Here is a 57,671-nt window from a genome sequence, read left to right on the forward strand (position 1 = left end):
TATAAAGAATTGCGAGCTAATAAAGAATTAACAATGTTATACGCCAAAACCTATTTACAAAAAGCAAAAAACGATAAAGATTCTATCGAAATAAGTATAGGGTATAGTTTTGTTGGATTTACTTTTGATGAAAAAACGCATCACATTCAACAATTAACATATTTAGATAGTGCAATTGCCGTATGTAAAAAAACAAATAATAATAGATATCCTTTACTTCATTATATTAGTAAAGCTGCAATATATGAAGAAAAAGGAAGTTTTAAACAAGCTTTAAATAATTACTTAATAGCAATAGAATTAGCAAAAAAATCACAGAATAATCATTTAGAGTTCATTACAAAAGATAATATTGCTCTATTAAAAAGAAAATTGGGAAAATATAAAGAAGCAAAAGCTATTTATAGACAATCTCTTTATTATAGGATTAATAAGGAAAAAATGACACGTAAAGATTCTTTGAATTATTTTTTAACGCTATCAGATTTGGTAAATATATATAGGTTAGAAAATCAGATAGATTCAGCTCGTGTGTTAAATAAAAAAGGAATTATAGCTATAAAAAATGAAAAGATAGTTCAAAAAGGATTGAATTTGGATCTTTTATTTAAATTTAATGAAACCTTATTAGGTTACTATGATGGGGAATATATCAGAGTTATTAAAAGTACAAAGAAACTATTATCGGAACTATTAAAGCCTAAAAACAGATATTTCTTTTATACGGAGGATTTGATTAATGCTTACTTGTATATAGGGAAATCGTATGAAGCATTGGATAATCAGGAAAAAGCGATTATATATTATCAAAAAATAGACTCTATCGCTGAAACAGATTATATTTTGCCTCAAACAGTATCGGCATATAAGAGTTTAATTAGTCATTATAAATCCTTAGGAGATAAAGATCAACAATTGTTTTATTTGAATAAGTTATTACGTTCAGATAGTATTTTACATAGTAATTATCGGGATTTAAGCAATAAATTGGTTAAAGAATACGACACCCCCAACCTGCTTAAAGAAAAAAAACAATTGATCGCATCTTTAAAAGGAGAAAAGAAAGAAAGTTCTAATCAAGTGATCTTAGTTTCCTTGTTTTTGGCACTAAGTCTTGGGGGTACTGGGTACTACTATTATAAACAACAGCGCTATAAACAACGATTTAAACAATTGGTCGCAGCCAATGCCAGACAAGAGAGTACAAAGAAAAAATCTCCTAAAAATGCTATAGGTATAGATGCCATAAGCAAAGAAACTTTAGAAAGTTTGTTAGCGCATTTACAAAAGTTTGAGGAGAATAAAGGCTATTTAACTCCTAAAATAAATGCTAAAGACCTTGCAAAACAATTTGGATCAAACTCTAGTTATTTATCTGTGGTCGTGAATACGTATAAGCAAAAAAGTTTAAGCCAGTATATTAGTGATTTACGTATCGATTATGCGGTTAAAAAACTACAAGAAGATCCAAAGTTTAGAAAATATACGATCAAAGCCATTGCACAAGAAGTAGGGTTTAATACGGCAGAAGCATTTGCCAAAGCTTTTTATAAGAAAACAGGGATTTATCCGTCGTATTTTATAAAAAAACTAGGATTTCATGATAATGCTTAGATAAAAGTATTTGTCAAATCGTTTAGAACGAAATTAAAAACAAAAAACCCGGCACTTTTACAAGGCCGGGTTTTATATTACTTTATCACTTCACCATCTTTATCGTGAAAGTGATATTCTAAATACGTGTAAGCGTCTCTAGGTACAATCTTAACCCATCGTTTGTGGTCTAAAAACCATTTTGATCGGGTGGATGGAAATCCTTTTGTTAAAAAAGCTGCAATAAAAGGGTGCGCACTCAGCGTTATCTTTTTATGTTCTTTTTTAATTAATTTTTCTAATTCGACCTTTATTTTCTCTACCAAAACGATAGGCGCCTCAACTTCGCCGCTTGTTCCGTTAGGATTTTCCTCACGGGTTTTGATATTCATTTCTGGTCGTACACGCTGTCGCGTGATTTGGATCAAGCCAAATTTACTTGGCGGTAAAATTTTATGCTTCGCCCTGTCGTCTTTCATCTCTTCTCTTAAATGATTAAAGAGGGTTCTACGGTTATCGGCATTATTCATATCGATAAAATCGACTACGATAATACCTCCCATATCTCTTAGACGTAGTTGGCGGGCTACTTCAGCTGCACTAATTAAATTTACTTCTAGTGCAGTATCTTCTTGATTTTTGGCTTTGTTAGAACGGTTACCACTATTTACGTCGATTACATGCATAGCTTCTGTATGCTCGATCACTAAATAGGCTCCCTTACTCATTGATACCGTTTTACCAAAACTCGTTTTGATTTGCCTTTCAATACCATGTTTTTCAAAAATAGGTACTTTAGGACTATGAAGTTTTACAATTGACTCCTTTTTGGGTGCAATTTCTTGCAGATACTCTTTGATTCTGTTGCAGAGTTCTTCATCGTCTACAACAATAGATGTAAAGGTGTCATTAAACACATCTCTTAAAATAGAGGATGCTCTGTTCATTTCACCTAATACTTTTGATGGATGGTGTGCTTTGTACATTTTTTTGCACATTGCAGTCCAGCGGTCCACCAAATTTTGCAAATCTTTATCTAGTTCTGCTACTTTTTTGCCTTCAGCTACTGTACGTACAATAATTCCGAAACCTTTAGGTCGGATACTCTTTACGAGTCTTTTTAAACGTTCTTTCTCTTCTGTAGATTCTATTTTTTGCGAAATAGATACCCTATTAGAAAACGGAACGAGAACGATATATCTTCCGGCAATCGAAAGCTCAGAGCTTATTCGAGGGCCTTTAGTAGATATAGGTTCTTTTACTATCTGTACTAGTAGTGATTGATTTGATTTTAACACATTGGTGATTACACCGTGTTTATCAATGTCATTCTCAAAAGGAAAATCCTTAAGAGAATAATTTTTTAATTTACCTGTGCTTACACGTTTAATGAATTTAAGTAAAGAAGATACTTGAGGGCCCAGATCGTGATAATGCAAAAAAGCATCTTTTTCATAGCCTACATTAACAAATGCAGCATTTAAACCTGGGACAGATTTACGAATTTTGGCAATAAAAATATCACCAACCGCAAAATTACTGTCGTCTTCTTCCTTATGTAATTCAATTAGTTTTCCATCTTTTAATAAGGCAAAATCTGTAGAGGAACCAGATCTAATGATCAATTCGTTGTTCACTCGTTTTTAGATTTTTATCCACCCCATAATCGCGGGACAGATGGATTAAACAAAATTTTCTCACAGGAATTTAATAATTCCGTAGAAATAAACCAGAGTAATCAATTAAGAAAACCTGCTTTACTTCGATTTCAAAGAACTAAAATTTTTAACCAAAAAAAGTAGTTAGAAACTACTTTTTCTTATGACGGTTGGCTCTTCTTCTTTTTTTACGCTTATGCGTAGCCACCTTGTGTCTTTTACGTTTTTTACCACTTGGCATAGTTGTATACTGTTTATTTATTATTATTTAACTTCTACATTTGTTTTAACACCTTCTACAAAAACTTTAGCAGGCTTAAATGCTGGTATGTTGTGAGCTGGTATTTTGATTGTAGTATTTTTAGAAATATTACGACCAGTTTTTTCTGCTCTTGTTTTGATGATAAAGCTACCAAATCCTCTAAGATAAACGTTATCTCCGCTTTCTAAAGAACTTTTTACTTCTTCCATGAATGTTTCAACTGTTGCTTGAACATCTCCTTTTTCTATTCCTAGCTTTTCTGAAATTTTTGCTACGATATCTGCTTTAGTCATTATTTACCTATTTAGGGGTTTTTAAATTTTCAAGGGGGCAAATATATGAATTTAAAATCCAAAATATCAATACTTAAGATGAAATTATCATCTTTAATCGTTTAATTTTGCAAAACTTATAATTTTACTATGAAATTTTCTAAAAAACTCATAACGTGGTACTTACAAAACAAAAGATCCATGCCATGGAGAAAAACTACCGATCCTTATCGAATTTGGCTTAGTGAAATTATATTACAACAGACTCGAGTTGCGCAAGGATTACCATATTATTTGTCGTTTACTGAAACTTTTCCAACTGTTTTTGATCTTGCAAATGCAAACGAAGAACAGGTATTAAAATTATGGCAAGGATTAGGCTATTACTCTAGAGCTAGAAACCTGCATGCAACGGCAAAATATGTGGCCAATGATCTCAATGGTGTTTTTCCGGATACATATATTGGTCTTTTAAAATTAAAAGGTGTTGGAGATTACACGGCAAGTGCCATTGCATCTATATGCTATAAAGAAGCAGTGCCCGTGGTAGATGGAAATGTATATAGAGTGTTATCAAGATATTTTGGAATAGAAACACCTATTAATAGTACCGAAGGGGTTAAGGAGTTTAAAAAACTTGCCATAAGCTTAATGGATCATGATGAGCCTGCTGATTATAATCAGGCAATTATGGAGTTTGGAGCCTTGCAATGTAAACCTAAAAATCCCTATTGTATTGTATGTCCTCTTAATGATAGTTGTGAGAGTCAGAAAAATGGGAAAGTCACCGTACTCCCTGTTAAGCTCAAAAAGCTTAAAATAAAAAAAAGATACTTTAATTATATAGTACTCCTTATTAATAATAGCCAAACGATTATTCAACAGCGAGTAGGTAATGGTATCTGGAAAGGATTGTATGAATTTCCTTTAATAGAAAATGAAACTATAGATATAACAAAAATAACATCAGATACAACTATTAAAAATATAATAGAAGACAAGAATCATGAGATTGTACCTTATAATGAGGATCCAATTATACATAAGCTATCGCATCAGCATTTATACACAAAGTTTTATATTATTAGATTAGATGCTATTGGAGTGATCAGTAAAAATCAAAAGCTCATTGATTATAAGGATATAAAAACATATCCTGTTCCTATATTACTGGGTAATTTTATAGATTCTTTTTTTGAAGAAACTGTGGTTTCAGAATAAAAGAAGAAAAAATGTATTTGATTTAAGAGTTATAGTATATGATTAGAGGATGTTAACGCAGACTTAAAACATTGACTAACTCAACTAGTATGATCTTATGTTTGTCGATTTTTTATTACATTTACTAGATAACGTAATTATTTTATGAGTACTTAAGAATAAGAAGCATTCTTATAGCGTTATTTGTAAAGGTTTATTATTTCTTTGTAATCTGTAAACCGTGAATTTGTAGCGATACTAAATTCATTAAACACAAACCATAATTATAATGTCAGGAACACTAAATAAAGTAATGCTAATTGGGCATACAGGAGATGAGGTAAAGATGCATTGGTTTGAAGGCGGAAATTGTATCGGAAGATTTCCACTGGCAACTAATGATTCTTATGTGAATAAGAGCACAAATGAGAGAGTCGTTACAACCGAGTGGCATAATATTGTAGTGCGCAATAAAGCAGCCGAAATTTGCGAAAAATACCTTAATAAAGGAGATAAAATTTATATTGAAGGACGGCTTAAAACTAGAAAATGGCAAGACGACCAGGGTAAAGACAGGTATAGTACAGAGATACAATGTACAGATTTTACGTTTCTAACACCCAAAAATGAAAGTCAAGTCTCTGGACAACAAACTCAGAGTACACCACAGATGAATACACCTTCGGTACAGACGCAGGAAACTTCATCTACTTCACCAGATACAGAAGATGACGATCTTCCGTTCTGATATGTATAACTAAACAAGCATAAATTGGACCCTGATCCCGAACCTATATTTATTTCATTACTAGCTTTTGATATCATGCAACCCATAAATTTGGTTGTATTATTTATATTACTGTTCTTTTCTGCCTTAATATCAGGTAGTGAAGTAGCATTGTTTTCTTTAACTCCAACAGATCTTAAGGATGAGGAGAATACTTCTAAGAATTTAAGTATTGTATCAAGATTATTAGATAACCCTAAAAAACTATTGGCTACAATATTAGTTGCTAATAATTTTATCAATATCGCTATTGTATTACTTTTTACAAGCTTAGGCGAAACGTATTTTAATGGTATTACTACAAAATATTGGGGTTGGTTAGATGTTAGGTTTGTTCTAGAAGTAGTTATCGTTACGTTTTTAATCTTGCTTTTTGGTGAAATTTTACCAAAAATTTATGCCAGTAGAAATAGTGTGAAATTTGCCAAATTTATGGCAAGACCTTTGGGTATTTTGGATTGGGTATTCACGCCTATTAGTCTTCCAATGCGAAGTGTAACAGTAGGAATTCATAATCGATTAGGGAAACAAAAATCAAATATTAGCGTAGATCAGTTGTCACAAGCTTTAGAGTTAACATCAGATACTGATACTACAGTCGAAGAGAAAAAAATACTAGAAGGCATCGTTTCTTTTGGAAATACTGATGCTAAGCAGGTTATGAGACCGCGTTTGGATATCTTTGCACTAAATAATGAATCGGTTTATAAGGAAATTCTACCAGAAATAATAGAGAATGGATACTCCAGAATACCAGTTTATGAGGAGAGTATCGATAAAGTTATAGGTATTTTATATGTGAAAGATTTACTACCGCATATTAATAAAACAAAATTTGATTGGACAAATTTGCTTAGAGAACCCTATTTTGTGCCAGAAAACAAAAAACTAGATGATTTACTAAATGATTTTAAGAAAAAAAGAAATCATTTGGCTATTGTTGTAGATGAATATGGCGGTACAAGTGGTTTAATTTCATTAGAGGATATTATAGAAGAGATTGTTGGTGAAATTAGTGATGAGTTTGATGATGAAGATCTAATATTTTCAAAATTAGATGATCAGAACTATGTTTTCGAAGGAAGAACAGCATTAAAAGATTTTTATAAAGTATTGAAACTAGAAGACAATAGTCTTTTTGAAGATAAAAAAGGTGATGCAGAAACTATTGCAGGACTTTTGCTAGAGATGTCAGGGAGTTTTCCTAAAAGAGGAGATACCCTTAACTTAGGTGCATATACCTTTAAAGTAGAGTCATTAGATAATAAGAGAATAAAACAGGTGAAACTAACAATTAATGAAGAATACCATAGTTAGATGCTCGATATTGGGGAGTATACTTTTATTGATATGCTCATGTGCGGGAGAAGTAATTCCAAAGCCAAAAGGAATGCTAAGATTAAGCTATCCAGAACCAAAGTATATAGAAGTTACATCTCCATGTCCTTATACTTTTGAGAAGAATGAATTTTCTGAACTTAAAAGAGCTCGAAGAAATAGAAAATGTTGGTATAATCTGGAGTATAAAAAACTAAAGGCGACAATGTACCTCTCTTATTATAGGGTAGATAATAACTTAGATTCCTTATTAAGAGATGCCCAGAACTTAACGCAAGAACATGTAGTTAAAGCAGATGGTATTATTCAAGGGCCATTTGTAGATGAAAAAAATAAAGTATTCGGTATGTTTTATGAGGTATCCGGAGATGCAGCTTCCCAATCTCAATTTTACCTAACCGATAGCACGCGTCATTTTCTAGTAGGTTCTATATATTTTGAAGTAAAACCTAATTATGATTCGATCTTACCGGCTGCCGATTATTTACGAAATGATATGAGGCATCTTATGGAAACTTTAAGGTGGGTCGAATAGCTAAACCTTAGTTAATTTTCTTTCAAAACGAATCTATTTGTTTATAATTTTATCATTTTTGCAGCTTAATTTCGGGAAATGCAAAATAGTAAACTAAAATGGTTGTATCTCGTAATACTATCCTTAGTTTGGGGAAGCTCTTTTATACTTATTAAAAAATCTCTTGTTGGTCTTACTCCAATGCAATTAGGGGCACTAAGGACGCTATTTGCAGCAATTTTCTTATTTTTAATTGGTTTTAGAAGTTTAAAAACTATTTCAGCTTCAGACTGGAAATGGGTAACGATATCAGCATTTGCAGGAACCTTTATTCCAGCATTTTTGTTTGCCTTTGCAGAAACTGAAATCGATAGTGGCATTGCTTCCATTCTAAACTCTACGACACCTTTAGTTACTCTAATTTTAGGAGTGCTAGTGTTTTCAGTTCAATTTAACAAAAATCAATTAATAGGAATTTTAGTCGGCTTTGTGGGCTGTTTGGCATTAATATTTGAAGGTGCGTCGGTCAACCCAAATCAAAATTATTGGTATGCTTTGTTGGTGCTGTGTGCAGCAGTATGTTATGCTATTAATGTAAATATTATTAAGAAATACATGCAACATATATCGCCAATGGCTATTGCTAATGGAAATTTTATAGTGTTGGTTATACCTGCTCTTATCATTCTTGGTTTTTCTGGTTTTTTTAGCGCTGATGTGATTGTTGATCCTAAGGTGCAAACCAGTCTTATATTTGTGGCGATACTTGCGGTTGTTGGAACAGGTATTGCTAAGGTATTGTTTAATAAGCTGATACAGATAAGTACGCCTGTGTTTGCAACTTCGGTAACCTATACTATACCCATTATAGCACTATTGTGGGGAGTATTAGATCATGAGAAATTTACAATATATCAGGTGTTTGCAGCTGGAATTATTATTCTAGGAGTTTATATAACTAACAAGAGTAAATAATCATCTATTGTACTGTTAGACAATAAATTAACAACCTTTTAAGGTTGAAAGAGACTCAATCTTCATATATTTAAGATACAATCTTAAAGAAATTAAGCTATGAAAAAGTCTACTATTCCAGTTAAATACGGAGTTCTAATTGCTCTAGGACTTATTATTTATTTTTTGATTCTTGCTTTAATAGGAGTGCAAACTAATCCAGTTTTTAGTTTGGGGAATGGTTTTATTGTTGCCTATGGTTTATACATTGCCATGAAAAAATATAAAAAAGAAAAAAGTAGCGATTTTGATTATCAAAAAGGGTTTATGGCTGGTCTTTTTACAGGATTTAATGCTACACTTATTTTTACTATTTTCTTTGCTATCTACGTTACTAATATAAATACGAGTTTCTTGCCAGAAATGTTAGCTAATTGGAGTTCTCATTATCATGTTGGAGTGGGTATAGTAGTCTTTATTGCTGCTATAATGGGCTTTGCTACCACATTTGTTCTTACACTATCTTTTATGCAGTTATTTAAAGAAAGTTGGAACCCTAAAAGAAGTCGTAACTCAAGACCAGTTGAGATATAATGATACGAGATCTTAAAACTAATTAAATCATATGAAAATTAAGGGTTTAATTAGTACGAAATATTTGTGATTTAATTAATTAGGAGTATATTTGCACCCGCCTATTACGAAATAGGTGTAGTTCTTTTATTTAAAATAATTAATTAAACGTTACGCTATGTACGCAATTGTAGAGATAGCAGGGCAGCAATTTAAAGTTGCAAAAGACCAAAAAGTATTTGTACATCGTTTAGCAGGAGAAGAAGGAGATAAAGTTTCTTTCGATAAAGTTCTTCTTGCAGCCGATGGAGATAATGTTACTTTAGGCGCCCCAGCTATAGATGGAGCTCAAGTAGGAGCAAAAATCACAAGACACCTAAAAGGTGATAAAGTTATTGTTTTCAAGAAAAAGAGACGTAAAGGATACCGTGTTAAAAATGGTCATCGTCAATCTCTTACTGAAATTGTTATTGAAAGCATTGTAACTTCTGGTGCTAAGAAAGCAGCACCAAAAAAAGCTGAGCCAAAAGCAAAAGCTGAAAAAGAAGTAAAAGCAGCTGCGCCAAAAGCAAAAGCTGAACCAAAAGCAAATACTGAAGATTTAAGCACTAAAACAGTTGCTGAATTGAAAGAATTGGCAAAAGCTAAAGGAATTTCAGGAATTTCTTCAATGAAGAAAGCTGAGTTGATTGAAGCTTTAAAAGGATAATAAAGAGAGAACAGGTAATACTGTTTAATAGTAATAATATAAAACCGAAAGAAAATGGCTCATAAAAAAGGAGTTGGTAGTTCGAAAAACGGTAGAGAATCAGAATCGAAACGCTTAGGTGTGAAGATTTTTGGTGGTCAAGCTGCTGTAGCTGGTAACATCATTGTAAGACAAAGAGGTACAGCTCATAAGCCAGGCGAAAATGTATACGCTGGTAAAGATCATACACTACACGCAAAGGTAGATGGTATGGTAAAATTTACTAAAAAGAAAGATAATAAGTCTTATGTTTCAATAGTTCCTTTTGAAGCGTAACTAAAGATCTTTCCTTTATAACAAAAAACCCTTCTTTTTAAAAGAAGGGTTTTTTGTTTTTATGCTTTTTTAATCTATATCCAGATTACAAATGTCTTCTTTATCTTGTAGTGCTAATAATTTCTTGTAAGAAGAAAGGATATTTTCTATCATAGTTTTATTACAATCTATATTTTTATTTTTGATAGTACTGGATAGCTCGATTTCGGGATTAGTTGCACGATCAATTGATTTTTCTTCAAAGGTTTTGTATAAACATTTTATAGGGGTTTCATCAACAAGATAAACACGTTTTTCTTCATATGTCCATACCTCGTTTGCGTATTCTTGTTCTTTTGGTGCACATTCATAATCCCAGTTCCATGAAGCATGATCAGAAAAATAAAAAATTAGCACATTGTCCCAGATATAGTAGTGATAATTATAATTGTTATGTCCTTGATTATAAGTATGATTAATGTAGACCAAAACATCATCGGCATAATAAAAACCTATCTGTATGTTTTTGCTATTATTGTCTTCACAATTACTTTGTAAAATAGTTTGTGTAAGCTCCTTTTTTTCAAGTAAATCTGTAATAATAGTGTATTTTTCTTTAATAGTTTTTATGCTTCCCTTTGTTTGCGAAAATCCTTTAAAAATGCCTAAAAGAAGAATAGAAAATAATGTTATGATTAGTTTCATTTTGTAAGGAGTATTAAACTAATTGTCTAAATTTACTATACCAAAATCATAAATCGAATAAAAACTATGAAAAATTCAATGATCCATACGTTGTGGTGTACACTATTTGTGTTATTTGTAACTTTTGAAATGGTGGCGCAAGATATCCCCAAGTATGATTATCTAGAGGTTATCGTTATTCAAAAGGCAAATAATAGCGGTAGAGTAAAGCGAATAAAAGTAGAAGAACAGCAGTCTCTTGAAGGAAAATCAATTACAGTAAAACAATTAGAAGATATAGAAAACACCTCGGACTTATTAAATTTTATGAATACTGCCAATTGGGAATTTGTAGATAGACAATCGATAGTTTCAGAAGAAAATGATCCTGTTTGGATGAGTTATATTTTCAAGAAAGCCAAATAAACAATTAAGCCCTAAGTGTTTTCAACTTAGGGCTATGTTGTGTTTAGGATATAAAATTTGAATACAAGTTATTCTTCATTTATATTTTTAATGTTATCATCATAAACTCGGTCTATTAATAGTTTTTTAGGATCAATAGCTGCTTTAATAGGTTGATCATTTATTTCAAATACAAAATTGGTTTCGTTTTTGTTGATTTTTACCCTTTTTTCATAGACTAATTTTTCTTCATCAGTATCCGCAAAAACACCTATGTCTATCCAGTCATTTATAGGTACTTTAGTTTCATTACCTAGGCTATCTGATTTTATTTTATAAGATTCGACTGTCATAGAAACTTCGTATTTTCCGTTATCTAATTTTTTATAAGAAGATTCTTTTATACGATTATCGTAAAGTGTAATTTCTTTAAACCAGTCTTTAATGATATATTTTAATGAATCGGGCACTTTTGGTTCTAGGTATTCCATAAAATCTAAAGAAGATGGATAAGGAGGGTGTTGATATTTGAATTCATTTAAGAATTCTTTCATTGCCTTATTTACTTTTTCTTCTCCTATGTAATCTTGTAGAGCGTATAGAATCACACTTCCTTTGCCATAATGGATATATCCTTGATTTTCTACTTTATATAAGGCGAGTTCTTTTTCTATTTCAGTACTTCTACCTCTTAGATATCGATCATGGTCATATTTTAAAAATTTACGCATTTTCATAGGTGTTTCTGCGATACTTTTTAAGGTCATAAGAGAAGAATACTCTGCAAAACTTTCGCTCATCATTGTTCCTCCCTGCATATTTGCTCCTACTACTTGGTGCGCCCACCATTGATGCCCCATTTCATGTGCAATTACAGCGTCAACGACATTGTTATCGGTTTCATCTTCTAGGTTAATAACGAACCCAATAGATTCAGAATAAGGCATTGTGCCAGGAAAAGCTTGTGCAAAGCTGGCATATCTCGGAAACTCGATAATTCTACATTGTTTATGGTAATATGGTCCAAAGTTTTTGGTGTAATATTCTAGTGATCTCTGAGTAGCGTCTAACATCATCTCGACATTATCACTATGTTTTGCATCGTAGTATATTTCTATATCGATGCCGTTCCATTTTCTAGTAGCAATTTCATATCTGGCAGAAATAAATGAATAAAAGTTTTGAGAAGCTTGATCCGATTTATAATGATAATAATTCCTTCCGTCTTCTATCCATTTTTTGTTCAATGAACCCGGTGCAATGGCTATTTGATCGCCTGCTGTAGAGATTATTGTTTCTACATTAATATAGTCAGATCGCCCATTGGTAAGGTAATTATTCATATGATATTGAGTCGGTCCTTTTTGTAACTTTGGAGTTCTTACTTTTGGTGGTAATCCATATTTTTTTCGAGCACTTTTTTCAGATAATTCAGCATTTTCATTGTACCCTAACCCCGGAAGGATCTGAAAATTATTTAAAAAAGTACCGTTCTGGATAATCCGAGTATTTCCTCTATCATCTGTGAAACCCTTGGTCCTATAATTATTGTTAATTTCAATTTCAATAGTTTGGTTTGGTTGTAATGGTATTTTAAGTTTGTAAATCAAATATCCAAAATCTTGATCTTCATAAACCAATTCTGATTGAGGTATTTTAAATGTAGTATCCCATTGGTTATCCATGTTAAAATGAATAGAGTCTAAAGGGGTTTTGTTCTCATTTGTAAGTGTTACTATCGCTTTGGTGTCTACATTTCTTTTGTTAGGATAAATGTCAATAAAATAATTAACACCTGTAACTTTAGGAATCTTAATATTCTTATACTTTTTATACTTCTTTTCGTACTCTGCAGCTAAAGCTTCTTCTTGATCAGAAGTCTTGTAAGGATTTAATACCTGGGTGTTATAGTATACAAAACCAGCAACAAAAACCCAAAGTCCTAGAATGGCTATAATCCATAGGCGATATGTTTTTGGAACCTGTTTTTTTGCAATTTTAATTCTATTCATTAAAGAACTCATTACGCCACGACTCCATACAGCACCCGCTATAAAAAGAGAAAGTAATGAGAACAATATCCAATAAAAATTAAACCATAGTGCACCTTTAAGTCCAGGGCCAAAAGCATTCATATCCGAATATTGTAATGATGGTCCCGCTCCGATAGTAAGCATGTTAGATTCAATATCAAAGATGTTTAACATTATTCCCCAAACAAAAATCACTAGTATAGAGATGAAATATCCAAGATACTTGTTGTTGAGTACTACTTGAATCATGATCATAACACCGCTCCAAATAATGTATATAGGAAGATTACTGTATAAAAAATCTAAAAAGTAAACATCTAATTCGATACGCGTAAAGCCATTTGATAATTGAAATAATACCCCACAAATCACAAAAAATACTTGAAGAATTATAGTAATACCAACTAAAGAAAAAGCTTTTGCCGCCAATGAAATAAAAGAAGTATGTGCAGTGGCGTCTACCACTTCATTAATTTTACTATCTCGATCTCGCCATACTAGTTCACCACTAAAAAATACTAAAATAATCACTGTGAAAAGCGAAGTGTTATCATTTATAGAATCTATTAATTTGTATGTTAGTGGGTAAGATTTTAATCCAAAATATTCAAAACCACCTAAAAGATCAGAAATAAGTATGATAGCGCTAAATAAAAATAGAATTTTAAAGGTTACACTTTTTACAATACTTAAGAAATTGGTATAGAAGAAACTCTTAAATTGAACCCATTCTGTTTTTACTGAGAATTGAGGGATCATATTGGGAAGAGAAAAACTTCTATTTTCTATTTCTTTTTCTTTACCTGTGGTTTTTACTTTTTTGTTTTTCTCTTTGAAAGAGAAACTAAAATAAGAAAGGAGTAATATGATAATCCCGATACAAGTCCATAATAATCTATTTTGAAATAAGATTCCGCTAAAACTAGGACTAATGCTATTTTTCTCTACAGGAGTAAAGTATTTTGTGTCTATAGAATACGTTCTAATTCCAAAAACGTCTGTTAGTGCGGCAATAGTTTCATTGTCAATGTCAGAAGTAAGTGTACCAGATACAATATAGGCTATGATAATGATTAATGCGCCTACAAATGAAACGACAGTACTTTTCCACTTGTGAGCCATTGTATATATAATAGTGCCAGCAAAAAACATATTGGGTAATATGAATAAGGCATAATTATTTATGAACGTTTCTAAATAAAAGCTACCAAATCTATCGGCATCAGTCCATCCAAAAATGGGAGCTAATAATGTACCAAGAATAGAACCTAAAAAAACCCCTAGCATCGGTATTGTAGATAATAGTAATCCTCCAAAAAATCTACCAAAGAAATACCCTGATTTACTTAGTGGTGTGCTAAAGAGGATTTCATTAAATCCATTATTATGATCTCTTAAGGCTGCATTATTAAAAAAAGCAGTAGCTATCATTAATCCAAAAATGGTCATGATAGCAGTGTATTGAGTTATGATATTAGGAGAGTTTTTGTAGATGTTTCCAACGGCTCCTCCAATTTGGATATTGTCACTTGCCGTAGCTCCAAAAACCATTAATGTCATTAAAAGCAACATAATATACACCAAAGGTTGTTTCAATGTATACTTTAATTCTGATAAGAAAAAATTTTTAAACATAGTTTTCTGGCTAGTGATTAAACAAGTACGTTATCTGTGTTAATTTTAGAAAAGAACACATCTTCAAGATTAGGGATTACTTGTTCAAATCCATTATTTGGATTTGTATCACTATAAACATGTATTGAAGGTTTGCCGCCGACCATTTTATTTGAGATAATACTATATTGCTCAGCGTATTTTTCTAATTCCTGAAGACCGATGATTTTATGGTAAACTTTACCTTTAAGTTCATCTATTGCACTATCTGGGGATCCTTGGTATACGATTTCACCAAAATTCATGATTGCCATTTTAGTACAAAGCTCTCTAACATCATCAACGATGTGAGTAGAAAGAATTACAATAACATCTTTGCCTACATTAGCTAGAAGGTTATAAAATCTATTTCGTTCTCCCGGATCTAATCCAGCAGTTGGTTCATCGACAATAATTAACTTGGGGTTTCCTATTAAGGCTTGAGCGATTCCAATGCGCTGTTTCATTCCCCCAGAAAAACCTTTTATATTTTTTTTACGTTTTTCATATAGGTTAACTTTGTCTAGAAGATATTTAACCATCTCTTTTCGTTCTGTAGATTTGGTAAAACCTTTTAATATAGCTAAATGATCTAGCAATTGTTCTGCTGTGATTCTAGGGTACACTCCAAATTCTTGAGGTAGATAACCAAGAACCTTTCTAAGTTCTGATGGTTGATTAAGGATGTCTATATCGTCTAAAGTAGCTGTTCCCGAGTCCGCTTCTTGTAGTGTAGCTAGAGTACGCATTAAAGATGATTTTCCTGCTCCATTTGGCCCTAACAATCCAAACATTCCATTTTCTAACTCAATTGATACGTTATCTAATGCTTTTACGCCATTAGGATATGTTTTTGATAGGTTTGTAATTTTTAGTGTACTCATACAAGGATCGTTTTTGAAGTGTTTAAATATGACGATGATATCGCATCTTTGTTACAAGATCGCTTGTGAAATTACAAAACACAAAGAATTATAAAAAATAAAACCCCTTATCGATTGATAAAGGGTTTTATTTTTTATAATTAGATTTTTAATATCTATAATATTCTGGTTTAAATGGTCCTTCGACAGTTACACCAATATATTCTGCTTGATCTTCTCTTAGTGTTTCTAATTCTACTCCAAGACGAGCAAGATGTAATTTTGCTACTTTCTCATCAAGATGTTTAGGTAGCATATACACTTCGTTTTTATATTTTTCAGAATGATTCCAAAGCTCAATCTGGGCAAGTGTTTGATTGGTAAAAGAATTACTCATCACAAAACTTGGATGTCCTGTAGCACAACCAAGATTTACCAAACGCCCTTCGGCTAAGATGATAATATCTTTTCCGTCGATAGTATATTTATCAACTTGTGGTTTGATTTCATCTTTAGTATTTCCGTGATTATCGTTTAACCAGGCCATATCAATTTCATTATCAAAATGTCCTATATTACAAACGATAGCTTTGTCTTTTAGCGCTTTAAAGTGTTGCGCTTGTACAATATCTTTATTTCCTGTAGTAGTAATAACTACATCGGCATTACCTATTACAGTTTCTAATTTTTTGACCTCGAAACCATCCATCGCAGCTTGTAAAGCACAAATAGGATCAATTTCAGTTACAGTAACAATAGATCCAGCTCCTTTAAAAGATGCAGCAGTTCCTTTACCAACATCACCATATCCACAAACTACAACACGTTTACCTGCAAGCATAGTATCTGTTGCTCTTCTGATTGCATCTACGGCGCTCTCTCTACATCCATATTTGTTATCAAATTTAGATTTTGTAACAGAGTCATTCACATTAATTGCAGGCATTGGCAAAGTTCCGTTTTTCATTCTTTCATACAAACGATGAACACCTGTAGTAGTTTCTTCTGATAATCCTTTAATATCATCAACTAATTCTGGATACCTGTCAAGTACCATATTCGTTAAATCTCCACCATCATCAAGAATCATGTTTAAAGGTTTGCGATCTTCACCAAAGAATAAAGTTTGCTCAATACACCAGTCAAACTCTTCTTCATTCATACCTTTCCATGCATAAACAGGAATTCCAGCATCTGCAATAGCTGCTGCAGCTTGGTCTTGAGTAGAAAATATGTTACAAGAACTCCAAGTTACTTCTGCACCTAGTGCTTGTAATGTTTCTATTAGAACAGCAGTCTGTATTGTCATATGAAGACATCCTGCAATACGAGCACCTTTAAGAGGTTGTTCGTTTTTGTATTCTTCACGAAGTGACATAAGGCCTGGCATTTCGGCTTCAGCTAGTTCGATTTCTTTTCTTCCCCAGGCAGCCAATGAAATGTCTTTTACCTTGTAAGGAACATAAGGTACTGTTTTGGTACTCATAGTCTTTATTTTATGTTTATGAAGCGCATTCTGGTATTTCGCACTAAATTGTTCTAAATTCGTTTCCCAGAAAAAATTAGTATTGACTCTTTTTTTTGGTTTGCAAAGGTACACAATAACTTTAATAATATAAATGCCTCTTTACAAAACTATAACAGTAGATAATAGTACTAACGTGTTGATTTGGAAGATCGAAGAGTCTTACGAATTCCTTAGTAAAGATATAGAATTAACAAAACATTGTCGAGATAGAGTAGATAGTATGAAATCTGAGCTGCATAGACGTGCATTTATGAGTGTACGGCACTTGTTAGCAATTGTAGGATATACGGATCATGATTTGTATTATGATGAGTTTGGAAAACCACACTTAAAGGACGGAAAACAGATATCGATAACACATTCATATGAATTTGCAGGAATCATTGTTAGTGATAAGCTTGTAGGGATTGATATTGAAAAACAACGTGAAAAAATCCACAAAATAGCGCATAAGTTTGTTAATGAATTTGAGAACGATTACATCTCGCAAATTAAAAACGAAATTCAGGCGTTAACCATAATTTGGGGGGCTAAAGAATCACTATATAAATTATTTGGTACTGCAGGATTAAGTTTTAAAGAGCATACTTTCATATCTCCTTTTACATTAGATTATCCATTTGTTTACGGCGCTATAAATCATGATGGTAATGTTAGTCACTATGATTTGTCATTTTTAGAATTTGAAGGCTTTACGTGTGTATATGCCTTGCCAGCAGAAGAGTTTTAATGTTAAGTATAGCAAAATACAGTTTATGGAAATATCAATAGAACTTACACTATCTCCGCTTCAAAATGATTTCGAAGAGCATATCATTAGATTTATAAAACGATTGCGTGATTCAGGGTTTACGGTTTTAGAAAATCCGTTAAGTACTCAGATTTATGGAGCGTATGATCAATTGATGCCTTTTCTTACTAAAGAAATAAAAATTGCATTTGATGCTATGGATACTGGACTAATACAGATGAAACTAGTAAAAAGCAATAGAAGTGATTATGAGCCAGATTTTTGATTTTTTCTTTGCGCAATATTCTGAATACCCAATAGAATATTTGGTATTAGAAATTGTGGCTGTGTTTTTTGGAATTGCTAGTGTATTCTTTGCCTGGAAAAATAAGATATGGGTATATCCAACGGGTATTATTAGTACATCTATTTATGTGTATTTGCTATTAAAATGGGGGTTATTAGGAGATATGATAATTAATGCTTACTATTTTATTATGAGTATTTATGGATGGTATATTTGGACTCGAAAAATAGATGATGTAAAAGTTACACCTATTTCTAGAACTACTATAAAAGAAAAAGCCATTCAAATTTTAATCTTTATTACAACTTTGATTTTTGTTTATGGAGTTTATATTATTTTTGATAAGTTGAAAGACTGGACTGCGTATGTAGATACCTTGACAACGGCTATATTTTTTGTCGGTATGTGGTTAATGGCACGAAGGAAGATTGAAAATTGGACTTTTTTGATAATTGGGGATATTATCTCTGTGCCGTTATATTTTTATAAAGGGTTTACCTTTTCTAGTTTTCAGTATTTACTATTTACGATAATGGGAATTTTTGGATATTTAGCATGGAAAAGAAGCTTAGACAACACAATAGTGACTGTATAAAAATAGTGCTTTTTGGACCAGAGTCTACAGGAAAAACTACTCTTGCTAAACAATTAGCTGCTTACTACGATACAGAATGGGTTCCAGAATATGCAAGAGAATATTTGCAGGCAAAGTGGAATAAGAATAAAGAAATATGTACATATGATGACCTTGTTGAAATTGCTAAAGGGCAAATTTCATTAGAGAATGATGCAGTAAAAAAGGCAAATAAAGTTTTAATATGTGATACAGATTTGTTAGAAACCAAAGTCTATTCTGAAGTGTATTTTGACGGGTTAGTTCATCCTGACCTAGATAAAATATCATTAGAAAATGTTTATGATTTATATCTTTTAACTTATATTGATGTCCCTTGGGTCAAAGATGATTTGAGAGATAAACCCCACCAACGTGAAGAGATGTTTTTACAATTTAAAAATACTCTTGATAAGTATGGTCTGCCTTATGTGATTTTAAAGGGGGATCAGGCCAATCGTCAAAAAAATGCAATAAAAATTATTGATCAATTAATAGCACAAAAAAGTGAATATAACAGATAAGGATATTAAGTTAATCAAATCAAAAGGATTAACAATTGATAAAGTACTATCACAAGTAGAAATCTTTAAAAATGGAATTCCTTTTGTAGCCTTGAGAAGTGCTGCTACTCTAGATAATGGGATTTTAAAGTTTACAGAACATTATCAATCAGAATTGACTAAACTATATAATTCTAGAATGTCAAATCTCGAAACTATTAAATTTGTTCCAGCTTCGGGAGCGGCAACCAGAATGTTTAAGGATTTATTTAGGTTTTTGGATAATTATCATAGTGAGAAAGAAAGCTTAAATTCATATACTAATCATGAAAAAGCAAATGCAATACGACTTTTTTTAATAGGCTTAGAGAAATTTCCTTTTTATGCTACAGTTATGGAAAAGATAAAAAGCGCTTATCCTAAATTTGATTCTTTATCTGAAGGGAGACAAGTCTATATTTTTGTAGAAATGATGTTAAAAGAAAAGGGGCTTAATTATGGAGATTTTCCTAAAGGGCTGCTTCCTTTTCATAAATATACAGACAGTATCGCAACTTCTTTTGAAGAACATCTGTATGAAGCCGCGGGATATAACACCAATGATAAAGGAAACTCCGAATTACATTTTACCATATCCAAAAATCATTTAGAGGGTTTCAAAGACGAATTTGAAAGAATAAAGAAAAAAGTTGAAGAAAAGACAAATACTAATTTTAAGATCACCTATTCTTTTCAAAAACCAGAAACAGATACTATCGCAGTGACTCAAGATAATGAACCCTTTAGAACCGAAGATGGCACTCTTTTATTTAGACCTGGTGGTCACGGGGCGTTAATCGAAAATTTAAATGATCTTTCTGCAGATATCATTTATATCAAAAATATTGATAATGTGGTGGTAAGAAAATATCAAGACGAAGTTTCTGGGTATAAAAAGGTTCTTGCCGGAAAATTAATCGAGATTCAAGATGAAGTCTTTAGAATATTAAATGCAATTGATCAACAAAATCCTACAGAAGCTGAATTAAAAGATATTAAAAAGTTTTTGGTACAACAATTAAATGTAAGATTACCTTTTGATTTTGATAAATTTTCAGAAAAATATAAATTACAATTTTTAAGAGAATCCTTGAATCGCCCAATCAGAGTATGTGGTATGGTAATTAATGAAGGGGAGCCTGGAGGAGGACCATTTTGGGTCAAACCAGAAAATGGTAGATTGGTACTACAAATTATTGAAGCCCCACAGATTAATAAAGAAGATCAGAGACAACAAGATATCCTTGCCAGTTCTACTCATTTTAATCCGGTAGATTTGGTTTGTGGAGTGCGAGACTATAAAGGAAACAAATTTAATTTAATAGATTTTGTAGACCCTGATGCTGGTTTCATTACCCAAAAGACTTTAAATGGAAAGGTATTAAAAGCATTAGAGCTGCCAGGATTATGGAATGGAGCAATGTCAAACTGGATAAGTGTTTTTGTAGAAGTTCCTATTACTACTTTTAATCCTGTAAAAAGCGTAAATGATTTATTGAAATCTGCACATCAGGAAAAGCTTTTTTCATGAATGCATCTTTAATCATAAGCGAATTAAAGTTCAAAGCTATTAGAAGCTCTGGCGCAGGAGGCCAGCATGTAAATAAAGTATCTTCAAAAGTCGAACTTAGTTTTAATATTTTAAACTCTAAAGGACTTACCGACGAAGAAAAATTAAGATTAGAACAAAAACTATCGTCTCGATTAACCAAGGATGGCGTTTTGTATTTGCAATGTGGAGATAGTAGAAGTCAGCATAGAAACAAGGAATTAGTGATCAAAAGGCTAATAGATGTTTTAAAAGCTGCTCTTTATGTTCCCAAGAAACGAATAGCTACAAAGCCGTCTAGAGGATCCGTTAAAAAACGATTAGATAGTAAACAAAAACACTCTTTAAAGAAATCCAATCGCAAAAAACCATTTTTTTAGACTCGTGCCAGAATTAAAGTGTGTATTTTTTCTACACATTTATGTGGATTCTACAGTATTTCATAGTTTATGGGTAATTTGCCTAAAAACATAAAGCATTGACAATCAAATAGTTGCGTGTATTTCTCGAAAATCTTCATGTTTGGAACAATTATTACTTATGTATTAACTGTTGATATAATCAAGTAATTCAATGAAAAAGGCACCAATGATAGTAGCAATAGTAGTAAGTATTTTTTCGGCCCAAGGTGTTATGGCACAGGATGAATTAGCTTTTAACGATGAGGTTGGATTAATGAATTATGAAGATGAGCATCAGGAATTTACAGAAATAAATGTAGTAGAATCACCCTTGGCTGTTCAAGAAGCAACAGCAAGAGATTTTCAAAAATATAGAATTGTTAAAACTTATATGTCTAAAGACAATACATATAAAATTGTCCTAAGAGATAGAAATGATAACACAAAAGTTGTATTTGCAAGCACTAATGGTGAATTATTAATACCAAACGACAATAAATCTTAAATCTAGGGGTAGAAAAAGGATATCGTTTTGCAACCAAGGACGATATAAAGTTGTTTAGTGCTAAAAAAGAGACTCACTCCCAAGGGTCTCTTTTTTTATGCCTTTATTCATGATAAATTGTTCTAATTCCTCAATTTTAAACAATTAAAAACCATTGTAGAATCATAGTTAAATTGTAATTTTATAACATAGATTTTCTAGCGTTAAATTTTTTGAATATGTCTAAAATACTTATTGTTGAAGATGATGTTGCTTTTTGTACAATGCTCAAGACTTTTTTGCAAAAAAAAGAATACGAGGTAACTACAGCATTCTCAGGAAATGAGGCAATTCCTAAAATTAAAGAAGATGTTTTTGATGTAGTACTCACCGATGTTAGATTGCCAGATCGGGATGGTATTACATTGCTTGAAGAAATTCATAAGAGTAACCCAAAAACCCAGGTTATTATTATGACGGGATATGCAGAAATTAATATGGCTGTAAATGCTATAAAACAAGGGGCTTTTGATTATATATCAAAACCATTCAATCCTGATACTATCTTACAAACTATAGAAAAGGCTCTTCATACAGAAGTTGTTAGTGCAAATACTACTCAAAAGGAAAACAAGAAAGAGACATCTGCTAAAACCGAGAAAAGCCCTATCCATTCATTCGTAAGGGGAGTTAGTGATGCTTCTAAAAAATTAAATGAATACGTAGCGCTAGTCGCTCCTACCCGAATGTCTGTATTAGTCGTAGGGGATAGTGGAACTGGTAAAGAGTATGTTGCGAGTAGTATTCATAAAGGGAGTAAGCGATCAGAAAAACCCTTTGTAGCTGTTGATTGTGGAGCGATACCAAAAGAAATAGCATCAAGTGAATTTTTTGGACATATTAAAGGATCATTTACAGGTGCAGTGACTGATAAAGTGGGCCATTTTGAAGCTGCCAACGGAGGAACCTTGTTTTTAGATGAAATAGGAAATCTTAGTTATGAATTACAAGTACAGCTCTTAAGGGCTCTTCAGGAAAGAAAAATTAAACCCGTTGGAAGTAATAAAGAAATCGAAGTAGATATTAGAGTAATTGCTGCGACTAATGAAGATCTTAGTAATGCTGTAAAAGAGGGTGAGTTTAGAGAAGATCTTTATCATAGATTAAATGAATTTACTATAAAAGTGCCACCTCTGCGGGACAGGATAGAAGATTTAATGTTGTTTGCTAATCATTTTCTAGAAGAATCTAATGTAGAACTAGACAAGCATGTGGTAGGTTTTGGAGATGAAGTGTTAGAGGCATTTAAAAAATACGATTGGCCTGGAAACCTTAGGGAGTTAAAAAATATAGTAAAGCGTTCGGTGCTTCTTTCTCAAGGAGATATGATAACGCTGGATGTTTTGCCAAATGATATTGCATACGCTTCTCAAAATGCAAATAAAACCTACGGATTGTTTAAGAACCAAAATGAACAAGAGCTCATTTTGGATGCATTAGAGAAAGCAAATGGAAACAAAGCTAAGGCGGCTAGAATGTTATCAATTGACCGTAAAACCCTGTATAATAAATTAAAGCAATACGATATTAGTCTTTAAATGAAATAGACTTAATTTTCTACTTTTAACTTATCGATTAAACGTTCAATTTTAATAATAGCTTCATCCGTTAGTTTCATTACAGAATTTTGATCAAGATGATACTGATTTGGATGTTCTAATTTTTCTAAAATTGGAATAACATCTTTAGCTTTTATCTGCTTAAACATGGGGAGCATCTTATGCGCAATCTGCTTAATTTTGATACTATTTTTTTCTTTAAGACTTATTTTGAAATCGTTAATGTTCTCAATAGTACTATCATAAAATGTGTCTAAAATCGCATATAATGAATCAGAATCTCCATGTGCAAAAAGCATTAGGTCGTTTAAAGAATAGTCTTCGTTGCTACTGTTGTTGTTTGTTTCTTTATAATTGATCAAATCAACACTTAAAATTTCTCCTATAAGATCTATAAGTGCTTTTGGAGCATATGGTTTTCTTAAACTACCAGAAAACCCTGCTTTTTGATATTCAGAAAAAGAAGTGTCGGTTCTTCCTGAAAGTGCTATTACAGGTAGTTTCGCTTGATCCGTATTGCCTTTTATTGTTTTTAAAAGCTCAAAACCATCCATTTTGGGCATTTGTATATCGGTAAGAATCAGATCATAATTATTACTATTAAGAAGAGTGATAGCATCGACACCATTTTTACAAACGTCATAAGAAAGTCCGGCTAAGGACGCAACTTCACTAGTTAAAGCTAATTGACTTGGGTCATCATCTACAATAAGCACTTTTTTATTATAAAAATTCTGTATTTCTAGAATTTCATTTTCTTCTTCCCTAACCAAAGAATTGGTAAGTTTAATAGGAATGTAAAAGGTAAATACACTTCCCTTTTCTGGTTCACTTGTTAATGTGATTTTACCATTAAGTAGTTTTATTATTTTTTTGGTGATAGCAAGACCCAAACCAAAACCTCCGTATCTTTTTTCAGTATCATCATCCCCTTGAGAAAACTCTTCAAAAATGTATTTTTGTTGTGCGTTGGTAATTCCAATTCCGGTGTCTTTAACCGCTATAATTAATTGCTTTTCGCCTAGACCATTTTCGATTATTTTGCTTTCTACGGTTATAGACCCTGCATCTGTAAATTTATAAGCATTATTTAAAAGGTTTGTTAGCACTTGTTTTATTCTGAAAGGATCTCCTAAATATTGCTTGTTTAATTGATCATTAGTACTGATCAAAATATCAAGATTTTTCTTATCGTTAACGGGTATAACACTAGATATTGTATTTTCTATTAATTCTTTAGGAGAAAAAGGGAGTTCTTCGATTAACATTCTTCCGGCTTCAAGCTTAGATAAATCAAGAAGATCATTTACTAAATGAAGAATGTAATCCGAAGATTTTTTTAAATGCCCTAAATAGTGTTTTTGTTTATTGTTTAGCCCTGTTCGTTCTAGTAAATCAGAATATCCTATAACAGTATTTAGTGGTGATCGTAAATCATGAGTAACTGTATTGATTAGAGACTCTCTTGTTTTTAATAGAGATTCTGTATAGGTTTTTTCTGCTTCAAGTTCATTACGGTATTTCTGACTTTTTGAAACATCTTTGGTAATTAGATAGAGAAATATAATCGCAATTAACAAGCTAATTGCTGCAATAATAACAATGATATTGGACGTGTCGTCCATTACCTTACTCGAAGCTTGTAAACGAGCAACGTATTGCGTTCTTTCGTTATTTTCTATTGCTGCCAGTAAATCTCTTAGTTTTTTAGTAGTTATTTGATCATTTTTAAGAATGTTGTTTTCTTTTAAAGAGATTTCTCGTTTGTATTTCTTTTCTTTTTTTTCAAGTTCGGTCAACACCTGTCTTACAGTAGTGGTAACAGAATCCATGGTTTGATTGGTCAATCTATTTGCATTGTCTTCTTTGAGAATATTTATAATATTAAACATTGCTTTTTTGTGCTTACTCTCAAGATTCTTAAACCGTTTTTCATAATTCGGATCTCCAAAAGATTCGTTGGCTTTTTTTAACTCATCAATGGCAGTAGCATAAATACCTTTTTTTTTGCGTTGACGGTAAATTTCGATAAGCTCTTCTAAATTTTTATTCTTACTGTCAATCAGATATTTAATACTATCAATTTTTTTGGTTTGTAGGGTGTCATCAGATATTTCAGAAACCTTATTGATTGTAGTAAGGATGGTGTCGATTTTAGTTTTATAGATATCAAATTTTGCTATATCAGATGTCTGAACAATATTTCTAGTTAAGCTTTCAGCTTCATACAATCCAGTTATAGCTTTTCCTACAAGGAATAGTTTTTCATTGTTTTCGTTTTTAATCTCTGTAATCTGTGTGTAATTACTTAATTGCCTGTAGATTACCCAAAATGCAGTTACCGCCAATAAACCTGCGACTAGGTACCCGGCAATAATTTTAAAAGTCACCGATTTTTTAGTGTTCTTCATATATTCCTATAACTGTAAAAACAGAAAAGCATTGTCCTGTTTCCATGTTAATTAGAGTTTTAAAAGCTGTATTTTAAGCAATCTACTCTATTACATAAAATAAAGTTACAATAAATCAATAAAACAGAGTACTTTTGCCCCGAAATCTCAAAGGGGTGCTAAAATCTAATGATTTGGCTGAGATCATACCCGATGAACCTGGGCGAGTAATGTTGCCAAGGGACGGTAGCATTAAAAAGATATATAAAATCTTTTTAATGCGTAATCGAGATGGTCATTAAACATTGTTGTTACTTATGTTTTGGCGATCTTACTATTTTTAATCAAACTAACAATTAAATAGAATAACTACCCCTTTTATTCGTAATGAACTTTTGCGAATGAAAAATGCAATATTTTATCTTACATGCTTATTGTTGAGTAACTATATAGCCGCTCAAGAATTTCAATTATCTGGAACAGTAACGGATCAAAAATCTCAACCGATTCCTAATGTTACGATACTTATTAAAGGTACATCTACGGGAACACAAACGAACGAAGATGGAAAATTTAGCTTTTACCTAGAAAAAGAAACATATACCTTAGTTTTTAGCTATCAAGGAACAGATAGAAAAGAAGTAGTAGTTGATTTAATAAAGGATAATGAACTGGATATTCAATTAGAAGAAATTCTGGAAAAACTAGATGAGGTTTTGGTAAAATCGGTACGTGTAGAGGCAGATTCACCAATTACACATTCAAATGTTTCAAAAGAAGAAATAGCAACGCGTAATCTGGGACAAGATATTCCTATTCTTTTAAACTACCTGCCAGGAGTTGTTTCTACTACAGATGCCGGTACTGGAGTTGGATATACTTATATTCGTGTTCGAGGTAGTGATGCATCCAGAGTAAATGTAACGTTAAATGGGATTCCGTTTAATGATGCAGAAAGCCAAGGGACATTTTGGGTTAACCTACCAGATTTTGCTTCTTCTGTAGAAAATTTGCAGCTGCAACGAGGAGTAGGAACCTCTACAAACGGTTCTGGAGCTTTTGGAGCAAGTTTAAATTTACTTACCGATGCAGTTTCTGAAACAGCTAGTGGTGAAATTTCAAATTCTTTTGGGTCATTCGGAACCAGAAGACATAATGTGAAATTTAGTACAGGGATATTAAATGATCATATTGAAATTGCAGGGCGATTATCAGCAATTGCCTCTGATGGTTACGTTGACCGTGCGTCTTCAGATTTAAAATCTTATTTTTTACAAGGTTCTTATATCGATGATACTACATTAATCAAGGCCGTTGCTTTTGGAGGACATGAGATTACCTACCAATCATGGTTCGGTATTGATCAAACGACATTAGAAAATGATAGAACTTTTAATCCTGCGGGACAGTATACAGATGCTGATGGAAATACTCGTTTTTATGACAATGAAGTCGACAACTATAAACAGGACCATTATCAATTGCATTGGAATCAAAAATATACCAATAACTGGTCAACAAACTTAGGGTTAAATTATACCTATGGGCGTGGGTTTTTTGAGCAATTTAAAGAAGATGAGGATTTTGCTGATTACGATTTTACACCAATTGTGATAGGTGGGGAGACAATTAATACTACAGATTTGATTCGTCGTAGGTGGTTGGATAATGACTTCTATGTCATTAATGCCACTGCAAACTATAAAGACAATAATTTGGATGTTGATTTTGGAGCTTTTTATAGTTTTTATGATGGAGATCATTTTGGAGAAGTTATTTGGGCTCAAAATGCAGGAGGCTCAGAGATAAGAGATAACTATTATTTTGGTAATGGTAAAAAAGATGAGTTCACCATCTTTGGTAAAACAACATATAGAATTAATGATCAATGGAGTGCGTTTTTAGATCTTCAAGGACGTTTTGTTGGATATGAAACCACAGGAGATACTTCAGATAGAGTGCCGCTGGAAGTGGATGAGAAGTATGATTTTTTTAACCCGAAACTTGGAGCAACTTTTCATGTTAATAAAACGAATCACCTGTATGCCTCTTATGCAAGAGCGAACAGAGAACCACGTAGAAGTGATTTTGAAAATGGAATCAACACAGCTGAAAGGCTAAATGATATAGAATTAGGATGGAGATTTACAAATAAGAAAGCAGTAATAAATGCAAATCTATATTACATGTGGTATAAGGATCAATTGGTACTAACTGGTGCTCTAGATGATGTAGGGGCGCCAATAAGAGCAACTAGCGGAGAAAGTTATCGATTAGGGATCGAAATAGATGCAGATATAGCATTATGGGATAGGTTTATTATAAAACCTAATCTTGCCATAAGTTCAAATAAAAACAAGGACTTTGTAACTTCTAAAGATGGAAGTTTAGTAAATCTTGGAGATACAAACATTTCATATTCACCTAATATTGTATTGGGAAATATGCTTATTTATCAACCAATTAAAAATCTACAATTAGGGTTTCTTTCAAAATTTGTAGGAGAACAATATATGGGTAATATTGATAGCAAAGCATCTAAGCTAGATAGCTTTTTTACTAATGATCTTAATATTGTATATGAGATTAAAAATATACCAGTTTTTAAATCTATTGTGTTAACAGGGCTTGTAAATAATGTTTTTGATTTGGAGTACGTTTCTAACGGGTTTTTCTTCACTTTTGATGATGATTTTACTAACCCAGGAACTATTATTACAAGAGAAGGTGCGGGATTTTATCCACAGGCTGGAATAAATTTCTTGCTTGGTGCTACATTGAAATTTTAAACGGATGCTATAAAAAAATGAAGTCCAAAATAATTGTACCTTCATTTTTTTATAGTACTTTTATGGTATAAACTTTAGGGGTGTTTTCGCAAAAGCGAAATCTGAGAAATACCCTTTGAACCTGATTCGGTTAGTACCGACGAAGGGAAAAGTTAATTATCATATGATTTTTTATAATCATATGGTTTTTGATTCTTCGATTAAGGCTATACGCCTAAGGTTTATGGATTAATATTTATTTTATAGTATGACCATAAGCGTAAACAATAAATCACAATCTGTTTCAGAAAACACCTCTATAGTAACACTATTAGCGCAATTAAATGTTGCTTCTAATGGGATAGCGGTTGCTATTAATAATGAAGTTATTTCTAAAGAGAATTGGAATAAAATACAATTACAAAAAGAAGATCATGTGACAATTATACAAGCCACTCAAGGAGGGTAAATATTTGTAAATACCAATATAATTGTATGTAATGTCAGGTTTTCAACTAAACAATAAAAGCTCAAAACAATAATTACCCATGAAGAAAAAGGATACCGCACCAAAGGGAAATGTAATTTCTACAACACCATTTCCTAATTCTAAGAAAATCTATGTGTCAGGAACGATTCATCCACAAATCAAAGTAGCAATGCGTGAGATTTCATTAGATGATACAACTGATAGTTTTACCGGAAAAAAAATACCTAATCAATCAGTAACCGTATACGATACAAGTGGTCCTTATACAGATCCTTTAAAGGAGATTGATGTGCATAATGGTATAGAGCGTATACGAGAACAATGGGTTTTAGATCGTAACGATGTAGAAGAGCTGGATGCGTTTTCATCAACATATTGTAACGAAAGGCTTAATGATTCTAGTTTGGATCATTTAAGATTTAATCATTTACATAAGCCAAAAAGAGCAAAAGAAGGCAAGAATGTTTCGCAGATGTATTATGCAAAACAAGGCATTATTACTCCCGAAATGGAATATGTAGCAATGCGCGAAAACCAAAAATTACAAGAAGTACAAAGGCTATCTAAACAACACCCTGGGCAAGATTTTGGAGCTAGTATACCAGAAGTTATTACACCAGAGTTTGTAAGAGAAGAAGTAGCCAGAGGCCGAGCGGTAATACCATCTAATATTAATCACCCAGAAGCAGAACCAATGATTCTAGGGCGAAATTTTTTGGTTAAAATTAATGCAAACATTGGAAATTCAGCTACAACATCTAGCATTGAAGAAGAGGTAGAAAAAGCGGTTTGGGCATGTCGTTGGGGTGCCGATAATATAATGGATCTTTCTACAGGTAATAATATCCATGAGACACGAGAGTGGATTATTCGTAATTCTCCGGTGCCTATAGGAACTGTGCCTATTTATCAGGCTTTAGAAAAAGTAAATGGTAAAGCCGAAGATCTTACTTGGGAGATTTTTAGAGATACCTTAATTGAACAAGCAGAACAAGGAGTTGATTACTTTACCATTCATGCAGGTGTTAGATTGGCTTATGTGCCTATGACAGCAAAACGAATTACGGGAATAGTTTCTAGAGGTGGATCAATTATGGCAAAATGGTGCTTAGCACATCACAAAGAGAGTTTTTTATATACACATTTTGAGGATATTTGTGAGATTATGAAAGCGTATGATGTTGCATTCTCTTTAGGAGATGGTTTACGACCAGGTTGCATCGCAGATGCTAATGATGAAGCTCAATTTGCAGAATTAGAAACCTTGGGTGAATTAACAAAAATAGCTTGGAAACATGATGTTCAAACTTTTATCGAAGGCCCTGGTCATGTGCCAATGCATATGATTAAAGCAAATATGGATAAGCAATTAGAAGCATGTGGAGAAGCTCCTTTCTATACTTTAGGTCCTTTAACTACAGATATCGCTCCAGGGTATGATCATATAACTTCAGGTATTGGAGCGGCTATGATTGGGTGGTACGGAACGGCAATGCTTTGTTATGTAACTCCAAAAGAACACTTAGGATTGCCAAATAAAGAAGATGTGCGTACAGGTGTAATTACATATAAGTTAGCGGCTCATGCTGCAGATTTAGCAAAAGGACATCCAGGAGCTCAGCATAGAGATGATGCATTGAGTAAAGCGCGTTTTGAGTTTAGATGGGAAGATCAGTTTAATCTGGCACTCGATCCTGAAAAAGCAAGAGAGTATCATGATGAAACTTTACCTGCCGAAGGTGCTAAAATCGCCCATTTCTGTAGTATGTGTGGACCAAAGTTTTGTTCAATGAAAATATCACAAGAAGTACGTGATTATGCCGCAAAAAAGGAAATCAATGATCAAAAAGCTCTTGAAGCCGGAATGCAAGAAAAAGCAGAGGAGTTTAAAGAGAAGGGAAGCGAAGTATACCTATAATTAAAAAGTAATATCAGGGATTTATAAATCAGAAAAACTTTATGTTAATAGTACTAACATCAGAAAAACCATTAACAAATGAAGCAGAACAAATTAATAATTTATTTAAGGCTGGTCTAGAAATATTGCATTTGCGTAAACCAACGTTTACCATTGATGGTTATCGTGCGTTATTAGACCAAATCGATGCAAAATATCATAATAAAATTATGATACATCAATTTCCTGAGTTAACGATAGATTATAATCTTAGAGGTATACATTTACAAGAACAAGCAAGGTTAGATTTAGAAGATGCATTGGAGGTAACTGCCAAAATATATACCAATAAAGGCTTTGCAGTAAGTAGTTCTTTTCATTCTAAAGAAGATATTAAAAATTGTTCTGTTGATTTTGAATATGTACTATTAAGCCCTGTTTTTGGGTCTATTTCTAAAGCTGGATACAAAGGAAAAGGCTTTGATGTTACGGATTTGGATGCATTCGTTATCGGAATGGGAGGGGTCAATGAAGACACATTACAAGCAACTTTTGATTTAGGGTTTAAAGGAGTAGGTGTTTTAGGTGGTATATGGAATACAGAAGACTCGTTAGAGAGTTTTTTAAAGATCAATAAAGTCAATAGTCAGCTAGTAAAATGAAACCTGACCATTAGAAATACAAAATGAAAAATCGCCCATATACATTAACTATTGCAGGTTTTGATCCTTCTGGAGGTGCGGGGTTAATGGCAGATGTAAAAACCTTTGAGTCATTAAAGTGTTATGGACTTGCTGTGCAAACAGCAAATACGGTACAAAATGATATTAAGCTTATTGCATGCCAGTGGATTGATATATCTATTATTCAAGGACAGCTAGAGTTGTTGTTTGAACGTTTTGTTATAGATTTTGTGAAAATTGGGATTGTTAAAAACTGGGAGATTTTAAATGAGATAATAGATATACTACTGGATAAAAATAGTAGTATTAAAATAATCTTAGATCCAGTGTTACGATCAAGTTCGGATTTTGAATTTCATAGCCGATCATCAAAACAAGAGTCAGTAAATGAAAACTATTTTGAAGAAATATTAAAAAAAATATACCTACTCACTCCCAATTATCAAGAAATAGAGAAGTTGTATACTGATAGAAGTATAGAAGAAACTATCAAACATATAAGTGGCGTTACAAATCTATTTTTAAAAGGTGGACATCGAAAAGAGGCTATAGGAAAAGATGAATTGTTTACTAGCACAGGAAAATATTTTATATTAAACCCTAAAGAAGAAAAGGTCTTTTCAGAAAAACATGGTAGCGGTTGTGTACTATCTTCTGCAATAACAGCATATCTAGCACATGGGTTTCCATTGTTGAAATCATGTTTTAGAGCCAAAAGATATACAGAAAAAGTATTAAGTTCTAATAAAAGCTTATTAGGATATCATAAGATGTAATTATACAGATGAAAGAAGTAAGTCTTCAATATATATCCCAAGGAAAAACACCAAATGACCATCTTTATCATATAGAAGAAGTGTGTAAAGCAGGAGGTGCTTGGATACAATTAAGGTTAAAAGATGTTGATATGGTAACCTACTTAGATACCGCCTTAAAATGCCGAAAAATTTGCGATCAATATAATGCCATAATGATTGTGAATGATAATGTTAGTATTGCTAAAGCTATCTTGGCAGACGGTGTTCATTTGGGATTAGAAGATATGGATCCTGTTGAAGCTCGTAAAATATTAGGAGCTAATTTTATAATAGGAGGTACAGCCAATACGATAAAAGATTGTATGCAACACGATATGAACGGAGTAGATTATATAGGATTAGGACCTTTTAGGCACACAACTACAAAAAAGAAACTAAGTCCAATACTAGGAAATGAAGGCTATGCAAAAATAATCACTGAGTTTAAAAATCAGAATTCTGAGATGCCTATTGTAGCGATTGGAGGAATAGATTACAACAATATTTCAGGACTTATAAATGCAGGTGTTTCTGGAATTGCAGTTTCAGGAATGTTGACAAACAAGAAAAACTTGAAAGAAAAAATAGAAGACGTAAAATCACTAATTTCTAGTGAGCTAAAATTAAAGTGTAATGGATAAGCTAAGAATTGTAGATAAAGAATTTTCGTCAAGATTATTTACAGGAACAGGAAAATTTAGTTCTTCGGTGTTAATGAAAGAAGCATTAGTTCGGGCCGAAAGTGAATTGGTTACGGTAGCCTTAAAGCGTGTTGATATTCATGATAAAAATGATGATATCGTATCACATTTAGATCATCCTAAAATTAACCTTTTGCCTAACACTTCTGGCGTTAGGGATGCAAAAGAAGCTGTTTTTGCAGCACAATTGGCAAGAGAAGCTCTTGAAACAAACTGGATAAAATTAGAGATTCATCCAGATCCTAAATACTTATTACCAGATCCGATAGAGACACTAAAAGCTACAGAAGAATTAGTAAAACTCGGGTTCGTGGTAATGCCGTATATTCATGCTGATCCTGTCTTGTGTAAACGACTAGAAGATGTAGGTGTGCAATGCGTTATGCCATTAGGGGCTCCTATTGGTAGCAATAAAGGATTAAAAACATTAGAGTTTTTAGAAATTATTATTGATCAAAGTAATGTTCCTGTAGTAGTGGATGCAGGTATCGGTAGCCCGTCACATGCAGCACATGCTATGGAGCTTGGTGCCGATGCAGTCCTGGTAAATACTGCTATTGCTGTATCCAGACAACCGGTTATGATGGCAGAAGCATTTAAAATTGCTGTACAGGCGGGTCGAATGGCATATGAGGCAAAATTAGCACCCGTTCAACAACATGCCCATGCAAGTAGTCCATTAACTTCATTTCTAACCGAAAGTTAACCGATATGACATCTTTCAAAAGTATTTTTGATCAATATAATTGGGAAGAAACGCTATCTGATATTCTTTCTAAAAAGGAAGAAGATGTGATTAGGGCTATTCAAGCAAATAAGCGTACTCTAGAAGATTTTAAAGCACTTATCTCTCCTGCTGCAAAACCATATTTAGAAGAAATGGCTCAGTTAAGCCGTTATACTACAAAGAAACGTTTCGGAAATACTATTCAAATGTACGCACCAATGTATTTGAGTAATGAATGTCAGAATATATGCACATATTGTGGGTTTAGTATGACCAATAAAATTCCGAGAAGAACATTAACAGATGCTGAAATTCTAAGGGAGGTTGAGTTTTTAAAATCTAAAGGTTATGACCATATATTATTAGTTACAGGAGAAGCTAATAAGACAGTAGGTGTCGATTATATCAATAATGCAATAAGGCTAATACGATCAAAATTTGCAAACATTACTATTGAAGTTCAGCCAATGGATCAGGAAGACTATGAGCAATTAATAGATAATGGATTATATGCGGTATTGGTATATCAAGAAACATATCATAGGGCCGAATATAAGAAGCATCACCCTAAAGGAAAGAAATCCAATTTTAACTATCGATTAGAGACTCCTGATAGATTGGGAAGGGCAGGGATTCATAAAATAGGTTTAGGAGCTCTTTTTGGATTAGAAGATTGGAGAGCAGATAGTTTTTTTACTGCATTACATTTACTGTACTTACAAAAGACCTATTGGAAAACTAAGTACTCTATATCGTTTCCTAGATTGCGACCTCATAGTGGTGGATTAGAGCCTAAGGTTGTAATGACAGATGCAGATCTAGTACAACTCATATGCGCGTTTAGGTTATTTGATGAAGATGTAGAGCTATCTATGTCCACAAGAGAAAGTGAAGTCTTTAGAGAGCATATAGTTTCTCTTGGAATTACATCAATTAGTGCAGAGTCTAAAACTAATCCAGGTGGATATGTTGTAGAACCGCAATCTTTAGAACAGTTCGAAATTTCTGATGACCGTCCGACAGAAGAAGTTGTACAAATGTTGAAAAACCAAGGACTCGAAGTGGTCTGGAAAGACTGGGCGAATAATTGGAAATAGTAAATGGAGTTTACCTAATTTGACACATTCAATGTGTTACCATTCTTTGTAACACGGTATGCTAAGAGTGGGTTTCCTCCTTCTCCTCTAATTTGTTGTCCAAATGATGCGATTTCATAAAGATTTTCATTTCCGCAATTAGATGAAGCTCTAGTGCCTTCAACTTTAAGAGCAGAACAATCACTAGGAGATATATTCGGGTCGCTTAATTCGTATGCAAAAAATTGCTGGTCATTTTGATTATAAATAATCACACCACGTATTCCTCTTCCATCTGTTCTATCCACAAAAATACCTCCCGGAAACCTCAGATTATTGTATTGGGGAAGGTCAAGGTTAATTTGAAAATTAACCGCTATATTAGGCAGGAAAGGGTTGTTTTGATCATCGTCTCCGCTACAGGATAATACTAAAAGAGCAGCGAATAAAAATACTAACTTTTTCATAAGACTATTATTGTTTTGCCAAAATACGTAAATTTGTAATCTTCCGTAAATTTTTTGTTATCTTTGGATAACAAATCCCATTCTCGTGGGATTTTTTGTATTTATATAAACGATGAAGTTATGAGCAAAGTATCTTATTATACTGCAGAAGGGCTAAAAAAGTTAAGAGATGAATTAAATCAACTTAAAGATATAGAACGCCCAAAGGCATCTCAGGCAATAGCCGAGGCACGTGATAAAGGAGATTTAAGTGAAAATGCTGAATATGATGCAGCAAAAGAAGCACAAGGTCTTCTAGAAATGAGGATTTCTAAAATGGAAGCTACATTAGCTAATGCTAGATTAATTGATGAATCCCAACTAGATACTTCTAAAGTATTAGTGCATTCTACCGTTAAGATCAAAAATCAAACTAATGGAGCACAAATGACGTATAAATTGGTGGCACAAAGTGAAGCCGATCTTAAGACAGGAAAAATATCTGTAGATTCACCTATAGGTAAAGGACTACTTGGTAAAAGTGTAGGAGAAATAGCAGAAATTCAGGTTCCTAATGGAGTGATGAAATTTGATATTGTTGAAATTTCAAGAGAATAAATAGATGTTTATTAAATAATATTTAATGCCTTTTTTGAGAATAATCAAAAAAGGCTTTTTTATGATTTAGAGATAAGTATAATACAGATAAAAGAACTATATTTCGGAATCATAATCCAACTAAAATTTTATAATGCCTACCCTGTTCACTAAAATCGCTAATGGCGATATTCCGTCCTATAAGGTTGCCGAGGATGAAAATTTCTTTGCATTTTTAGATATTAACCCTAATGCAAAGGGGCATACGCTTTGTATTCCAAAAATAGAAGAAGATAAAATATTTGACCTTGATGAAGATACGTATTTAGGTTTAATGAGCTTTTCTCGTAAAGTAGCTAAGGCTATAGAAAAAACGGTGTCATGCAAACGTGTGGGGATTGCCGTTGTAGGACTCGAAGTTCCTCATGTTCATGTCCACTTAATCCCAATTAATGAAATGAAAGAAATGACATTTCAGCATAAAATATCTATGGAAGAATCAGACTTTAAAGCACTTGCTTTAGAAATTCAATCTAATTTATAAGTAATGCAAGATTTAGAGTTTAAATTATCCTTGACTCTTAGAATAGATTGGAGCGAAATGGACACATATCAACATGTTAATAATGTAAATTTCATGAAGTATATGCAAAGTGCTCGTGTTCAATTTTGGGATGTTACAGGCTTAGCAAAGCTGTATTCTGAAACTAAAAAAGGGCCAATGTTAGTATCAACTAAATGTGATTTTAAACATCCTCTTTTTTTTCCTGGAAACGTAACTATTAAAACCAAAGTCGAGTTTATAAAGAACTCAAGTTTTGGTTTGTATCATCATCTTTATAATGATGAAGGATTACTCTGTGCACAAGGTCATGATGTAGCGGTTTGTTTTGATTTTAACATTGATAAAACTTTTCGAATTACAGAAGAATTGCGACAGGTAATGTCTAAATATTAAGGAATATTTATTTTATTAGATTCCTAAAATATCTGGATGATATAAATATGTGTATCCTAACCCTACGATAAGTAGTACTATGATGAGTAGACTATAAAACAGCCCGGTAAATTTTGTCGATGATGGGATAGATGTAATGGTCTTTTTATGATATTCATATACTCGTTCAATATCAAGAGTCCATTGTCCAGGGTAGATTTGATTTTCACACTTTGTGCACTCAATATGATCTATGATATGTTTCTTTGTTTTAATCAGAAACTTTGTTTTTAATTTTTGTTGTTTAAAAGAAAGTACCATTCCATCGGTAGAGTAACATTCAGGGCAGTTATTGGTAAGAGTGGTTTCTTTTAATGTAATATATTCGGTTTTCACGATCTATATGATTTAATAGCTAAGTAGATTTGTATAACGTTTTGTAGAAAATATTGTTATACTATTTGGTCTTTAATCTTATACTTTTATAAAATATTATAAAGAATCGATACCCGATTTTGGAAGTGTTATTTGAAAAGTTGATCCTTTATCTATTTCGGATCTAAGTACTCTAATTCTTCCGGGATGATATTCTTCAATGATCCTTTTAGCTAAGGATAACCCTAGCCCCCAACCTCTTGTTTTAGAGGTGTAGCCTGGCTCAAATATTTTTGTAAATTTACTTTTAGGAATACCCTTTCCGGTATCATGAACTTTAATAAATACTCGTTTTGGGTCATCAGTTAATTCAATCTTAAGGTCTCCTTTTCCTCGCATTGCATCAATGGCATTTTTTACTAGATTTTCTATTGTCCAGCTATATAATTGAGAATTAAGAGATACATTAATTGGATCGTTAGGTAGATTTATAGAGAAATTGATTAATTTCGAACTTCTAGATTGTAAATAGGTATAGGCATCTTTAGTTTCTTGCACAATATCAACCTCTTCTAATTTTGGGATAGATCCTATTTTTGAAAAGCGTTCTGTTATTACTTTTAATCTTGAAATATCTTTTTCAATTTCTATAATATATTCAGGATTTACATTTTCGGCTTTTAAAATTTCATTCCAACCTACTAATGAAGATAATGGTGTACCTATTTGGTGAGCAGTTTCTTTTGCCATACCTGCCCAAAGTTTATTTTCTTTACTAGCATTAGAAGTTGTGAAAAAGAAATAGATAACGCCTATTAATAGAAGTAAAATTAGAGCAATGGCTAACGGGTAGTATTTTAATTTATTTAAAATATCAGAATGCCCATAATAAATATATTGTACCGTATCTCTTAAATCTATTTCTATAGGCTTATTCTGAGATTTTAGATTATTTAAATAAGAGGTTAATTTACTCTCATTTTCAATTATGTTTTCTGATATATTTTGGAAATAACTAGGGTCTGGTTTCCCTATAGAATCTCTAATAAAATCTCCTTTAAAATCGGTAATTATTATAGGAATTGATCGATTTGTAGCACTTATTAAAATAGATAATTCTAGATAATCATCAGACTGTTCAGAGTTTAAAGCTTCTTGTGATTGAGCCCATATTTCTATTTTAGTACGTTCATCATCTTTAAAGCGTTCTAAAAATAGAGAGGTACTCCACAAAGCTAAAGCCGTTATTACTACAACAGCTATAATAATAAAATAGCTTGAAAAATTGCGCTCATCAGAGAAATTCATATAGACCCGTTAACTAAATCTTAAATATAAACGTTTTTAGACAATTTTATTGCCCATATACCTTAATACTAAAAGTCTGTTCTAAACTTTAATTATCTTTGTTGAATATAATATAAATTATGATCAAAATTAATCCTTCTGAGGTTTCAATAGGAAAATTACACGGTATGATGCTTGGAGCGATTGGTCCAAGACCGATTGCATTTGCTAGTACAATAGATGCCGATGGAAACTCTAATTTATCTCCTTTTAGCTTTTTTAATGTTTTTAGTGCTAATCCGCCAATACTTATTTTTTCTCCAGCGCGTAGAGTTAGAGACAATACAATAAAGCATACTTTAGAAAATGTAAAAGCGATAAAAGAAGTTGTGATTAATATTGTAAACTATGATATTGTACAGCAAATGTCGTTGTCAAGTACAGAATACCCCGAAGGAGTTAATGAATTTGAGAAATCTGGACTTACAATGGTTGCATCAGAGAAAGTTTCTCCATATCGTGTAGGAGAATCTCCAGTGCAATTTGAGTGTAAGGTTAATGAAATTGTAGCAATGGGAGAAGAAGGAGGTGCAGGGAATTTAATTATTTGTGAAGTGCTTTTAATGCATGTAAACAAAAATATATTAGATGAAGACGGGAAAATAGATCAACATAAAATAGATCAAGTAGCTCGAATGGGAGGAAATTGGTATACAAGAGCTAATAAAGGTATGTTTGAAGTCCCTAAACCTCTTAGTACGATTGGTATAGGTGTAGATGAGTTACCTTTGACTATAAAAAATAGTAATGTTTTTACAGGAAACGATTTAGGTAAATTGGCAAATGTAGAAAAGATACCCCAAAAAACAGGGGCTTTGCAATTTGTTAATAACCATAGTGATATAAAGGTTAGAATAGAGCAAGCTAACCAAATAGAAATTCATAGATTTGCAAAGCAATATCTAGATCAAGATGATATAGATATAGCATGGAATATTTTATCAGCAAAATTATAATATAGTAGAGATGGAAGTACAAGGTAAAGTAAAAATGATCGGTGAGACACAAACCTTTGGTAGTAATGGTTTTAGAAAGAGAGAAATAGTAGTAACTACTGAAGAGCAATATCCACAACATATCATGGTAGAGTTTGTTCAGGACAAATGTGACTTATTAAATCCTTTTCAAGTTGGACATGATGTAAAAATTAGCATCAATTTACGTGGTAGAGAATGGGTAAACCCACAAGGTGAAACTAAGTATTTTAATTCAATACAAGGATGGAGAATAGAAAGTTTACAGCCAGCCGCACCTTCAGGTGGAGCACCAGCAGCAGTGCCGCCAGCAGACGCTTTCGAACCAGCTACAAACATTACTCAAGACGAACATGATGATTTACCATTTTAATCTATTATAGTTCTTCATGTATATTAAAAGTAAAAAGTCCGATAGAAATATCGGACTTTTCATATTATAGTTTTAGGTTAACCTTTTAATAAAACTCAAAAAAGCAATGATGAACAAAATTTATCTTAAAAGGCCTTAACAAATATTGGGATTATTTTGGTTAATTCAAACAAGTAATTGATATTTAACGTTATAGAAACATCTGCTTTTTTATTTTGTATATCTTAACAAATACATTACAATTTCCTTCTGTGAACCATGCTGATATTGATGGATTATTAGCTGTGGGTGGAGATTTATCAACTGATAGATTAGTAGAAGCTTATACCAATGGTATTTTTCCGTGGTATAACGAAGATCAACCTATATTGTGGTTTAGTCCAGATCCTAGAATGGTGTTGTTTCCTAAAGAGTTACATATAAGTAAAAGTATGAAGCAATTATTAAGAAAAGATCAGTTCGAGGTTACATTTAACAAGGATTTTGATACTGTTATATATAATTGTGCAACAGTTAAAAGAGTAGAGCAGGATGGGACATGGATAACAAATGACATGCAAAAAGCCTATAAAAAAATGCACATATTAGGATATGCGATATCTGTAGAAGTCTGGTTTGATAGTGAACTAGTAGGAGGACTTTATGGAATCTGGTTAGCCGATAAAAAAATATTTTGTGGAGAGAGTATGTTTTCTAAAGTAAATAATGCATCTAAATTTGGCTTTATTAAATTGGTCGAATGGTTAAAACAAAAAGAAGTAAATTTAATTGACTGTCAAGTGTATACAGATCATTTGGCGAGTCTAGGTGCAAGAGAAATTTCAAGAGCAGAGTTCTTGACATTTTTAAAATAAAAAACACCATTTTTAAACTGTTTTAAAATAACACAAGGATGATCATTCATAATTTAGGATTAGAAGATTCAATTTTAAATCAATTTATTTTAGAAGTAAGAGATGTACAGATACAAAAAGATGCCATGCGATTTAGAAGAAACATTGAGCGTATTGGAGAAATCTTGGGTTATGAATTAAGTAAACTTCTTAGCTTTGAAGAAAGAATTATTCAGACTCCTTTGGATAAGATAAAGGTATCTGTTCCTTATGATAAACTTGTATTATTTGCAATTCTAAGGGCGGGATTACCGTTGCATCAAGGGCTACTTAATTATTTTGATCGTGCAGAAAATGCATTTATTTCAGCATATAGACATCATAAAAATAATGAAGACAATTTCGAAATTATCATAAAATACTTAGCCTCCCCTTCGATTCAGGATAAAATTGTTATTCTTGCGGACCCTATGCTCGCTACAGGAAAAACGCTAGAAAATACGTTAAATGCCATTAAAGAAAATGGTATACCTAAACAAATACATATAGTTTCAGTTATTGGTTCTAAAACTGGTGTAGAATATATACAAAAAGTGTTTCCAAAAAATACACATTTATGGATAGGTGCTATAGATGACAAACTTAATGAAAAGAGTTATATCATTCCTGGTTTGGGAGATGCAGGAGATCTATCTTACGGAGTTAAAATATAGTCTCTTACCATAGTTTTTTATCTTTAGCTTAACTAGAACACTACTTGCCATATTGAGATAGAAAACCCAAGACGATAATTGCTTTTTAAAGAACAACTTAAGTAATTAGAATATGATTCTTCATAGTAGGTTCCCTGTTCCTCATATCAAAATTCTCATGAGTCTTTTAAAAGAGACTGTCAAATCATAAATAACAAAAAAGTAATTTGTGTTTTTTAATACGAATTATTCAAAATAATACGGTGAATCTTTAGAATTCAATTTTTGTTTTATGATATAAAGAAACGATTTGACAATAATAGTTCTTAATATGGTATCTAGGAGAATGATAAAAAGAGAAAGATTTGTGCTGCTTTTTGTGAACTATACAATTACTTTGTGAAAGATCTAAACTATTCTTAATGTTTTTAAGATTTTTTGACTTCATTTTTGCGTAATATAAAGACCATAATTCCTTTACAATTTATTAACAAACTCTTATTTAGTGTTAATATCAAATAACCCAAAAGTTAATATTTTTTTAAAGTAAGAAAACACCATTTTTTTTGAATATAAAAATTTGATAAACAGGGGTTTATACAATTAAAATCGTACGGTTTAACCGCAGTAAAATACTTGTCAGTATATATAAAATTATGCTTTACACTGTTTTATTTGTAAAACGATCTTATCAAAACCTCATTAACTTTTGTTTATTTTAACAAAATAAATTTGGTCGATAAAATATTAAAAATCTACTCACTAATAATATGATTAATTTAAAACAAACTAAATGAATGCAAAATATGTAAGAGAATTACTTTTCGTCTTAATTGTATTGTCCATAAATATAGGTTTTGGACAAACAGTTACGGGAGAAGTTACAAGTTCGGGAACACCTTTGCCAGGGGCTAGTATAGTGGTTAAGGGTACTACAAATGGAACGCAAACAGACTTTGATGGTAGATATACGCTTAGTAATTTTGCCGATGATGCTATAATGGTAATAAGTTATTTAGGATTTATTACTCAAGAAATTCCAATCCAAAATAGAGAGGTTATTGATATTGTACTCGTTGAAGATGCCGAGGCCTTAAGCGAAGTAGTAGTTGTAGGATATGGTACACAAAGAAGATCTGATTTAACAACCTCTATATCCACAATTTCATCTGAAAAATTGGCAGAGATTCCTTCTACAGATATTGGACAAGCACTTCAAGGTAGAGCAGCAGGGGTTACCGTAACTAATGGGGGTTCACCAGGTGAAAGAAATGCGGTTCGAATTAGAGGATTAAGTACATTTGGTAACGGAGACCCACTTTATGTTGTAGACGGTGTTTTTACTACAAGTATTAGTAATATTAGCCCTGCATCAATTAAAAAGGTTGATGTGTTAAAAGATGCGGCTGCGGCTGCCGTTTATGGTTCTAGAGGATCAAACGGTGTTATTATTATAACAACAGATAAAGGGAAGGAAGGAAAACCAAAATTTAATTTCAATACATATACTGGATGGCAACGTTCTAATAAAAGATATGATGTATTAAATACTGCGCAGTATATTCAATATATTAGTGAGATTAATGCACAAGGACAAGTGCCTAATGCCGGAGGTACAACCATTGATATTATAAATGATAACCCAAATTTTAATGGTAATGGAGTAGAGACTGATTGGCAAGACGCATTATTTCGTAGTGCCCCAATTACTAGTCATGACTTTAATGTTTCAGGTGGTTCAGAGAAAGCGACTTATAGTTTTGGAGCCTCTGTATTTGATCAGGATGGGATTTACATAGATACTAATTTTAAACGATATACTTTTAATGCAAATAGTGAATTTAAAATTACCGATAAGTTTAAAGTCGGTGAAACATTTGCTTTAGGTTTTACAGAAAGAGTAGCACCTCAAGTGAGTGATGGTAGGGAGCCATTATTAAACGTATTAGCTTCTGCACCATATACACTTATTAGAAATGCTGATGGGTCATTTTCTGGACAAACCGATGCAGATAACAATAATGCTAGAAACCAGATTCGTGTTCAGGACTCTGATGATAATTTATCAAGAAATACATCTATTATTGGTTCTTTATATGCAGAGTATGAATTACTCGAAGGGTTGAAATTTAGAACGCAATTTGGTTTAGATGCTTTTTACTTCTTACAAGATAATATTCTTAGAGCATATGATGAAGGAGGGCAATTTAGTAAACCAAATACTGATATTTCTAAAACTAGAGCAAACCAAATATCAAGAATATTTACAAATTCTTTAAGTTACAACAATACTTTTGGAGATGTGCATAATATAGGTGCAACATTGGTTTCTGAAAGACAGGATATTAAATTTCAGACTTTAACGGCTTCAAGTACAAATGATGTTACAAATTTAATAAATGAGTTAGTTGGAACAGGTGGTACAAGTAGTTTAACAGAAGAAGAAGTGTTGATTTCATATTTAGGTCGTTTAAATTATGCCTATGATGGAAAGTATTTAGTTTCAGGATCTATTCGACGAGATAAATCATCACTGTTTGGACCAAATAATCAAGTAGGATGGTTTCCTGCAGCGTCAATAGGTTGGGTAGTTTCAAAAGAGTCATTTTTAATAGATAATCCAGTAATTAATAACTTGAAATTAAGAGCGAGTTATGGGGTTACAGGTAATAATAGAATTCCAAGAGATGTTGCTAATGCTAATGTAGCTTTTCAGTTAAACTATCCAATTGGAGGGCAAACGCAGTTAGCCAGTGGATTAAGTGGTATTGCAAACCCTGATGTAAAATGGGAAGAAGGGATCAAACAAAATTTTGGTTTTGATTTAGGGTTATGGAACAATAAAGTAACATTATCTGGAGATTATTTTATCAATGAAAGTAATGATCTTTTAGTTTCTGAACCTACACGACCTAGTATAGGTGGTGGAGGTGGTAATGCTGGTTTACCTGTAATTAGAAATGCTGCAAATATTCAAGTTGACGGATTCGAATTAACTTTAGGATATACCGATAGTGAAGGAGATTTTACTTGGGGAGCAAGTGCTAATATAACTTTTGCCGAAAGTGAAGTAAAAAGTATTGGTCGTAACGATCAGATCTTACAAGGACGTATTAACCCTCTTGAAGCGAGTGTGAGTAGATTAGCTGTAGGAGAGCCTTTATATCATTTCTTCGGACTAGTATTTGATGGGGTGTATTCCACAGAGCAAGATATAATTGATGATCTAGGAGCCGATAATCTTGATGATTTTTCAGGAACATCTACAGCATCTTATTTAGTTAGACCTGGTGATGTTCGTTACAGAGATATAAATGGTGATGGAGATATTACCGATGAAGATAGAACTATTATTGGTGATCCTAATCCTGATTTTACATATGCAATAAACCTAAATGCTGCATATAAAGGTTTTGACTTATCTGCATTAATTACGGGTGTTCAAGGAGCAGATGCTTTTAATACTAATGTTTTTAACCTACAAGGACAAGAAGGTGTTTTAAATAGAGGTGTAGAAGTTTTAGATCGTTGGCAAGCTCCAGGAGATGTTACTAATGTACCTAGGTTTAGATTTGGTAGAAATACAAATAATGATATATCAACACGTTTTGTTGAGGATGCATCTTATGCAAGGTTAAAAAATGTTACCTTAGGGTACTCGTTATCTAGTAATGTTTTGGATAGAGCTTTTAATGGACATTTAAGTAAAATTAGAGTCTATGTGCAATCTCAAAACCTTGTTACACTTACAGATTATTCTGGATTAGATCCAGAAATTGAACCTTTTTACTCCGCTGCAGGTATTATCGAAGGTCTTAATATCGATAGAGGAAGAGGACCACAACCTGTCACTTTTTTAACAGGGCTACAAATTGAATTTTAAAATAAAGTTATGAAAAAGCGATTAATTCTTAAATTAACATGTACAATGGTAGTGGCTATGCTATTCATTGTATCATGTGACGATGATGCTGTTGTATTGAATAATAATGAGATTCCGCAGGCTACATTCTTTAGTACGCTTGATGCAGCAGGCTTAGCTTCTGCAGCAAATGCTACTTATGTGCATTTCCAAACGCAAGGTTTATACCAACGTTTTGGATATATTTTACCCGACACTTTTGGAGATGAGATGGTGCCTTCTGGGGATCCAAATTTTTTACCGTCTTATGAATATAGAATTTCACCAGAATTAGATCAAACAGCTTTGTTATGGACACAAGCCTATAATGGTATTGCAAGATGTAATTTTTTAATTCGTAATGAGCAATTGATAAGAGATAGAGTGGCAAATTCAGATTTTACAGATGCCGATGTTACTAATAGAATTGGTGAAGCAAGATTTGTTAGAGGATTGTTTTATTTTATTCTGGTAAAACGATATGGTGGTGTGCCTTTAGAACTTGAGGCAGAAACGTCAATAACGGGTGTGCCAAGATCTACCGTAGATCAAGTGTATGATGTTATTATTAACGATCTTACGATGGCATCTAATATGTTGTTTAGTAAAGGTGCTACAGAGAATGGAAGAGCTACAAGAGGTGCGGCTTTTGGAATGTTAGGTAAGGTATATTTACAAAGAAAAATGTATAATGAAGCCCAAACTGCTTTAGCTCAAGTGTCTGGATATAGTTTATTATCTAAAGAAAACTATAGAGATAATTTTAATGATGGCGGAGAGTTTAATGATGAGTCCATGTTTGAAGTTATTTTTAATGGAGAGGCAGAAAATAATGCGCAATGGAATGCAAATGGTGAAGGAGTTGCCGAAGTAACATTTCATGCTCAAGAATATTCTGGATGGGGAAATGCAAGACCTTCTCAAAAAATGATAGATGAGTTTGAAGATGATGATCATAGATTAGCAGATGCTATTTTACAACCTGGTGATACCTTTGGGGCAGCCAATGATCAGATAAAAGACGATGGTAACGTTTGGTTTAAATTTTCACAATTGTACGAGAATAATGCAACAGTACCAGAAGGAGCAACAAATGCTAGAGTATTACGATATGCAGATGTAGTTTTGATGCAGGCTGAAGTTGAAAATAGGTTAGGAAACGATCCACAAGCAATAGCTTTTCTAAATCAACTAAGAACACGTTCAGAACTTCCTTTATATGGATCAGCAGAAATGGATTCTAGAGGGTATCCAGTAGATACTCCGGATAATGTCTTTAGAGCAATTGTACATGAGCGTATGGTTGAACTATGTGCAGAACAACAAAGATTTGATGATTTAATCCGATGGGATTTAGATGCGCAAGAATTAGCCACAGACGATAGCGGTAACCCAAGAGGATATAATCCTGATGTTCATCGATTAATGCCAATACCGCAGGTCGAAATTGATACGAATGAAGAATTAAATTCTTCGGATCAGAATCCAGGATACTAAATTACTAATATAGAGTAGTTTGATTTGTTTTTTAAAGGGCAGAGACATGTCTGTCTTTGCCCTTTTTATAGTTTACGTTCTTTTTTGTATAAGAAAAGGACATTTCTTTCATAAATATTTACTTTAGCATTTATCAATAAACTATCATTAAGTATATATGTTATGGTAGTTGGTACTTTTTAATTTTTTGATGCTATGAAAAAGGTTACGGGATATATAGTTGGAGTGTTATTTATTTTTTTTGTTTGGAGTTGTGACAAAGACCTCAAACCAACAAAAAATAATAGTACTGATGCTAAGGTAAATCATGTCAAAATTTTCAAAAAACTAGCTGCAGATAGTACAGGAATAAAGTTTTCTAACAATCTTCTTGAAAATGATACTTTAAATTACTTTACGTACCCTTACCTCTATATGGGCGGGGGTATTTCTGCAGGAGATATTAATAATGATGGTCTCATTGACCTTTTCTTTACCGGAAATATGGTTGAAAACAAACTATATTTAAATAAAGGAAATCTACAGTTTGAGGACATAACAGCTAAAGCAGGCATATCTGGTGATAACCGATGGTTTACAGGGACAACTATGGCAGATGTAAATAATGACGGTTATTTGGATATTTATTGTATGGTTGCTGGGCAATCAAATCCTAAAGATAATCTGTTATTTATAAATAATGGAGATATGACTTTTACTGAAAAAGCAAAAGAATATAACCTAAACGATATTGGTAATAGTGTAGATGCCTCCTTTTTTGACTATGATTTAGATGGAGATCTAGATGTATATGTAGCAAATTATCCAATTACTCCTTTTCAATATAATAGTTATAATTATAAAATGCGAATGGATAGGGTAACAGATGAAGAAACAGATAACCTATATCGAAATGATGGAGGACATTTTACTAAAGTTACCAACGAATCAAATGTAAGATTATATAGTTTATCATTAAGTGTAACAGTAAGTGATCTTAATCAGGATGGATGGCCTGACTTATATGTTTCTAATGATTTTGGTACACCTGATTGCTTATATCTAAATAATCAGGATGGAACTTTTAAAAATGCTATTAAAGAATCAACAGAGCATACATCATTTTACGGAATGGGAGTGGATATAGCCGATTTTAATAATGATGGGTTGATGGATATTCTACAAATGGATATGGATGCAGCCTCAAATAGACGTTCAAAAGCAAATATGGCTAGTATGAACCCCAAATTGTTCGAAAATATTGAGAAAGTTGGTTTTCAGTATCAATATATGCAAAACACTTTACAACTTAATTCGGGAATCCTTAAAGATAAAACTCCAAAGTTTAGTGATATATCAAGACTGGCAGGGTTATCTTCAACAGACTGGAGTTGGGCTCCATTGTGGGCAGATTTAGATAATGATGGTTTTAAAGATATTTTTATTTCTAATGGAACCAGAAGAGAAATTAACAACAAAGATTATTTTGCTGCTTTAAAAGGAGAAAAGAAAAACAAGGATAGTCTCTTGGTAAAAAGCCTTAGAATTCCTTCAGAAAAAATTGATAATTATGTATTTCGTAATAAAAAAGATCTAACCTTCGAACAAGCCAATGACTATTGGGGTATTTCGCATAAAGGATTTTCTAATGGGGCGGTGTATGCTGATCTTGACAATGATGGAGATTTAGAAATTATTACGAATAATATAGATGAAATGCCTTCCGTATTTGAAAATACAAGTTCACAAATTAATAATTATCTAACGGTTAAATTAAAGGGTAGTGATAAAAATAAATTCGGATTAGGAGCTAAAGTAATTCTTAAATCTCAGGAACTTATACAGACTCAAGAGCTGACTTTAAGTCGAGGTTTTCAATCCTCTGTAGCTCCACAGTTACACTATGGTTTAGGGACATTAAATACAATAGATGAGCTCAAAGTTATTTGGCCAAACGGAAATGAACAAATAATAAAAGATGTTGCTGTAAATCAAGCGATTACTCTTTATTTTTCAGAAGGTTCTAAAGCAATAGTAGAAAGTAATAACCCTGACAAAAAACATTTATTTGATAGCTTTTCTGATACACTTGTTTTGTACAAACACAAAGAAAATAGATTTAATGACTTTAAGTTAGAAGTATTATTACCTCATAAAACTTCGCAATTCGGTCCAGGTATAGCCGTTGGTGATTTAAATGGCGATACATTAGATGATTTTTATATAGGTGCAGCTTCAAAATATCCTGGAGGTATGTTTTTTCAAAAACCTGATGGTAGTTTTGAACAGCAGAAAACTAAAATTTTGATTGCTGATCGAGCTTTCGAAGATATGGGAGCATTGATTTTTGATCCAGATAATGATGGCGATAATGATCTTTATATCGTAAGCGGAGGTAACGAATTTGGATATAATAGTAATATGTTGCAAGACCGGCTGTATATTAATGATGGTAACGGTAATTTTAGAAAAAGTACGAATGCATTACCCCATATGATCACAAGTGGTGGTCGAGTGTATACGAACGATTTTGATCATGATGGAGATTTAGATCTTTTTGTTGGAGGAAGATTATTACCTACAAATTATCCTTACCCACCTGTTAGTCATATTCTTGAGAATGTAAGTGACAAGGGAATTCCTAAGTTTAAAGATGTTACATTAAAAGTAGCTCCGATGCTTAAAGAAAAATTTGGAATGGTTACCGCAGCTTCCTTTGTAGATTATGATAAAGATGGTTGGGATGATCTTGTTATTGTTGGCGAGTGGATGCCGATTAAAGTTTTAAGAAATAATAAAGGTAATTTTGAAGATGTTTCAGAAAGTTTAGGACTTAAAGATACTGCTGGTTGGTGGTTTAGTATTGCAAATGAAGATTTTGACAATGATGGCGATATTGATTTTATGGTAGGTAATCTTGGCTTAAACTATAAATATAAAGCAAAGGAAGATGAAACCTTTGATATTTATTTTAATGATTTTGATGGTAATAAAAGAAACGATATTGTATTGAGTTATTACAATGAAGGTAAAAAATACCCTGTGAGAGGGAGAGAATGTTCATCAGAGCAAATACCATCAATTAAAAAGAAATTCAAAAACTATAAAGAGTATTCGACAGCTACATTAACTGATGTTTACGATGAGAAAAAGCTAGAAAAAGGACTTCATTATCAAGTAAAATCATTTGCAAGTATATATTTAGAAAATGTAGATGGAAAATTTGAAATACATGAACTTCCTAATGAAGCCCAATTATCGCCTATAAATCAAATGTTAATCAAAGATTTTAATAACGATGGTCATCTAGATGTAGTAGCAGGAGGAAATTTATATGCTTCAGAAGTAGAAACTCCTCGCGCAGATGCAGGCCAAGGCGTTCTTCTTTTAGGAAATGGTAAAGGCTCTTTTACTTCGGTGCCTGCAGTAGATAGTGGTTTATTTACAGGAGGAGATGTAAAAGACCTAGCAATGATAAAAATAAAAGAACAGGACTACATTCTTTCTGTAAAGAATAATGATTTTTTACAGTTTATTAAATACAATGCACAATTAGAGGAGTAAGTATTGCTTAAACCTCATTATATCTAAAACAGCTAGTAGTGTGGTCATTGACCATGCCTATAGCTTGCATAAAAGCATACATGACAGTAGAGCCTACAAATTTAAAACCTCTTTTTTTAAGATCTTTGCTGATTTTATCCGAAATCTCTGTTGTTGCTGGGCATTCTTTGTGATGTTTCCAATTATTTTTAATGGGTTTTTGATTTACAAAAGCCCATATGTAAGCGTCAAAACTACCAAACTCTTCTTGAATTTTCATAAAGTTTTGAGCATTAGATATAGCCGAGTTTATTTTTAATTTATTACGAATAATGCCCGCATTTTGCATCAATTCTTCCCTTTTACGATCATCATAATTTGCTATAATCTGATAATCAAAATTATCAAAGGCAACTTTAAAATTATCTCTTTTACGTAGAATTGTAATCCAGCTTAATCCTGCCTGAAAAGTTTCGAGTACTAGAAATTCAAATAAAAGTTGCTCATCATGAAGAGGAGTTCCCCATTCGTTATCATGATAATTTTCGTATAATGCATCGCCTACACACCACCCACACCTATGTTTGTCCATACTAATTTGAATTAATTGTCTGTTTGATAGCCTTCAGGACGTTTCCAGCGTATTGGAGCTGTAGGTTCTGCTTTAATTTTGAATTCTTGAGTCTTTAATAAACGCATGGCTTCTTCAACTCCTTTTTCTAATTGTGGATCTTTTCCTTGTAGTACAGATTTTGGATCTTGTATAACTTCGATATCCGGAGCAACTCCTTCGCCTTCTACTGCCCAATTACCATTAACATCATAAAACCCACCTCTAGGGGCAACCATTCTACCTCCGTCTATAAAACGAGGAGTATCCCATGTACCTACAAGGCCACCCCAGGTTCTTGTTCCTACCAAAGGTCCTATTTTTTTAGCACGAAACATATAGGGTAATAAATCACCTCCAGAACCTGCTCGTTCATTAATAAGCATTACTTTAGGTCCCCAAATGCCGGCTATAGGTGTTGTCCAAGGGCGATTATCATGTGTTTTACTATTAAAGTACCCTAATAGTTCTCTGGACATAATATCGATCATATAATCTGCTGCAGAACCACCCCCATTATTACGCTCATCTATAATAACACCTTTTTTATCTTGTTGTGAAAAATAATACCTGTTAAAAGAGGTAAAACCAGAACCTGCTGTATTTGGTACATATACATATGCTAATTTACCACCAGATAATTTATCTACTTTTCTTTTATTAGCTTCGATCCAATCATACGTTCGTAATCCTCGCTCACTGCGAATAGGTTTTACAAGAATTTCTCTTGCATTTGTCGAGGAAGGAGAACTGCTTACTGTAAGAGTAGTTTCTCTACCCGCGGTTTGCTCTAATAAGCTATAGGGATTTATACTAAGATCCAATTTTTGATGGTTGATACTCAAAATATAGTCCCCCTCTTTTACATCAATACCAGGAAGTGATAAAGGAGCTTCTAGATCTGGATTCCAGCTTTCACCACTATAAATTTTTGTAATTCTATAAGCGCCATTATTAACTTCAAAATCACAACCAAGTAGTCCAACAGGTATTCGATCGATTTTAGGAGTATCTCCCCCAGATACATATGAATGTCCTATAGAAATTTCTCCACTCATAATATCAACCACATAGTTTAAATCGGTTCTGTGTCTTACATGTTTGATCCAAGGTGAATACCATTTGTATATTTCATCCCAAGGGGCTCCGTGTGTATTGTTTACATATAAGAAATCTCTCATATAGCGCCAACCTTCTTTAAAAATTTGATGATACTCTTCTGTAGGATTTACTTTTACTTTTAAATTCATTTTAAGCTTTCCGTCACCAGGTTTGGGCTTTGCACTAGTGCTTACAATCCTCCATGAATCTTTTTGATGTAATAAAGTGTTTTTTCGGTCTGATGAGGTTATCATATCTGATACGCCTTTAGCAAAGACTTCAGATTTCATATCTTTTATGGTGTACTTGTGAATCGTTAATTCGGGCTCATTAGGGACGTTTTCAGCTATGAAAATAACATTATCAGGTCCTTTTGCTAATCCGGCATATTGGCGTGCTTCTAATTTTAAGGCTACAATACGATTGTAAATACCATCTGCATCTATAGTTACTGTAACAGCATTTTTTGAGTCGTCTTTCTCTTTAAGTTCATCTTTTTCAGTACTTGTTTTTTCTAATACCTCTTCATCGGTTTTTGGTAAATTAGGAGCTTTGTCTGATTTAGAAAGAACAATAGCATATAAACTTCTTTCAACTTCTGTGTCATATGAGCTCATATCTAACCAACCTGATTGTAATCCATAATTTGTACTGGCCAAGAAATAAAGGTATTTTCCAGTTTTATCCCAAATGGGACTTATAGCATCAGCAATTCCATCGGTTAATTGGATAGTTTTTTTAGAATCTATGTTATAAGCAAAAATTGCTTTGAAATGACTCTTTAATTGTTTTGGATAGGCAATCCATTTACTATCAGGAGACCATACAGGATTTAATGTTCTATTGGGATGTGCGTAGTTGTCAGAAACTACTTTGTTTGCTTTTCCGGTAGTTAGATTAATAACCCAGATGTTATAATCTGTATCAGAATAAGCTATATGTGATCCATCAGGAGACCAATCTGGTCGAAAATAAAAAGTATGATTGGGCAGATCAAATACTTTTTTATTGTTTCCTTGTTGATCTGTAACGACTAGTTTGTATTCACCACTTGCATCAGAAAACCAAGCTATTTTATCTCCTTTTGGCGACCATATAGGAGCACGTTCTGCAGAAGCTGGTGCATTAGATAAATTACGCCAGGTTCCATTTTCTTTTGGAACACTAAATATCTCTCCACGGTGTTCAAAAATAGCTCGTTTACCTGTAGGAGAAATATTCGCGTTTGTTAATTGAGACGCAGTTATATTCTCCCATCTAGGTCTAGCAAAATTCATATCACCTTGTACCTGGATTTCTAATTGTTTAGTACTAGCGTTCTGAAGATCTATAAGGTGTAAATAACCACCTTGTTCGTATATAATTTTGTTGTTATGAGCATCTAGACTTTTGATGTCGAATTTCTTATGAAATGTGATTTGTTTTTCAGTTTTAGAAACGATATCATAGGACCATATGTTACTTACATAATCACGTTCTGAAAGATAATACACTGTATTGTTGATCCAAACAGGATCTAAATGTCTCTCTTTGGTAGTTTGAGGAGTTTTTGTCAGGTTGTTTGTCTCTAAATTTACAATCCATATCGGAAATGCTTGGCCTCCCCTATAATTACGCCATTCTAAGTCCCAAGAGGTAAAGGGTACGTATGCAACGTGTTTTCCATCTGGTGATACTTCTCCAGAACCTGCTCTCGGGATTCTAAACGGAAGAGGTAATCCTCCTTTAGGAGAAACGGTATAAAACTTATTTGTTTGCGTAGGATGACTTTCTCTTCCTGAACGAAAAAGAATAGTCCCTTCTGGAGTCCAACCTTGAACAAAATCACCCCCGGGGTGCCAAGTTAAACGTTTAGGTTCTCCTCCTCCAGATGGAATAGTGTAAACATCTGTATTACCATCATATTGGGCTGTAAAAGCTATTGTTTTTCCATCTTTAGAAAAATGAGGAGAAAACTCTGCTCCTTCATTACTGGTTAATCGTATAGCATTGCCCCCTTGCAATGAAGATTTCCACAAATCATTAGCGTATACAAAAACAACTTCTGTGTCTGAAATTGTAGGTTGTCTTAATAATTGTGTTCCTTGCGCTGTACTAACGATATAGACAAATATCGCGATGATAAAACATAATTTTTTCATAAAAAAGTGCCCCTTAAATTTTGAAGAAATGAAAATATTAAAAAAAAAGAAACGCGCTCATTTAATTTTATTAATCTTTGTTAAAAGGAGTAATCTTTTTAATTTCATTAGTATATAAGATTGTAAGTTTTTTAAATTTTAAACGTCATACTCTTAGACAAAAAAACGAATATGAGCCAAACAATAAACAAAACAGTAACTACATTAATCGAGCAAGGAATTGCAGATTCATATACTTATCCAGAATATAGAAAATTAGTAAGCGATTTATTAGTAGAAGATAAATCTACTGGTCATGAACAATCTGAAGCACTAACAAATTATAGTATGCTTAATGATAGAAGAATGAAAAGGTTGGATAAAACTCTAAAGATTGATGAAGCTATACAAGAAAGTTTTGCAAATGCAGAGACAAAAGTAACCTGGTTAGTATTAACAGAAGGTTGGTGTGGTGATGCTGCGCAATCGTTACCTGTAATTAACAAATTAGCAGAGTTAAACGAAGGCATAGATCTAAGAATTATATCTAGAGATGATAATGATGAATTGATGAATAATTTTTTAACTAACGGCGGAAAATCAATTCCAAAGTTAATAGCCTACGATACACAAAATAAAAAGGTGATCAACTCTTGGGGACCAAGACCATCTGTTGCTACCCAATTAGTAAACGATTATAAGGCAAAACACGGTGGGCTTGATGCTGAGTTTAAAGAGAGCCTACAAGTATGGTATAATAAGGATAAAGGAGCAAATATTGCTGAAGACCTTTCTTCTTTAATCTAATTACTATAATTAAAATAATACGTAATAGTGCCTTCTTGTTTTTCTATAGTAGTTCTAGAAAACAAAGCTTTTCTCGCATATTCCATAGCATTATCAAAAAGGCATTCATTACGAGTTGTTGATCTTTTCTTATCAACTTTCGTATTGGTTACATAGCCATTTTTATTAACTTCAATTTTCACAACTACCCTACCACTACCTTCACAAGTATATACAGGGTTAGGAAGTTCTACAGATTTTCGATTTTTTAAACTATAGGTCAGAGAACTATTTCTATTATTAGTCTCTTCTGTAGAAGTGGCTTCTTCCTTTTGTTCATCTATATTGTCAGTTTTTTCATCGATAGCAACGTCTCCTTCATTCATCTGTGTTTCTTCAACTTCTTGAGATGCTTGTTCTTCGGACTCTGTAAGGGATTTAATTCGTTGCTCTATTTCATCATGATTTTCAAAATCTTCATTAAAGGCACTATGGGTTCTCTTAGAGGCAATAAGTTGTCTGTCTTCCTCTAATACTTCCTCTTCTTCTAATTCCTCTTCTTGTTGTGCTAAAAACTCTTCAGGAATTTCCATTAAAATTTCTGATTGTGCTTTTTGCTTTTTTATCATACTGATATTATAAAGGCTAAGAACAAAAATCCCCATCAGCATAGATGTGATTATCAGTGCTTTATGTTTTTCTATAAACTCCATAGGTATGTATAACTAATTTTTTATTACAATATTTTATGTAGTTTCAACTTTTGTCGGTAACTGGTTTTCAAAAGATTGAACTGTAATAGCATCATCTACTAAAAATGATCCTATTTTTGTTCTTCTTAAACTTGTTAAATGTCCACCATTTTGTAAAGCCTTTCCAAAATCATGTGCTAATGATCTGATATATGTGCCTTTACTACAAACAACTCTGAAATCAATTTCTGGTAGTTCGATTCTTGTGATTTCAAATTCGTTTATAGTAATTTTTCTAGAATTAATTTCTACTGTTTCCCCTTCTCGAGCATATTCATATAATCGTTTACCGTCCTTTTTTAAAGCTGAAAACACTGGTGGATATTGGTCAATTTCACCAATGAATTGTGTGGTAGCTTCTTTTATTTCAGTTTCAGAAATTTGATCAATGGGAAATGTTTTGTCTATTTCTGTTTCAAGATCGTAAGACGGAGTTGTTGCTCCAAGTGTAATTGTACCAGTATATTCTTTAACTTGACCCTGAAACTCTTGAATACGTTTCGTAAATTTTCCGGTACAAATAATAAGTAAACCTGATGCAAGGGGGTCCAGAGTTCCTGCGTGCCCAACTTTTATTTTTTTGATATTAAAATTCTTTCGAATCAGCCAACGAAGCTTATTCACAACTTGGAAAGAAGTCCATTGTAATTCTTTGTCAATCAGAAGAATCTGACCGTCTTTATAATCCTTTTCGGTTAGCATTATAGTGGGGCTATTTAGTAAAACCAAAACCGATGGCCAATAGACCAACGATAATACAATATACGGCAAAATAAGTTAACTTGCTCTTTTTCACTAGAGAAATCATCCATGTACAGGCAAATAACCCGGAAATAAAGGCAGCTATAAAGCCTAATGCTATTGGGGTACTGTTTTCTGAAGAAAACGCTAGATCACCACTTAAAATGTCTTTGGCAATCTTTCCAAAAATTAAAGGGATTACCATTAAAAATGAAAAGCGCGCAGCTTTGGTTTTATCGTTTCCTAATAATACAGAAGTAGAAATTGTAGCACCACTTCTTGAAATTCCTGGTAACATAGCAATGGCTTGTGCAACACCAATAATAAAAGCATTAGAGCTACTTACAGATTTTCTCGTACTTTTTGCTTTGTCTGCAAACCATAAAAGTGCTGCTGTAATGAGCAGCATAAAGCCTACAAACATAATGTTACCTCCGAAGAGTTGTTCTAATTGTTCTTCAAAAAATAAGCCTACTAGTACAGCAGGGATCATAGAGATTATTATTTTAAGGGAAAATAGAGTTTCTTCATTCTTTTTGAATTGAAAAAGACCTTTTACAATCTCCAGAATGTCTTTTCTAAAAACAACAATAGTGCTTAAAGCTGTAGCAAAATGTAAAACAACTGTAAAAAGTAAAGATTCTTCAGGAATGCTGTTGTCTCCTAAAATGGCTTTGCCAAGTTCTAAATGTCCACTAGACGAAACGGGTAAAAATTCTGTAAGTCCTTGTATTATGCCAAGAATGATTGCATCAATGGTTTCCATGTAGTTTTGTTAAATTCGATGCAAATATATAACCTACACTAATATAAAAAGTATCTAGATTATTCTTTTTTAGCCTTGTTGGGATTTAGTAGGATAGCATAGACTTCTATTCCAAAACCAATTAAAACAATCGTAGGTGCTAATCTAATTCGTCTAAATCCGTAGATAGCAGGATTAAATACATTGGGGTCGTCACTGCCACCACCT

The 57,671-nt window shown here is 32.7% G+C and carries 54 protein-coding genes and 1 riboswitch (2 of these 55 running past the window's edge); of the genes, 38 read left to right on the forward strand and 16 right to left on the reverse strand.

Annotated elements, in window-relative coordinates; genetic code table 11:
• Positions 1-1,614, forward strand: partial view of an AraC family transcriptional regulator gene (locus AWE51_RS17170; RefSeq protein WP_157766155.1) — the 3' portion only. The gene continues 186 nt to the left of window position 1, outside the view; 1,614 of the gene's 1,800 nt are visible here — the last part of the coding sequence; the start codon falls outside the window, past its left edge; it ends in the stop codon at positions 1,612-1,614.
• 77 nt (positions 1,615-1,691) lie between these two features.
• Here AWE51_RS17170 and AWE51_RS17175 read toward each other — a convergent pair whose 3' ends face one another.
• Together AWE51_RS17175 and AWE51_RS17180 are read right to left on the reverse strand one after the other, a co-directional pair.
• A complete protein-coding gene (locus AWE51_RS17175) occupies positions 1,692-3,230 on the reverse strand; it encodes an Rne/Rng family ribonuclease (RefSeq protein WP_066315807.1) in 1,539 nt (512 codons plus the stop codon).
• Positions 3,231-3,515: 285 nt separating this feature from the next.
• Entirely contained in the window at positions 3,516-3,806 is a 291-nt protein-coding gene (locus AWE51_RS17180) for an HU family DNA-binding protein (protein WP_024768281.1), read from the reverse strand.
• 129 nt (positions 3,807-3,935) lie between these two features.
• Between AWE51_RS17180 and mutY the strand changes: the two genes are divergently transcribed.
• From mutY to rpmA, 8 genes are all read left to right on the forward strand, one after another.
• Complete coding sequence (gene mutY, locus AWE51_RS17185) at positions 3,936-5,006, forward strand: A/G-specific adenine glycosylase (protein WP_066315810.1); 1,071 nt, start codon at positions 3,936-3,938, stop codon at positions 5,004-5,006.
• A 268-nt stretch (positions 5,007-5,274) separates the two neighbouring features.
• On the forward strand, positions 5,275-5,733 hold the full coding sequence (locus tag AWE51_RS17190) for a single-stranded DNA-binding protein (RefSeq protein WP_066315812.1): 459 nt from the start codon (positions 5,275-5,277) through the stop codon (positions 5,731-5,733).
• Between the two features lie 24 nt (positions 5,734-5,757).
• Positions 5,758-7,089, forward strand: coding sequence for a gliding motility-associated protein GldE (locus AWE51_RS17195; protein ID WP_066315814.1), 1,332 nt, complete (start codon positions 5,758-5,760; stop codon positions 7,087-7,089).
• A complete protein-coding gene (gene gldD, locus AWE51_RS17200; RefSeq protein WP_066315815.1) occupies positions 7,070-7,645 on the forward strand; it encodes a gliding motility lipoprotein GldD in 576 nt (191 codons plus the stop codon). Before AWE51_RS17195 ends, gldD begins: the two co-directional genes overlap by 20 nt.
• A 78-nt stretch (positions 7,646-7,723) precedes the next feature.
• On the forward strand, positions 7,724-8,599 hold the full coding sequence (locus AWE51_RS17205) for a DMT family transporter (RefSeq protein WP_066315817.1): 876 nt from the start codon (positions 7,724-7,726) through the stop codon (positions 8,597-8,599).
• A gap of 99 nt (positions 8,600-8,698) precedes the next feature.
• The gene (locus tag AWE51_RS17210) at positions 8,699-9,172 is read left to right on the forward strand and encodes a DUF4199 domain-containing protein (protein WP_066315819.1); all 474 of its coding nucleotides are present in this window, start codon (positions 8,699-8,701) and stop codon (positions 9,170-9,172) included.
• A gap of 157 nt (positions 9,173-9,329) precedes the next feature.
• Entirely contained in the window at positions 9,330-9,860 is a 531-nt protein-coding gene (gene rplU / locus AWE51_RS17215; RefSeq protein ID WP_066315821.1) for a 50S ribosomal protein L21, read from the forward strand.
• Between the two features lie 54 nt (positions 9,861-9,914).
• The gene (gene rpmA / locus AWE51_RS17220) at positions 9,915-10,175 is read left to right on the forward strand and encodes a 50S ribosomal protein L27 (RefSeq protein ID WP_066315824.1); all 261 of its coding nucleotides are present in this window, start codon (positions 9,915-9,917) and stop codon (positions 10,173-10,175) included.
• 69 nt (positions 10,176-10,244) lie between these two features.
• Here rpmA and AWE51_RS17225 read toward each other — a convergent pair whose 3' ends face one another.
• On the reverse strand, positions 10,245-10,859 hold the full coding sequence (locus AWE51_RS17225) for a hypothetical protein (RefSeq protein ID WP_066315827.1): 615 nt from the start codon (positions 10,857-10,859) through the stop codon (positions 10,245-10,247).
• Between the two features lie 66 nt (positions 10,860-10,925).
• Here AWE51_RS17225 and AWE51_RS17230 point away from each other — a divergent pair, with 66 nt between their 5' ends.
• Positions 10,926-11,264 (forward strand): hypothetical protein, encoded by a 339-nt coding sequence (locus AWE51_RS17230; protein ID WP_066315833.1) that lies wholly within the window; start codon positions 10,926-10,928, stop codon positions 11,262-11,264.
• A 68-nt stretch (positions 11,265-11,332) separates the two neighbouring features.
• On the opposite strand, the gene AWE51_RS17235 is transcribed toward AWE51_RS17230, so the two are convergent.
• The 3 genes from AWE51_RS17235 to ahcY all read right to left on the reverse strand — a co-directional run bounded on the left by AWE51_RS17235 (position 11,333) and on the right by ahcY (position 17,278).
• Complete coding sequence (locus AWE51_RS17235; protein ID WP_066315834.1) at positions 11,333-14,911, reverse strand: M1 family aminopeptidase; 3,579 nt, start codon at positions 14,909-14,911, stop codon at positions 11,333-11,335.
• A gap of 17 nt (positions 14,912-14,928) precedes the next feature.
• On the reverse strand, positions 14,929-15,813 hold the full coding sequence (locus AWE51_RS17240) for an ABC transporter ATP-binding protein (RefSeq protein ID WP_066315835.1): 885 nt from the start codon (positions 15,811-15,813) through the stop codon (positions 14,929-14,931).
• A 148-nt stretch (positions 15,814-15,961) separates the two neighbouring features.
• Positions 15,962-17,278: an adenosylhomocysteinase gene (gene ahcY / locus AWE51_RS17245; protein ID WP_066315836.1), complete on the reverse strand. Its 1,317-nt coding sequence runs from the start codon at positions 17,276-17,278 to the stop codon at positions 15,962-15,964.
• 133 nt (positions 17,279-17,411) lie between these two features.
• Here ahcY and AWE51_RS17250 point away from each other — a divergent pair, with 133 nt between their 5' ends.
• The 8 genes from AWE51_RS17250 (at position 17,412) to AWE51_RS17285 (ending at position 23,544) form a co-directional block, all read left to right on the forward strand.
• Positions 17,412-18,050, forward strand: coding sequence for a 4'-phosphopantetheinyl transferase family protein (locus tag AWE51_RS17250; RefSeq protein WP_066315838.1), 639 nt, complete (start codon positions 17,412-17,414; stop codon positions 18,048-18,050).
• 25 nt (positions 18,051-18,075) lie between these two features.
• Positions 18,076-18,336 (forward strand): hypothetical protein, encoded by a 261-nt coding sequence (locus tag AWE51_RS17255; protein ID WP_066315841.1) that lies wholly within the window; start codon positions 18,076-18,078, stop codon positions 18,334-18,336.
• Entirely contained in the window at positions 18,320-18,952 is a 633-nt protein-coding gene (gene pnuC, locus AWE51_RS17260) for a nicotinamide riboside transporter PnuC (protein ID WP_066315844.1), read from the forward strand. The genes AWE51_RS17255 and pnuC overlap by 17 nt, the downstream gene beginning before the upstream one ends.
• Positions 18,913-19,494: an AAA family ATPase gene (locus AWE51_RS17265; protein WP_066315847.1), complete on the forward strand. Its 582-nt coding sequence runs from the start codon at positions 18,913-18,915 to the stop codon at positions 19,492-19,494. The genes pnuC and AWE51_RS17265 overlap by 40 nt, the downstream gene beginning before the upstream one ends.
• Positions 19,478-21,043 carry a DUF4301 family protein gene (locus AWE51_RS17270; protein ID WP_066315849.1) on the forward strand — a complete coding sequence of 522 codons (1,566 nt, stop codon included), beginning with the start codon at positions 19,478-19,480 and terminating at the stop codon, positions 21,041-21,043. The genes AWE51_RS17265 and AWE51_RS17270 overlap by 17 nt, the downstream gene beginning before the upstream one ends.
• On the forward strand, positions 21,040-21,441 hold the full coding sequence (gene arfB / locus AWE51_RS17275) for an alternative ribosome rescue aminoacyl-tRNA hydrolase ArfB (protein WP_066315851.1): 402 nt from the start codon (positions 21,040-21,042) through the stop codon (positions 21,439-21,441). Before AWE51_RS17270 ends, arfB begins: the two co-directional genes overlap by 4 nt.
• A gap of 193 nt (positions 21,442-21,634) precedes the next feature.
• Positions 21,635-21,967: a hypothetical protein gene (locus AWE51_RS17280; protein WP_118504687.1), complete on the forward strand. Its 333-nt coding sequence runs from the start codon at positions 21,635-21,637 to the stop codon at positions 21,965-21,967.
• Positions 21,968-22,185: 218 nt separating this feature from the next.
• Positions 22,186-23,544 carry a sigma-54-dependent transcriptional regulator gene (locus AWE51_RS17285; protein ID WP_066315853.1) on the forward strand — a complete coding sequence of 453 codons (1,359 nt, stop codon included), beginning with the start codon at positions 22,186-22,188 and terminating at the stop codon, positions 23,542-23,544.
• 11 nt (positions 23,545-23,555) lie between these two features.
• Here AWE51_RS17285 and AWE51_RS17290 read toward each other — a convergent pair whose 3' ends face one another.
• Positions 23,556-25,976: a hybrid sensor histidine kinase/response regulator gene (locus AWE51_RS17290; protein ID WP_066315855.1), complete on the reverse strand. Its 2,421-nt coding sequence runs from the start codon at positions 25,974-25,976 to the stop codon at positions 23,556-23,558.
• A 134-nt stretch (positions 25,977-26,110) separates the two neighbouring features.
• Between AWE51_RS17290 and AWE51_RS26665 the strand changes: the two genes are divergently transcribed.
• From AWE51_RS26665 to thiH, 9 genes are all read left to right on the forward strand, one after another.
• The gene (locus AWE51_RS26665) at positions 26,111-26,257 is read left to right on the forward strand and encodes a hypothetical protein (RefSeq protein WP_157766156.1); all 147 of its coding nucleotides are present in this window, start codon (positions 26,111-26,113) and stop codon (positions 26,255-26,257) included.
• A gap of 99 nt (positions 26,258-26,356) precedes the next feature.
• Entirely contained in the window at positions 26,357-28,744 is a 2,388-nt protein-coding gene (locus AWE51_RS17295; protein WP_066315856.1) for a TonB-dependent receptor, read from the forward strand.
• A gap of 66 nt (positions 28,745-28,810) precedes the next feature.
• A riboswitch (TPP riboswitch) is annotated at positions 28,811-28,909 on the forward strand.
• A gap of 82 nt (positions 28,910-28,991) precedes the next feature.
• The gene (gene thiS / locus AWE51_RS17300) at positions 28,992-29,192 is read left to right on the forward strand and encodes a sulfur carrier protein ThiS (RefSeq protein ID WP_066315858.1); all 201 of its coding nucleotides are present in this window, start codon (positions 28,992-28,994) and stop codon (positions 29,190-29,192) included.
• Between the two features lie 79 nt (positions 29,193-29,271).
• Entirely contained in the window at positions 29,272-31,131 is a 1,860-nt protein-coding gene (thiC, locus tag AWE51_RS17305) for a phosphomethylpyrimidine synthase ThiC (RefSeq protein ID WP_066315859.1), read from the forward strand.
• A 41-nt stretch (positions 31,132-31,172) separates the two neighbouring features.
• Positions 31,173-31,772: a thiamine phosphate synthase gene (locus tag AWE51_RS17310; RefSeq protein ID WP_066315861.1), complete on the forward strand. Its 600-nt coding sequence runs from the start codon at positions 31,173-31,175 to the stop codon at positions 31,770-31,772.
• A gap of 23 nt (positions 31,773-31,795) precedes the next feature.
• Positions 31,796-32,569 carry a hydroxymethylpyrimidine/phosphomethylpyrimidine kinase gene (locus tag AWE51_RS17315; protein WP_066315863.1) on the forward strand — a complete coding sequence of 258 codons (774 nt, stop codon included), beginning with the start codon at positions 31,796-31,798 and terminating at the stop codon, positions 32,567-32,569.
• 8 nt (positions 32,570-32,577) lie between these two features.
• Entirely contained in the window at positions 32,578-33,231 is a 654-nt protein-coding gene (gene thiE, locus AWE51_RS17320) for a thiamine phosphate synthase (RefSeq protein WP_066315865.1), read from the forward strand.
• Entirely contained in the window at positions 33,224-33,997 is a 774-nt protein-coding gene (locus AWE51_RS17325) for a thiazole synthase (RefSeq protein WP_066315867.1), read from the forward strand. Before thiE ends, AWE51_RS17325 begins: the two co-directional genes overlap by 8 nt.
• Positions 33,998-34,002: 5 nt before the next feature.
• Entirely contained in the window at positions 34,003-35,115 is a 1,113-nt protein-coding gene (gene thiH / locus AWE51_RS17330) for a 2-iminoacetate synthase ThiH (protein ID WP_066315869.1), read from the forward strand.
• Positions 35,116-35,129: 14 nt separating this feature from the next.
• Here thiH and AWE51_RS17335 read toward each other — a convergent pair whose 3' ends face one another.
• Positions 35,130-35,561 (reverse strand): hypothetical protein, encoded by a 432-nt coding sequence (locus AWE51_RS17335; RefSeq protein ID WP_066315876.1) that lies wholly within the window; start codon positions 35,559-35,561, stop codon positions 35,130-35,132.
• Positions 35,562-35,681: 120 nt separating this feature from the next.
• Between AWE51_RS17335 and greA the strand changes: the two genes are divergently transcribed.
• The 3 genes from greA to AWE51_RS17350 all read left to right on the forward strand — a co-directional run bounded on the left by greA (position 35,682) and on the right by AWE51_RS17350 (position 37,095).
• The gene (gene greA, locus AWE51_RS17340) at positions 35,682-36,158 is read left to right on the forward strand and encodes a transcription elongation factor GreA (protein ID WP_066315878.1); all 477 of its coding nucleotides are present in this window, start codon (positions 35,682-35,684) and stop codon (positions 36,156-36,158) included.
• 133 nt (positions 36,159-36,291) lie between these two features.
• Positions 36,292-36,681 (forward strand): HIT family protein, encoded by a 390-nt coding sequence (locus tag AWE51_RS17345; RefSeq protein ID WP_066315880.1) that lies wholly within the window; start codon positions 36,292-36,294, stop codon positions 36,679-36,681.
• Between the two features lie 3 nt (positions 36,682-36,684).
• On the forward strand, positions 36,685-37,095 hold the full coding sequence (locus AWE51_RS17350; RefSeq protein WP_066315881.1) for an acyl-CoA thioesterase: 411 nt from the start codon (positions 36,685-36,687) through the stop codon (positions 37,093-37,095).
• Between the two features lie 15 nt (positions 37,096-37,110).
• Here AWE51_RS17350 and AWE51_RS17355 read toward each other — a convergent pair whose 3' ends face one another.
• Together AWE51_RS17355 and AWE51_RS17360 are read right to left on the reverse strand one after the other, a co-directional pair.
• Complete coding sequence (locus AWE51_RS17355; RefSeq protein ID WP_082832495.1) at positions 37,111-37,470, reverse strand: hypothetical protein; 360 nt, start codon at positions 37,468-37,470, stop codon at positions 37,111-37,113.
• A gap of 96 nt (positions 37,471-37,566) precedes the next feature.
• Positions 37,567-38,757: a sensor histidine kinase gene (locus AWE51_RS17360; RefSeq protein WP_066315886.1), complete on the reverse strand. Its 1,191-nt coding sequence runs from the start codon at positions 38,755-38,757 to the stop codon at positions 37,567-37,569.
• Between the two features lie 119 nt (positions 38,758-38,876).
• Here AWE51_RS17360 and AWE51_RS17365 point away from each other — a divergent pair, with 119 nt between their 5' ends.
• From AWE51_RS17365 to AWE51_RS17395, 7 genes are all read left to right on the forward strand, one after another.
• Complete coding sequence (locus AWE51_RS17365; RefSeq protein ID WP_066315888.1) at positions 38,877-39,752, forward strand: flavin reductase family protein; 876 nt, start codon at positions 38,877-38,879, stop codon at positions 39,750-39,752.
• A gap of 10 nt (positions 39,753-39,762) precedes the next feature.
• Positions 39,763-40,143 carry a DUF3127 domain-containing protein gene (locus AWE51_RS17370; protein WP_066315890.1) on the forward strand — a complete coding sequence of 127 codons (381 nt, stop codon included), beginning with the start codon at positions 39,763-39,765 and terminating at the stop codon, positions 40,141-40,143.
• 215 nt (positions 40,144-40,358) lie between these two features.
• On the forward strand, positions 40,359-40,997 hold the full coding sequence (aat, locus tag AWE51_RS17375) for a leucyl/phenylalanyl-tRNA--protein transferase (protein ID WP_066315892.1): 639 nt from the start codon (positions 40,359-40,361) through the stop codon (positions 40,995-40,997).
• A 38-nt stretch (positions 40,998-41,035) separates the two neighbouring features.
• Positions 41,036-41,689, forward strand: coding sequence for a uracil phosphoribosyltransferase (gene upp, locus AWE51_RS17380; protein WP_066315893.1), 654 nt, complete (start codon positions 41,036-41,038; stop codon positions 41,687-41,689).
• A 772-nt stretch (positions 41,690-42,461) separates the two neighbouring features.
• Positions 42,462-45,551, forward strand: a complete 3,090-nt coding sequence (locus AWE51_RS17385) for a SusC/RagA family TonB-linked outer membrane protein (protein ID WP_066315896.1) — start codon at positions 42,462-42,464, stop codon at positions 45,549-45,551.
• 9 nt (positions 45,552-45,560) lie between these two features.
• Positions 45,561-47,066: a RagB/SusD family nutrient uptake outer membrane protein gene (locus tag AWE51_RS17390; protein WP_082832496.1), complete on the forward strand. Its 1,506-nt coding sequence runs from the start codon at positions 45,561-45,563 to the stop codon at positions 47,064-47,066.
• A 195-nt stretch (positions 47,067-47,261) separates the two neighbouring features.
• Entirely contained in the window at positions 47,262-50,609 is a 3,348-nt protein-coding gene (locus tag AWE51_RS17395; protein WP_082832497.1) for a VCBS repeat-containing protein, read from the forward strand.
• Between the two features lie 7 nt (positions 50,610-50,616).
• Here AWE51_RS17395 and AWE51_RS17400 read toward each other — a convergent pair whose 3' ends face one another.
• Together AWE51_RS17400 and AWE51_RS17405 are read right to left on the reverse strand one after the other, a co-directional pair.
• Positions 50,617-51,180, reverse strand: coding sequence for a DNA-3-methyladenine glycosylase I (locus AWE51_RS17400; protein WP_066315901.1), 564 nt, complete (start codon positions 51,178-51,180; stop codon positions 50,617-50,619).
• Between the two features lie 11 nt (positions 51,181-51,191).
• Positions 51,192-54,440 carry a S41 family peptidase gene (locus AWE51_RS17405; protein WP_066315903.1) on the reverse strand — a complete coding sequence of 1,083 codons (3,249 nt, stop codon included), beginning with the start codon at positions 54,438-54,440 and terminating at the stop codon, positions 51,192-51,194.
• A gap of 171 nt (positions 54,441-54,611) precedes the next feature.
• On the opposite strand from AWE51_RS17405, the gene AWE51_RS17410 reads away from it, so the two are divergent.
• Positions 54,612-55,226 (forward strand): thioredoxin family protein, encoded by a 615-nt coding sequence (locus AWE51_RS17410; RefSeq protein ID WP_066315909.1) that lies wholly within the window; start codon positions 54,612-54,614, stop codon positions 55,224-55,226.
• On the opposite strand, the gene AWE51_RS17415 is transcribed toward AWE51_RS17410, so the two are convergent.
• The 4 genes from AWE51_RS17415 to AWE51_RS17430 all read right to left on the reverse strand — a co-directional run.
• Positions 55,223-55,834 carry an energy transducer TonB family protein gene (locus AWE51_RS17415; RefSeq protein ID WP_157766157.1) on the reverse strand — a complete coding sequence of 204 codons (612 nt, stop codon included), beginning with the start codon at positions 55,832-55,834 and terminating at the stop codon, positions 55,223-55,225. The two genes, AWE51_RS17410 and AWE51_RS17415, sit on opposite strands and share 4 nt — an antisense overlap.
• Before the next feature lie 117 nt (positions 55,835-55,951).
• On the reverse strand, positions 55,952-56,659 hold the full coding sequence (gene truB / locus AWE51_RS17420; protein WP_066315922.1) for a tRNA pseudouridine(55) synthase TruB: 708 nt from the start codon (positions 56,657-56,659) through the stop codon (positions 55,952-55,954).
• A gap of 10 nt (positions 56,660-56,669) precedes the next feature.
• Complete coding sequence (locus AWE51_RS17425) at positions 56,670-57,464, reverse strand: undecaprenyl-diphosphate phosphatase (RefSeq protein WP_066315925.1); 795 nt, start codon at positions 57,462-57,464, stop codon at positions 56,670-56,672.
• 59 nt (positions 57,465-57,523) lie between these two features.
• Positions 57,524-57,671 carry the 3' portion of a DUF3098 domain-containing protein gene (locus tag AWE51_RS17430; protein WP_066315928.1) on the reverse strand. Its footprint extends 119 nt past the window's final position, so 148 of the gene's 267 nt are visible here — the last part of the coding sequence; the start codon falls outside the window, past its right edge; the stop codon is at positions 57,524-57,526.

Source organism: Aquimarina aggregata (assembly GCF_001632745.1).
Classification (GTDB): Bacteria; Bacteroidota; Bacteroidia; order Flavobacteriales; family Flavobacteriaceae; genus Aquimarina; species Aquimarina aggregata.

Excerpts from the sequence above, each read along its gene's own strand:
- AWE51_RS17350 (WP_066315881.1), top strand. The coding sequence starts at position 36,685 with ATGCAAGATTTAGAGTTTAAATTATCCTTGACTCTTAGAATAGATTGG.
- AWE51_RS17345 (WP_066315880.1), top strand. The coding sequence starts at position 36,292 with ATGCCTACCCTGTTCACTAAAATCGCTAATGGCGATATTCCGTCCTAT.
- truB (WP_066315922.1), bottom strand. The coding sequence starts at position 56,659 with ATGCTAACCGAAAAGGATTATAAAGACGGTCAGATTCTTCTGATTGAC.
- AWE51_RS17190 (WP_066315812.1), top strand. The coding sequence starts at position 5,275 with ATGTCAGGAACACTAAATAAAGTAATGCTAATTGGGCATACAGGAGAT.
- thiC (WP_066315859.1), top strand. The coding sequence starts at position 29,272 with ATGAAGAAAAAGGATACCGCACCAAAGGGAAATGTAATTTCTACAACA.
- arfB (WP_066315851.1), top strand. The coding sequence starts at position 21,040 with ATGAATGCATCTTTAATCATAAGCGAATTAAAGTTCAAAGCTATTAGA.
- AWE51_RS17290 (WP_066315855.1), bottom strand. The coding sequence starts at position 25,976 with ATGAAGAACACTAAAAAATCGGTGACTTTTAAAATTATTGCCGGGTAC.
- AWE51_RS17280 (WP_118504687.1), top strand. The coding sequence starts at position 21,635 with ATGAAAAAGGCACCAATGATAGTAGCAATAGTAGTAAGTATTTTTTCG.
- upp (WP_066315893.1), top strand. The coding sequence starts at position 41,036 with ATGATCATTCATAATTTAGGATTAGAAGATTCAATTTTAAATCAATTT.
- AWE51_RS17225 (WP_066315827.1), bottom strand. The coding sequence starts at position 10,859 with ATGAAACTAATCATAACATTATTTTCTATTCTTCTTTTAGGCATTTTT.
- AWE51_RS17295 (WP_066315856.1), top strand. The coding sequence starts at position 26,357 with ATGAAAAATGCAATATTTTATCTTACATGCTTATTGTTGAGTAACTAT.
- thiH (WP_066315869.1), top strand. The coding sequence starts at position 34,003 with ATGACATCTTTCAAAAGTATTTTTGATCAATATAATTGGGAAGAAACG.
- AWE51_RS17395 (WP_082832497.1), top strand. The coding sequence starts at position 47,262 with ATGAAAAAGGTTACGGGATATATAGTTGGAGTGTTATTTATTTTTTTT.
- AWE51_RS17315 (WP_066315863.1), top strand. The coding sequence starts at position 31,796 with ATGAAAAATCGCCCATATACATTAACTATTGCAGGTTTTGATCCTTCT.
- AWE51_RS17425 (WP_066315925.1), bottom strand. The coding sequence starts at position 57,464 with ATGGAAACCATTGATGCAATCATTCTTGGCATAATACAAGGACTTACA.
- AWE51_RS17255 (WP_066315841.1), top strand. The coding sequence starts at position 18,076 with ATGGAAATATCAATAGAACTTACACTATCTCCGCTTCAAAATGATTTC.
- gldD (WP_066315815.1), top strand. The coding sequence starts at position 7,070 with ATGAAGAATACCATAGTTAGATGCTCGATATTGGGGAGTATACTTTTA.
- AWE51_RS17240 (WP_066315835.1), bottom strand. The coding sequence starts at position 15,813 with ATGAGTACACTAAAAATTACAAACCTATCAAAAACATATCCTAATGGC.
- AWE51_RS17210 (WP_066315819.1), top strand. The coding sequence starts at position 8,699 with ATGAAAAAGTCTACTATTCCAGTTAAATACGGAGTTCTAATTGCTCTA.
- AWE51_RS17400 (WP_066315901.1), bottom strand. The coding sequence starts at position 51,180 with ATGGACAAACATAGGTGTGGGTGGTGTGTAGGCGATGCATTATACGAA.
- AWE51_RS17385 (WP_066315896.1), top strand. The coding sequence starts at position 42,462 with ATGAATGCAAAATATGTAAGAGAATTACTTTTCGTCTTAATTGTATTG.
- greA (WP_066315878.1), top strand. The coding sequence starts at position 35,682 with ATGAGCAAAGTATCTTATTATACTGCAGAAGGGCTAAAAAAGTTAAGA.
- AWE51_RS17265 (WP_066315847.1), top strand. The coding sequence starts at position 18,913 with ATGGAAAAGAAGCTTAGACAACACAATAGTGACTGTATAAAAATAGTG.
- AWE51_RS17405 (WP_066315903.1), bottom strand. The coding sequence starts at position 54,440 with ATGAAAAAATTATGTTTTATCATCGCGATATTTGTCTATATCGTTAGT.
- AWE51_RS17410 (WP_066315909.1), top strand. The coding sequence starts at position 54,612 with ATGAGCCAAACAATAAACAAAACAGTAACTACATTAATCGAGCAAGGA.
- AWE51_RS17370 (WP_066315890.1), top strand. The coding sequence starts at position 39,763 with ATGGAAGTACAAGGTAAAGTAAAAATGATCGGTGAGACACAAACCTTT.
- thiS (WP_066315858.1), top strand. The coding sequence starts at position 28,992 with ATGACCATAAGCGTAAACAATAAATCACAATCTGTTTCAGAAAACACC.
- mutY (WP_066315810.1), top strand. The coding sequence starts at position 3,936 with ATGAAATTTTCTAAAAAACTCATAACGTGGTACTTACAAAACAAAAGA.
- AWE51_RS17335 (WP_066315876.1), bottom strand. The coding sequence starts at position 35,561 with ATGAAAAAGTTAGTATTTTTATTCGCTGCTCTTTTAGTATTATCCTGT.
- AWE51_RS17310 (WP_066315861.1), top strand. The coding sequence starts at position 31,173 with ATGTTAATAGTACTAACATCAGAAAAACCATTAACAAATGAAGCAGAA.
- AWE51_RS17205 (WP_066315817.1), top strand. The coding sequence starts at position 7,724 with ATGCAAAATAGTAAACTAAAATGGTTGTATCTCGTAATACTATCCTTA.
- AWE51_RS17390 (WP_082832496.1), top strand. The coding sequence starts at position 45,561 with ATGAAAAAGCGATTAATTCTTAAATTAACATGTACAATGGTAGTGGCT.
- AWE51_RS17180 (WP_024768281.1), bottom strand. The coding sequence starts at position 3,806 with ATGACTAAAGCAGATATCGTAGCAAAAATTTCAGAAAAGCTAGGAATA.
- AWE51_RS17415 (WP_157766157.1), bottom strand. The coding sequence starts at position 55,834 with ATGATAAAAAAGCAAAAAGCACAATCAGAAATTTTAATGGAAATTCCT.
- rplU (WP_066315821.1), top strand. The coding sequence starts at position 9,330 with ATGTACGCAATTGTAGAGATAGCAGGGCAGCAATTTAAAGTTGCAAAA.
- AWE51_RS17360 (WP_066315886.1), bottom strand. The coding sequence starts at position 38,757 with ATGAATTTCTCTGATGAGCGCAATTTTTCAAGCTATTTTATTATTATA.
- AWE51_RS17365 (WP_066315888.1), top strand. The coding sequence starts at position 38,877 with ATGATCAAAATTAATCCTTCTGAGGTTTCAATAGGAAAATTACACGGT.
- thiE (WP_066315865.1), top strand. The coding sequence starts at position 32,578 with ATGAAAGAAGTAAGTCTTCAATATATATCCCAAGGAAAAACACCAAAT.
- pnuC (WP_066315844.1), top strand. The coding sequence starts at position 18,320 with ATGAGCCAGATTTTTGATTTTTTCTTTGCGCAATATTCTGAATACCCA.
- AWE51_RS17285 (WP_066315853.1), top strand. The coding sequence starts at position 22,186 with ATGTCTAAAATACTTATTGTTGAAGATGATGTTGCTTTTTGTACAATG.
- rpmA (WP_066315824.1), top strand. The coding sequence starts at position 9,915 with ATGGCTCATAAAAAAGGAGTTGGTAGTTCGAAAAACGGTAGAGAATCA.
- AWE51_RS17250 (WP_066315838.1), top strand. The coding sequence starts at position 17,412 with ATGCCTCTTTACAAAACTATAACAGTAGATAATAGTACTAACGTGTTG.
- AWE51_RS17235 (WP_066315834.1), bottom strand. The coding sequence starts at position 14,911 with ATGTTTAAAAATTTTTTCTTATCAGAATTAAAGTATACATTGAAACAA.
- ahcY (WP_066315836.1), bottom strand. The coding sequence starts at position 17,278 with ATGAGTACCAAAACAGTACCTTATGTTCCTTACAAGGTAAAAGACATT.
- AWE51_RS17325 (WP_066315867.1), top strand. The coding sequence starts at position 33,224 with ATGGATAAGCTAAGAATTGTAGATAAAGAATTTTCGTCAAGATTATTT.
- AWE51_RS17230 (WP_066315833.1), top strand. The coding sequence starts at position 10,926 with ATGAAAAATTCAATGATCCATACGTTGTGGTGTACACTATTTGTGTTA.